The sequence below is a fragment of the Enterobacter sp. genome (assembly GCF_977039595.1).
On the sequence record NZ_CDRQYH010000018.1, the window covers coordinates 1 to 56,118 of the forward strand.

The 56,118-nt window shown below is 57.4% G+C and carries 52 protein-coding genes and 2 pseudogenes (1 of these 54 only partly in view); 15 read left to right on the plus strand and 39 right to left on the minus strand.

What is annotated here, in order from left to right; genetic code table 11:
* Both ACWYRJ_RS07830 and ACWYRJ_RS07835 read right to left on the minus strand, forming a co-directional pair.
* Positions 1–53: IS1 family transposase (locus ACWYRJ_RS07830; RefSeq protein WP_129692851.1), on the minus strand; the 53-nt coding region annotated here is incomplete at its 3' end.
* Between the two features lie 54 nt (positions 54–107).
* A pseudogene (locus ACWYRJ_RS07835) lies at positions 108–488 on the minus strand (response regulator transcription factor); the annotation flags it as partial.
* A gap of 284 nt (positions 489–772) precedes the next feature.
* On the opposite strand from ACWYRJ_RS07835, the gene ACWYRJ_RS07840 reads away from it, so the two are divergent.
* Both ACWYRJ_RS07840 and ACWYRJ_RS07845 read left to right on the plus strand, forming a co-directional pair.
* Positions 773–1,375, plus strand: coding sequence for an ATP-dependent Clp protease proteolytic subunit (locus tag ACWYRJ_RS07840; RefSeq protein WP_024909504.1), 603 nt, complete (start codon positions 773–775; stop codon positions 1,373–1,375).
* A gap of 142 nt (positions 1,376–1,517) precedes the next feature.
* Positions 1,518–2,639, plus strand: a complete 1,122-nt coding sequence (locus ACWYRJ_RS07845) for a ribosomal protein uL16 3-hydroxylase (protein WP_455507679.1) — start codon at positions 1,518–1,520, stop codon at positions 2,637–2,639.
* A 61-nt stretch (positions 2,640–2,700) separates the two neighbouring features.
* Here the strand turns inward: ACWYRJ_RS07845 and ACWYRJ_RS07850 are convergent, their stop codons facing one another.
* Positions 2,701–4,119, minus strand: coding sequence for an aminotransferase-like domain-containing protein (locus ACWYRJ_RS07850; RefSeq protein WP_133293710.1), 1,419 nt, complete (start codon positions 4,117–4,119; stop codon positions 2,701–2,703).
* A gap of 176 nt (positions 4,120–4,295) precedes the next feature.
* On the opposite strand from ACWYRJ_RS07850, the gene ACWYRJ_RS07855 reads away from it, so the two are divergent.
* Positions 4,296–4,457: a DUF1127 domain-containing protein gene (locus ACWYRJ_RS07855; protein WP_149367780.1), complete on the plus strand. Its 162-nt coding sequence runs from the start codon at positions 4,296–4,298 to the stop codon at positions 4,455–4,457.
* Positions 4,458–4,496: 39 nt separating this feature from the next.
* Here the strand turns inward: ACWYRJ_RS07855 and pdxR are convergent, their stop codons facing one another.
* Positions 4,497–5,885 (minus strand): MocR-like pyridoxine biosynthesis transcription factor PdxR, encoded by a 1,389-nt coding sequence (gene pdxR / locus ACWYRJ_RS07860; RefSeq protein ID WP_149367779.1) that lies wholly within the window; start codon positions 5,883–5,885, stop codon positions 4,497–4,499.
* Positions 5,886–5,986: 101 nt separating this feature from the next.
* On the opposite strand from pdxR, the gene ACWYRJ_RS07865 reads away from it, so the two are divergent.
* Positions 5,987–6,466, plus strand: coding sequence for a carboxymuconolactone decarboxylase family protein (locus tag ACWYRJ_RS07865; RefSeq protein ID WP_455507680.1), 480 nt, complete (start codon positions 5,987–5,989; stop codon positions 6,464–6,466).
* Here the strand turns inward: ACWYRJ_RS07865 and ACWYRJ_RS07870 are convergent.
* Positions 6,453–7,355 (minus strand): LysR family transcriptional regulator, encoded by a 903-nt coding sequence (locus tag ACWYRJ_RS07870; RefSeq protein WP_455507681.1) that lies wholly within the window; start codon positions 7,353–7,355, stop codon positions 6,453–6,455. The two genes, ACWYRJ_RS07865 and ACWYRJ_RS07870, sit on opposite strands and share 14 nt — an antisense overlap.
* A gap of 100 nt (positions 7,356–7,455) precedes the next feature.
* Here ACWYRJ_RS07870 and ACWYRJ_RS07875 point away from each other — a divergent pair, with 100 nt between their 5' ends.
* The 7 genes from ACWYRJ_RS07875 (at position 7,456) to ACWYRJ_RS07905 (ending at position 13,075) form a co-directional block, all read left to right on the plus strand.
* Positions 7,456–8,871 (plus strand): aldehyde dehydrogenase family protein, encoded by a 1,416-nt coding sequence (locus ACWYRJ_RS07875; protein ID WP_149367777.1) that lies wholly within the window; start codon positions 7,456–7,458, stop codon positions 8,869–8,871.
* Positions 8,872–8,946: 75 nt separating this feature from the next.
* Positions 8,947–9,270 (plus strand): antibiotic biosynthesis monooxygenase family protein, encoded by a 324-nt coding sequence (locus tag ACWYRJ_RS07880; protein ID WP_033144543.1) that lies wholly within the window; start codon positions 8,947–8,949, stop codon positions 9,268–9,270.
* Positions 9,263–9,640 carry an amino acid-binding protein gene (locus ACWYRJ_RS07885; RefSeq protein ID WP_149367776.1) on the plus strand — a complete coding sequence of 126 codons (378 nt, stop codon included), beginning with the start codon at positions 9,263–9,265 and terminating at the stop codon, positions 9,638–9,640. Before ACWYRJ_RS07880 ends, ACWYRJ_RS07885 begins: the two co-directional genes overlap by 8 nt.
* The gene (locus ACWYRJ_RS07890; protein WP_149367775.1) at positions 9,633–10,328 is read left to right on the plus strand and encodes an ArsR/SmtB family transcription factor; all 696 of its coding nucleotides are present in this window, start codon (positions 9,633–9,635) and stop codon (positions 10,326–10,328) included. The genes ACWYRJ_RS07885 and ACWYRJ_RS07890 overlap by 8 nt, the downstream gene beginning before the upstream one ends.
* A 146-nt stretch (positions 10,329–10,474) precedes the next feature.
* Positions 10,475–10,945, plus strand: coding sequence for a MarR family winged helix-turn-helix transcriptional regulator (locus ACWYRJ_RS07895; protein ID WP_149367774.1), 471 nt, complete (start codon positions 10,475–10,477; stop codon positions 10,943–10,945).
* The gene (locus ACWYRJ_RS07900) at positions 10,942–12,009 is read left to right on the plus strand and encodes an HlyD family secretion protein (RefSeq protein WP_111964134.1); all 1,068 of its coding nucleotides are present in this window, start codon (positions 10,942–10,944) and stop codon (positions 12,007–12,009) included. The genes ACWYRJ_RS07895 and ACWYRJ_RS07900 overlap by 4 nt, the downstream gene beginning before the upstream one ends.
* Complete coding sequence (locus tag ACWYRJ_RS07905) at positions 11,999–13,075, plus strand: DUF2955 domain-containing protein (protein WP_196365453.1); 1,077 nt, start codon at positions 11,999–12,001, stop codon at positions 13,073–13,075. Before ACWYRJ_RS07900 ends, ACWYRJ_RS07905 begins: the two co-directional genes overlap by 11 nt.
* On the opposite strand, the gene ACWYRJ_RS07910 is transcribed toward ACWYRJ_RS07905, so the two are convergent.
* The 7 genes from ACWYRJ_RS07910 to ACWYRJ_RS07940 form a co-directional block, all read right to left on the minus strand.
* Positions 13,072–14,343 carry a DUF445 domain-containing protein gene (locus tag ACWYRJ_RS07910; RefSeq protein ID WP_455507682.1) on the minus strand — a complete coding sequence of 424 codons (1,272 nt, stop codon included), beginning with the start codon at positions 14,341–14,343 and terminating at the stop codon, positions 13,072–13,074. The two genes, ACWYRJ_RS07905 and ACWYRJ_RS07910, sit on opposite strands and share 4 nt — an antisense overlap.
* A 105-nt stretch (positions 14,344–14,448) precedes the next feature.
* Positions 14,449–15,372, minus strand: coding sequence for a DUF5655 domain-containing protein (locus ACWYRJ_RS07915; RefSeq protein WP_455507683.1), 924 nt, complete (start codon positions 15,370–15,372; stop codon positions 14,449–14,451).
* On the minus strand, positions 15,365–18,625 hold the full coding sequence (locus ACWYRJ_RS07920) for a type I restriction endonuclease subunit R (protein ID WP_455507684.1): 3,261 nt from the start codon (positions 18,623–18,625) through the stop codon (positions 15,365–15,367). Before ACWYRJ_RS07920 ends, ACWYRJ_RS07915 begins: the two co-directional genes overlap by 8 nt.
* Complete coding sequence (locus tag ACWYRJ_RS07925; RefSeq protein ID WP_455507685.1) at positions 18,622–20,010, minus strand: restriction endonuclease subunit S; 1,389 nt, start codon at positions 20,008–20,010, stop codon at positions 18,622–18,624. Before ACWYRJ_RS07925 ends, ACWYRJ_RS07920 begins: the two co-directional genes overlap by 4 nt.
* Positions 20,010–22,277, minus strand: a complete 2,268-nt coding sequence (locus tag ACWYRJ_RS07930) for a type I restriction-modification system subunit M (RefSeq protein WP_455507686.1) — start codon at positions 22,275–22,277, stop codon at positions 20,010–20,012. The genes ACWYRJ_RS07925 and ACWYRJ_RS07930 overlap by 1 nt, the downstream gene beginning before the upstream one ends.
* Positions 22,278–22,455: 178 nt before the next feature.
* A complete protein-coding gene (locus ACWYRJ_RS07935; RefSeq protein WP_455507687.1) occupies positions 22,456–23,094 on the minus strand; it encodes a LysE family translocator in 639 nt (212 codons plus the stop codon).
* Between the two features lie 48 nt (positions 23,095–23,142).
* Complete coding sequence (locus tag ACWYRJ_RS07940; RefSeq protein ID WP_223581134.1) at positions 23,143–23,886, minus strand: AraC family transcriptional regulator; 744 nt, start codon at positions 23,884–23,886, stop codon at positions 23,143–23,145.
* A gap of 151 nt (positions 23,887–24,037) precedes the next feature.
* On the opposite strand from ACWYRJ_RS07940, the gene ACWYRJ_RS07945 reads away from it, so the two are divergent.
* Positions 24,038–25,408 carry an NAD-dependent succinate-semialdehyde dehydrogenase gene (locus ACWYRJ_RS07945; RefSeq protein ID WP_111964129.1) on the plus strand — a complete coding sequence of 457 codons (1,371 nt, stop codon included), beginning with the start codon at positions 24,038–24,040 and terminating at the stop codon, positions 25,406–25,408.
* 44 nt (positions 25,409–25,452) lie between these two features.
* Here ACWYRJ_RS07945 and ACWYRJ_RS07950 read toward each other — a convergent pair whose 3' ends face one another.
* Together ACWYRJ_RS07950 and ACWYRJ_RS07955 are read right to left on the minus strand one after the other, a co-directional pair.
* Complete coding sequence (locus ACWYRJ_RS07950; protein WP_111964128.1) at positions 25,453–25,773, minus strand: hypothetical protein; 321 nt, start codon at positions 25,771–25,773, stop codon at positions 25,453–25,455.
* Positions 25,773–26,318, minus strand: coding sequence for a YfaZ family outer membrane protein (locus ACWYRJ_RS07955; protein ID WP_047742922.1), 546 nt, complete (start codon positions 26,316–26,318; stop codon positions 25,773–25,775). Before ACWYRJ_RS07955 ends, ACWYRJ_RS07950 begins: the two co-directional genes overlap by 1 nt.
* A gap of 411 nt (positions 26,319–26,729) precedes the next feature.
* Between ACWYRJ_RS07955 and ACWYRJ_RS07960 the strand changes: the two genes are divergently transcribed.
* Positions 26,730–28,088: an esterase-like activity of phytase family protein gene (locus tag ACWYRJ_RS07960; protein WP_455507688.1), complete on the plus strand. Its 1,359-nt coding sequence runs from the start codon at positions 26,730–26,732 to the stop codon at positions 28,086–28,088.
* Positions 28,089–28,175: 87 nt separating this feature from the next.
* Here ACWYRJ_RS07960 and yjiA read toward each other — a convergent pair whose 3' ends face one another.
* From yjiA to hpaG, 14 genes and pseudogenes are all read right to left on the minus strand, one after another.
* Positions 28,176–29,129: a GTPase gene (gene yjiA, locus ACWYRJ_RS07965; RefSeq protein ID WP_115876542.1), complete on the minus strand. Its 954-nt coding sequence runs from the start codon at positions 29,127–29,129 to the stop codon at positions 28,176–28,178.
* A gap of 10 nt (positions 29,130–29,139) precedes the next feature.
* A complete protein-coding gene (locus tag ACWYRJ_RS07970) occupies positions 29,140–29,343 on the minus strand; it encodes a YbdD/YjiX family protein (protein WP_003856610.1) in 204 nt (67 codons plus the stop codon).
* 99 nt (positions 29,344–29,442) lie between these two features.
* Entirely contained in the window at positions 29,443–31,596 is a 2,154-nt protein-coding gene (locus ACWYRJ_RS07975) for a carbon starvation CstA family protein (RefSeq protein ID WP_223581140.1), read from the minus strand.
* 191 nt (positions 31,597–31,787) lie between these two features.
* Positions 31,788–32,705, minus strand: a pseudogene (locus ACWYRJ_RS07980) (helix-turn-helix transcriptional regulator).
* A 179-nt stretch (positions 32,706–32,884) separates the two neighbouring features.
* Entirely contained in the window at positions 32,885–33,397 is a 513-nt protein-coding gene (locus tag ACWYRJ_RS07985) for a 4-hydroxyphenylacetate 3-monooxygenase reductase subunit (RefSeq protein ID WP_455507689.1), read from the minus strand.
* Between the two features lie 17 nt (positions 33,398–33,414).
* Positions 33,415–34,977 (minus strand): 4-hydroxyphenylacetate 3-monooxygenase, oxygenase component, encoded by a 1,563-nt coding sequence (gene hpaB, locus ACWYRJ_RS07990; protein WP_455507690.1) that lies wholly within the window; start codon positions 34,975–34,977, stop codon positions 33,415–33,417.
* A 195-nt stretch (positions 34,978–35,172) separates the two neighbouring features.
* Entirely contained in the window at positions 35,173–36,063 is an 891-nt protein-coding gene (gene hpaA / locus ACWYRJ_RS07995) for a 4-hydroxyphenylacetate catabolism regulatory protein HpaA (protein WP_455507691.1), read from the minus strand.
* Positions 36,064–36,072: 9 nt separating this feature from the next.
* A complete protein-coding gene (hpaX, locus tag ACWYRJ_RS08000; RefSeq protein WP_455507692.1) occupies positions 36,073–37,425 on the minus strand; it encodes a 4-hydroxyphenylacetate permease in 1,353 nt (450 codons plus the stop codon).
* A gap of 21 nt (positions 37,426–37,446) precedes the next feature.
* Entirely contained in the window at positions 37,447–38,244 is a 798-nt protein-coding gene (hpaI, locus tag ACWYRJ_RS08005) for a 4-hydroxy-2-oxoheptanedioate aldolase (RefSeq protein WP_149367764.1), read from the minus strand.
* A 9-nt stretch (positions 38,245–38,253) separates the two neighbouring features.
* The gene (gene hpaH, locus ACWYRJ_RS08010; RefSeq protein WP_455507693.1) at positions 38,254–39,057 is read right to left on the minus strand and encodes a 2-oxo-hept-4-ene-1,7-dioate hydratase; all 804 of its coding nucleotides are present in this window, start codon (positions 39,055–39,057) and stop codon (positions 38,254–38,256) included.
* 69 nt (positions 39,058–39,126) lie between these two features.
* Entirely contained in the window at positions 39,127–39,507 is a 381-nt protein-coding gene (locus ACWYRJ_RS08015) for a 5-carboxymethyl-2-hydroxymuconate Delta-isomerase (protein ID WP_115876536.1), read from the minus strand.
* 9 nt (positions 39,508–39,516) lie between these two features.
* Positions 39,517–40,368: a 3,4-dihydroxyphenylacetate 2,3-dioxygenase gene (hpaD, locus tag ACWYRJ_RS08020; RefSeq protein WP_455507694.1), complete on the minus strand. Its 852-nt coding sequence runs from the start codon at positions 40,366–40,368 to the stop codon at positions 39,517–39,519.
* Between the two features lie 2 nt (positions 40,369–40,370).
* Positions 40,371–41,837 carry a 5-carboxymethyl-2-hydroxymuconate semialdehyde dehydrogenase gene (gene hpaE / locus ACWYRJ_RS08025; RefSeq protein ID WP_455507695.1) on the minus strand — a complete coding sequence of 489 codons (1,467 nt, stop codon included), beginning with the start codon at positions 41,835–41,837 and terminating at the stop codon, positions 40,371–40,373.
* The gene (hpaG, locus tag ACWYRJ_RS08030) at positions 41,834–43,111 is read right to left on the minus strand and encodes a 4-hydroxyphenylacetate degradation bifunctional isomerase/decarboxylase (protein WP_455507696.1); all 1,278 of its coding nucleotides are present in this window, start codon (positions 43,109–43,111) and stop codon (positions 41,834–41,836) included. The genes hpaE and hpaG overlap by 4 nt, the downstream gene beginning before the upstream one ends.
* A 270-nt stretch (positions 43,112–43,381) precedes the next feature.
* On the opposite strand from hpaG, the gene hpaR reads away from it, so the two are divergent.
* Both hpaR and tsr read left to right on the plus strand, forming a co-directional pair.
* Entirely contained in the window at positions 43,382–43,822 is a 441-nt protein-coding gene (gene hpaR, locus ACWYRJ_RS08035; protein WP_023334396.1) for a homoprotocatechuate degradation operon regulator HpaR, read from the plus strand.
* Positions 43,823–43,905: 83 nt separating this feature from the next.
* Positions 43,906–45,570, plus strand: coding sequence for a methyl-accepting chemotaxis protein (gene tsr, locus ACWYRJ_RS08040; RefSeq protein ID WP_455507697.1), 1,665 nt, complete (start codon positions 43,906–43,908; stop codon positions 45,568–45,570).
* 92 nt (positions 45,571–45,662) lie between these two features.
* On the opposite strand, the gene ACWYRJ_RS08045 is transcribed toward tsr, so the two are convergent.
* From ACWYRJ_RS08045 to ACWYRJ_RS08095, 11 genes are all read right to left on the minus strand, one after another.
* Positions 45,663–46,169 (minus strand): GNAT family N-acetyltransferase, encoded by a 507-nt coding sequence (locus ACWYRJ_RS08045; RefSeq protein WP_455507698.1) that lies wholly within the window; start codon positions 46,167–46,169, stop codon positions 45,663–45,665.
* 29 nt (positions 46,170–46,198) lie between these two features.
* On the minus strand, positions 46,199–46,672 hold the full coding sequence (locus ACWYRJ_RS08050; RefSeq protein ID WP_455507699.1) for a hypothetical protein: 474 nt from the start codon (positions 46,670–46,672) through the stop codon (positions 46,199–46,201).
* Position 46,673: 1 nt separating this feature from the next.
* Positions 46,674–47,414 (minus strand): winged helix-turn-helix domain-containing protein, encoded by a 741-nt coding sequence (locus ACWYRJ_RS08055; RefSeq protein ID WP_249576813.1) that lies wholly within the window; start codon positions 47,412–47,414, stop codon positions 46,674–46,676.
* A 126-nt stretch (positions 47,415–47,540) separates the two neighbouring features.
* On the minus strand, positions 47,541–48,497 hold the full coding sequence (locus ACWYRJ_RS08060; protein ID WP_455507700.1) for a Csu type fimbrial protein: 957 nt from the start codon (positions 48,495–48,497) through the stop codon (positions 47,541–47,543).
* Positions 48,488–50,776, minus strand: a complete 2,289-nt coding sequence (locus ACWYRJ_RS08065) for a fimbria/pilus outer membrane usher protein (protein ID WP_455507701.1) — start codon at positions 50,774–50,776, stop codon at positions 48,488–48,490. The genes ACWYRJ_RS08060 and ACWYRJ_RS08065 overlap by 10 nt, the downstream gene beginning before the upstream one ends.
* Complete coding sequence (locus tag ACWYRJ_RS08070) at positions 50,697–51,473, minus strand: fimbrial biogenesis chaperone (protein WP_455507702.1); 777 nt, start codon at positions 51,471–51,473, stop codon at positions 50,697–50,699. Before ACWYRJ_RS08070 ends, ACWYRJ_RS08065 begins: the two co-directional genes overlap by 80 nt.
* 2 nt (positions 51,474–51,475) lie before the next feature.
* Positions 51,476–51,970 (minus strand): Csu type fimbrial protein, encoded by a 495-nt coding sequence (locus ACWYRJ_RS08075; protein ID WP_149367755.1) that lies wholly within the window; start codon positions 51,968–51,970, stop codon positions 51,476–51,478.
* Positions 51,971–52,002: 32 nt separating this feature from the next.
* Positions 52,003–52,545, minus strand: a complete 543-nt coding sequence (locus ACWYRJ_RS08080; protein WP_455507703.1) for a helix-turn-helix transcriptional regulator — start codon at positions 52,543–52,545, stop codon at positions 52,003–52,005.
* Positions 52,542–53,180, minus strand: coding sequence for an EAL domain-containing protein (locus ACWYRJ_RS08085; RefSeq protein WP_149367753.1), 639 nt, complete (start codon positions 53,178–53,180; stop codon positions 52,542–52,544). Before ACWYRJ_RS08085 ends, ACWYRJ_RS08080 begins: the two co-directional genes overlap by 4 nt.
* Positions 53,181–53,360: 180 nt before the next feature.
* Entirely contained in the window at positions 53,361–55,652 is a 2,292-nt protein-coding gene (opgB, locus tag ACWYRJ_RS08090) for a phosphatidylglycerol--membrane-oligosaccharide glycerophosphotransferase (RefSeq protein WP_455507704.1), read from the minus strand.
* A 270-nt stretch (positions 55,653–55,922) separates the two neighbouring features.
* Positions 55,923–56,118 carry the final stretch of a DUF2501 domain-containing protein gene (locus ACWYRJ_RS08095; protein WP_455507705.1) on the minus strand. The gene runs 287 nt beyond the window's last position, so 196 of the gene's 483 nt are visible here — the last part of the coding sequence; its start codon lies off the right edge, out of view; it ends in the stop codon at positions 55,923–55,925.

A 56,118-nucleotide genomic window follows, 5' to 3' on the forward strand; every position in this document is an offset into this window, starting at 1 on the left:
ACCACCCCGTCAGTAGCTGAACAGGAGGGACAGCTGATAGAAACAGAAGCCACTGGAGCACCTCAAAAACACCATCATACACTAAATCAGTAAGTTGGCAGCATCACCCGCACGGCGTTGTATTCCGCCAGCTGAAGCGCGGATTCAATGGCGTCGATAAGCGCGTTAGATTCGACGGGCTTGGTGAGGAATTCGTACGCGCCGCCTTTAATGGCGCGCACCGACATCGGGATGGTGCCGTGGCCGGTGAGAAAAATAATCGGGATCTCGCGCCCGCTATCCTTAAGGGCGTCAGCCACCTCAAAACCCGAGATGGTAGGCATTTGCATATCAAGCACCACGCACGACGGGAGCTCTTCAAAGCGGTACTGAAGAAACGCTTCTGCCGATGAAAAGCCGACGGCGTTTAGGCCTGCCGATTCCAGCAGCCCAATCACGGACTGCCTGACTGCGTCATCGTCATCTACAACATACACAATGTGTTCCATTCACCGCCCCGGTGCTGATTGACATGTCGAGGATGCAAACAGTCACAACGGCGACGTAAGAGACTGTTTATGCTGACTTTCATCTTAACACATTAACTATCATTATCATTTAACAATATGATAACCGTATGAAGTATAGCGAGCCGGGGCGGGAGTGGTGAAGGAACGAAACGCGTGCAACATGGGCAGTATGCCCCAGCGCCCTCGTTATTTGTCGGTGAGGACTTTGATCGGTAAAACAGGCTACACTCTGGTTTTGAGCGCTAAATGCTGAGGACATAACAATGCACTACACACTGAAAGAGAGCGACAAGGAAAAAGCTGAAGGGTCAAACGGCGCGGGCGCTCTGCAGCAAAAACTGCTGGAGTCTCGTTCGATTGTGATCTCCGGTGAGATCAATCAGGAGCTGGCGCAGAAGGTCATCACCCAGATGATCCTGCTGCAAAGCGTCAGCAACGATCCGATCAAGCTCTATATCAACAGCCAGGGCGGCCACGTGGAAGCGGGTGACACCATTCACGACTTCATCAAATTCATTCGCCCGGAAGTGCACGTCATCGGCACCGGCTGGGTGGCGAGCGCCGGGATAACCATCTTCCTGGCAGCGAAAAAAGAGCACCGCTACTCGCTGCCAAATACCCGCTTTATGATCCACCAGCCGCTGGGCGGCGTGCGCGGTCAGGCGACGGATATTGAGATCGAAGCGCGCGAGATCATCCGCATGCTGGATCGCGTGAACAAGCTGATCGCCGACGCGACCGGCCAGCCGCTGGAGAAAGTGAAAAAAGACACCGACCGCAACTTCTGGATGTCTCCGGCAGAAGCGCTGGACTACGGCATCGTGGGTAAACTGATCACCCATTATGACGAGCTGAAGCTGGATTAAGTTTTCGCGGCGTGTTTGTGTCGGGTGGCGGCTTCGCCTTACCCGACCTACACGCTTTTTACCCTCGCTTGACCCACGACAAAGCACTTCCGCTTGCTCTCTTCCATAATCGCGCCTGTTTCCCTTCTCACTGGTGCTACCCATGGCGTATCAACTGAACCTGAACTGGCCGGAATTTCTTGAGAAATACTGGCAAAAACAACCCGTCGTGCTGAAAAATGCCTTCTCGAATTTTGTCGATCCGATTACCCCGGACGAGCTGGCAGGGCTGGCGATGGAGCCGGAGGTCGATAGCCGTCTGGTGAGCCATTTCAACGGTAAATGGCAGGCCAGCAATGGTCCGTTTGAGCACTTCGACGATCTGGGCGAAACCGGCTGGTCGCTGCTGGCGCAGGCGGTGAACCACTGGCATATGCCCGCCGCGGAGCTGGTGCGTCCGTTCCGCGTTTTGCCGGACTGGCGTCTGGACGATCTGATGATCTCCTTCTCCGTGCCGGGCGGCGGCGTGGGTCCGCATATCGATCAGTACGATGTTTTCATCATTCAGGGGATGGGCAGCCGCCGCTGGCGCGTGGGCGACAAGCTGCCGATGCGTCAGTTCTGCCCGCATCCGGCGCTGCTGCATGTCGATCCGTTTGAGCCGATCATCGACGAAGATCTGGCCCCGGGCGATATCCTCTACATCCCGCCAGGATTCCCGCACGACGGCTTTACCCATGAAACGGCGCTTAACTACTCCGTCGGCTTCCGCGGGCCGAACGGCCGCGATCTGATCAGCAGCTTCGCCGACTACGCGCTGGAAAACGATCTGGGCGGCGAGCACTACAGCGATCCGGATCTGACCTGCCGCGAACACCCGGGCCGCGTGGAGCAGTACGAGCTCGATCGCATTCGTCAGATGATGATCGACATGATTAGCCAGCCGGAAGATTTCACAAAATGGTTCGGCAGCTTTGTCTCCACCCCGCGCCACGAGCTGGATATCGCCGCCGCCGAGCCGCCTTACGCGCCGGAAGAGGTGCTGGACGCGCTGCAGGACGGCGAAACGCTGTCTCGCCTGAGCGGCCTGCGCGTGCTGAACGTCAACGGCAGCTTCTTTATCAACAGCGAACAGCTGGAGACGGTAGACGCGAAGGCGGCGGATGCGCTGTGCCGCTACACCGAACTCGGCCAGGCCGAGCTGGGCGATGCGCTGAATAACCCGGCGTTTGTCGAAGAGCTCACCGGGCTGATTAATCAGGGGTACTGGTACTTCGACGAGTAATGCGGCACGATTTTCTCCCTCTCCCTGTGGGAGAGGGGCGGGGTGAGGGCATCAGGCCGCACTAGCCCTCCTCCATCGCAATCACAATCGCTTCACCCAGCTTCTTCAGCGCCTCGCGGTTTTTCTCCGTCGGCGGCAGCGCCACGTTGATCCGCAGGCAGTTGCGGTACTTCCCTGAGGCGGAAAACAACGACCCGGCCGCGGCCTGGATCTTCAGCCGGCACAGCTGCTTGCTGACGCACACCATGTCGACCTTCTCCGGCAGCTCAATCCACAGCAGGAAGCTGCCCTGTGGGCGCGTGACGCAAATCTCTGCTGGAAAGTACTGCCGTACCCAGCAGGTGTAAGTTTCCATATTCTGCTGATAAATCTGGCGCATGCGGCGCACGTGGCGATGGTAATGACCGTCGCGAATAAACGCCGCCACCGCCATCTGCGTGCCCGGCACGTTAAACCCGCCGGCGGCGTATTTCATGTGCATCACCCGGTCGTAGTAGCGTCCCGGTACAATCCAGCCGACGCGCAGGCCCGGCGCCACGGTTTTGGTAAACGAGCTGCAGAGGATCACGCGTCCGTCGATATCCATCGAATGAATGGTGCGCGGGCGCGGGTACTCCGCCGCCAGCTCGCCGTAAATGTCATCCTCAACAATCACGATATCGTGCCGCTGGGCGAGGGCCAGCACCTGCTTTTTCCGCGCTTCGGGCATGATAAACCCGAGCGGGTTATTGCAGTTGGGCACCAGAATCACTGCTTTGATCGGCCACTGCTCCAGCGCCAGCTCCAAAGCTTCGATGCTGATCCCGGTTTCAGAGTCGGTAGGAATTTCAATCGCCTTGATATCAAACCCGCGCAGCATCTGCATGGTGCCGTGAAACGACGGCGATTCCACCGCCACGATATCTCCAGGTTTGCATACCGAGAGCAGGGCGATTGATAGCGCACCGTGGCAGCCGTTGGTAATCACAATGTCGCTTGCCGAGACGGTGGAGCCGCCGTCCAGCATCAGGCGCGCGATCTGCTCGCGCAGCTCCAGGCGCCCGTCGAGCACGTCATAGCTCAGCATCTCGCCGGGGTTATGCTGTGCGATGCGGCTCATCTCGCGCCACAGGGGCTTCAGGCTCGGCTGGTTAATGTCCGGCGAACCGCCGCCAAAGGAGATCATCTCTTTGTCGGCGCGGGCGTCCAGCAGCATCATCACCTCATCCCACTGGGTAACGTCCACGGGGCGCTGCACCGGGCGCGTCATCGCCGGGACGGGCGGCTGGGCTTTTCGCGGTGAGACAAAATAGCCGGAGCGCGGCTGAGGGGTTATCAACTGGAGGTTTTCGAGGATCTGGTAGGCCTGCTGTATGGTGCTGATGCTCACGCCGTGCTCCTGGCTCAGCGCACGCACCGACGGCAAACGTTCACCGCTGCGATACAGACCTTGTTGAATGCGTTCTGCCAGAAGGTTGGCGAGATGTTGATAGCGCGTCATGCTGTATCCTTTGTTTTCACCATACAGATTATAAAACCAGTACAGATTGCTGCGAAAATTGGCATGCAGATACTGTTTTAGCGGATCTGTATGTTAAACAAAAGCTGTTTTTGCATCTGTATTGCACGGGTGGATTTCAGGGATGATAACCCCACTGGCACAGTGAGGAGAGCATCATGGAATTCTACGAGAATCGTTCAAAACGTTCGTTCGTCGTGTTTGTGTGGATCGGAAAAACGATCTGCAACTGGTATCGCATCAACCGTACCCGCCGCATCCTGAGCCAGATGAGCGACGAGCAGCTGAAGGACGTTGGTTTATCCCGCAATGATATTTAAACCCCAGGCCGGGTAAGGCGCAGCCGCACCCGGCGATGTTCAGCGCAACAGCTCGAACGTCTGCCGCTTCGGCCTTTCCAGCAAGTCCAGCGCCTCATGATACGACCGCACGTTGTTATAGCCCATCACCAGTCCGTAGCGTTTGCCCGACCCGCGATACCACTCCGAGAGCGCATTGACCTGCAGCTGCTGTTCCTGCCAGCAGCGCGCCACTTCCCGGTCACGGCTTCCTTTGGTCAGGAACGCCACGATATGCATCCCGCCGTCGTTTTGCTCGGTGAAAAACAGATCGCCATACACCTTCTGTAGGGCGGCAATCATCCAGTCGCGGCGGGTCTGATACAGCGCGCGCATCTTTTTCAGATGACGGAAAAAATGCCCTTCGTTGAGAAACGCGGTGAGGATCTTTTGCGTCAGCACCGGCTGGCCGCTGGTGGTGATGTCCGCGCAGTCGGTAAAGGCTCCGACGGTGCTGGCGGGCATGACCACGTAGCCCATGCGCAGCGACGGCATGATTGTTTTACTGAAGGTGCCCATAAAAATCACCCGGTCGTGCTGGTCGAGGCTTTTCAGCGACGGCAGCACTTTGCGGGTGTAGTGGAATTCCCCGTCGTAATCGTCTTCGATAATCCACGCCTCGTTCTGGCTGGCCCAGTCGAGCAGCTGCTGCTTGCGCGGCAGGGAGAGCGTTACCGCCAGCGGGCTCTGATGCGACGGGGTGACGATAGCAAAACGTGCGTCGCGATGGTAGCGGAGCAGGTAGTCCGTATCGATGCCGCAGCGATCGACCGGCACGGTGTGCAGGCGCGGCACGATCCGCTTGAGCAGCTGCTGGCCCATAAAATAGCCCGGATCTTCAAACAATACCTTGTCGCTGCGGCTGGCTAGGGTGTCGAGGATCAGCCGCAGGCTACCGCTGTAGCCGCTGGTGATCAGCACCTGTTCGGCGCTGCAGGACAGCCCGCGCGAAATGTTGAGATAGCTGGCGATGGCCTGGCGGAGCGGATACCAGCCCAGAACGGGCGGGTTGAGCATCTCCTCCTGACGCATGGCCCGCGTCGCCTGGCCCGCCAGCAGCAGCCATTTTTTATATGGAAAGCTGTCGAGGGCCGGGATGCCGGGGCGCAGAAACCCCGCCCGCTCGCGCTGGCTGATGAGCGATGCCGGAAGCGTGCCGGTGGGCTGTTCCGCGGGGGCTGTCTTGTCCGGCAACAGTAAGTCCGGGTTAACCCGCGTGCCGCGCGCCCCCTGGCTCACCAGATACCCTTCGCCCGTCAGAATGGCATACGCCGTTTCGACGGTTTTACGCGCCACCTTTAGCTCTTCGGCTAGCACGCGGATGGCAGGCACCTTATCGCCCGGCTTCAGCACGCCGCGCATGATGTTGTCGCGATAGCGGGAATAAATCTCGTGATAGCCCGGCTTCATGTCCTACCTCATTTCACGCTTTTTGTATCTTTTTACTATGTCATGAACGGCGTAGATTTGCCTCATCGCATGACACATGCCGCACAAAAAGAGGAAAGACAATGAGCACTCGCGTTAACCACCATAAAGTTACACCTGCCCTCGCCAACGCGCTGTCTGCCCTGAGCATGGAGGTGGCAAAAACCTCCATCGACCCGGCGATGAAGCACCTGATTGACATTCGCGTGTCGCAGCTGAACGGCTGTACGTTCTGTCTGGATATGCACTCAAAAGAGGCCAAAATCGCCGGCGAGCGCGAGCTGCGCCTGTACCATCTGGCGGCCTGGCGCGAGTCCCCGCTGTTCAGCGCCCGCGAGAAAGCGGCGCTGGCGTTCACCGAAGCGCTGACCCAGATTGGCGTTCACGGCGTAAGCGATGCACTGTACCGCAGCGTGGCGGAGCACTTCTCGGACGTCGAGATTTCAGAGCTGAACTTCGCCATCGTGGCGATCAACGCCTGGAACCGTCTGGGGATCACCTCCCGCATGGCGCCCGGCGCGCTGGACGCGGCGTACGGGCTGAACAAGGCTAACCTGGAATAATTCCGCGCTCGCGGATCATCGCCACCAGAGTCCGCAGTCCCGGCGGGACGTGGCGATGGCCGGGGTAGTACAGGCGCAGCCCGGCAAACGGCTGCGCCCAGTCGTTCAGGACGCTCACCAGTTCCCCGCTTTTCAGCTCGTCCTGAATATAGAGTTCCGGCAAAAATCCCACCCCTAATCCTGCTTTCACGGCGCGGATCGAGGCAAAAAGATCGGACGTCGCAAAGCGCGGCGGCACGGCAAGGGCGTACGTTTCACCCCGACGCGCCAGCTCCCAGCGGTAGATCCCGCCGTGGGCCATGCGCATGCCGATCCCCTGATGTGAAAGCAGATCGTCCGGCGTTTCGGGTATGCCGTGACGGGCGAAATAGGCCGGCGTGGCGGTGACGAGCTGGCGGATCTCACCGGTCAGCGGCACGACGATCATGTCCTGCGGGACGGACTCTTCGAGGCGGATCCCCGCATCATAGCCTTCCGCGACGATGTCGATCATTCGCGCTTCGCTGACGGTCTCTACGCGCATCTTCGGGTAGCGGATCATGAAGTCGATCAGCAGCTGGTCCAGAAAAAGCGTGCCGATATGGTTCGGCACGTTCAGCCGTAGCGTTCCGGCGGGTTCCCCTGTTTCGCTGTGGATCTCCTCGCTGGCGAGACGGATCTCCTGCAGGGCGGGGCCGATACGCGCCACGTAGCGCTGTCCGGCGTCGGTAAGCGCCACGCTGCGGGTGGTGCGGTTGAAAAGTCGCGTCTCAAGGCGGCTCTCCAGCCCGGCGACGGCATTACTTACCGCCGTGGCGGACATCCCCAGCTCCTGCGCCGCACCGCGAAAACTGCCGCGCCGCACCACCGCCATCACTACTTCCAGCTCTGTCAGACCTGAACGATGCATAGATTATCCTGAAAATCGAAACAACCCTTGCAGCATAGCGTGGATTATCGCAACGGAGAAGTCGTGACAGACTGGGCTCACAAAGCCTGAGGAGGTTTATATGCACACCATCGAACAGATCTTTATTAACGGCGAGTTTGTTACCCCGCACGGTACCGAACGTTTTAACTTGTACAACCCGGCGACGGCGCAGGTTATGGGTCAGGTTCGCCTGGCGGATGAGATTGACGCTGAGCGCGCCATTGCGGCGGCAAAAGCGGCGTTTCCGGCGTGGTCGCAAACCACAAAGCAGGAACGCATCGCAGCCCTAAAACGTATGCACGCCGCCGTGGCCGCTCGCCACGACGATCTGCTGGAAGCGGTCATTGAAGAGTACGGCGCGCCCGCCTCGCGATCGGCGTGGATGGCCAGCTATCCGGCGGAGGTGATTGCTCAGGCCATCGAGGCGCTGGAGGCGTTTGAGTTTGTCACCCCCGCAGGTGCAGCGACGGTGCAGATGACGCCGCTTGGGGTGGCCGGGCTTATCACGCCGTGGAACAGCGACGCGGGCTTTATCTGCGGCAAACTGGCGGCCGCGCTGGCTGCGGGCTGCACGGCGGTGATCAAGCCGAGCGAAATGAGCGCCCTGCAAACGCAGATTGTCACTGAAGCGCTGCGCGATGCTGAATTACCGCCAGGGGTATTTAATATCGTCACCGGACGCGGCGAGACGGTGGGCGAAACCCTTAGCCGCCATCCGGACGTGGCGAAAATCTCGTTCACTGGCTCCACGAATACCGGCAAGGCGATCCTGCGTAACGCGGCGGAAAGCTTTAAGCGCGTGACGCTGGAGTTAGGCGGTAAATCGCCGACGATCCTGCTGGATGATGTGGATCTCGCGCAGGCGATCCCGCTGGTGATCCAGGCCGGGTTTATGAACAGCGGGCAGGCGTGCGTGGCCGGAACGCGCATTCTGGTGCCGCAGGCGCGCAAGGAGGAGATCGAAACCGCGCTGGCGCAGGCCGTGGCGGCGGTGAAATCCGGCGACCCGCGCGATAGCGCGACGGACGTCGGCCCCATGGTAAGCGAAAAGCAGTGGCAGAGGGTGCAGGGCTATATCCGTAAAGGTATCGAAGAGGGGGCACGCCTGCTGGCGGGCGGTGAAGGACGGCCGGAAGGCACGCGGGACGGCTGGTTCGTGCGTCCGACGCTGTTTGCCGACGTGAACAACCGGATGACGATTGCCCGCGACGAGATTTTCGGTCCGGTGCTGTGCGTGATCCCCTATCGTGACGAGGCGGAGGCGATCGCCATTGCCAACGACACCGACTACGGCCTGAGCGCGATGGTGCTGGGTGGTGATGTAAACCGCGCGCGACGCGTGGCGCAGCAGATTGTTTCCGGTCGCGTGCTGGTGAACACCCTGGCTCATGAACCGAAAGCGCCGTTCGGCGGGTTTAAGCACTCCGGTTTGGGGCGCGAGATGGGCGAGTGGGGAATTCGGGCGTTTATGGAGCCGAGGTCGATTGTGGGCTAAAACTTCGCTATTTACCGAAGCATTGTGCTTTTCCATCCCGCATGCTCTCCTCAACATCACCACGGAGAGACCCCCATGATCGCAGTCATTTTTGAAGCTAAAGCCGCGCCTGCCCATCAGGCGCGCTATCTTCAGCTTGCCGCAGAGCTTAAGCCGCTGCTGGCGGACATCGACGGCTTTATTGATATCGAACGTTTTCAGAGCCTGACCACCGACGGCAAAATCCTGTCCCTTTCCTGGTGGCGGGATGAAGAGGCCGTCCGCCGCTGGAAGCAGAACGTCTTTCATCAGGCGGCGCAGGCCGAAGGGCGGGAGTCGATTTTTGCGTACTACCGCATCCGGGTGGCGCAGCTGGTGCGGGAATACAGTTCCGAAACCGGAGGGCATGCCGATGTATGACGTTCATGTCATTTTTCGCGATACCCCCGGTGAACTGGCGCGGTTTGGACAGCTGCTGGGCCGCAACGACGTGGGGCTGGAGGGCGGTGGCGTATTTGGTACACATGCCCATTTCCTGGTGGAAGACGGGGAAAAAGCGCGACGCGTGTTGCTCGACGCCGGGTTTACCGTACAGGCGGTGCGACAGCCGGTGATCAGAAAGCTTAAGCAGGAGCGTCCAGGCGAGTTGGGCGAGATCGCGGCGGCGCTGGCGGCACGCGGCGTGTCTATCCTGACTCAGTACAGCGACCATGCGAATCACCTTATTCTGCTGACGGATGATGATAAGCTGGCCGCTGAGATCACCGAACCCTGGGCGGCCCATGCTTAAGACGAGTTTACCTCCTGACAACAGCGCGATGCTGGAAAAGGCGATTGCCGCGGTGGCGGCTGCCATGGCCGATCCGTCGCGCGTGAAGATGCTCTGTGCGCTAATGGACGGACGGGCGTGGACCGCTACCGAACTGAGCGCCGCGGCAGACGTCGCCCCGTCGACCGCCAGCGGGCATCTTGCCCGGCTGGTTGAAGGGCAGCTAATAATCTGTCTGTCGCAAGGGCGGCATCGCTATTATCGTCTTGCCGGGCACGACGTGGCGGCGCTGGTGGAACAGATGATGGGGCTTTCGTGGGGCCGCATTACCCCGCCGGAAACCAGCGCGCCGAAAGCCATGCGTGAAGCCCGGACCTGCTACGACCATCTCGCAGGCGCCGTGGCGGTGCAGATCTATGATTTCATGCAGGCGGAAGGCTGGCTGGAGGCTGACGGTTCCGCATTGACCCTCTATGGCCGGGAGCAGTTCCTGGCGCTCGGTATTCCGTTAAGCGCGCATCCCCGCCGGAAGGCCTGCTGCGCCTGCCTGGACTGGAGCGAGCGACGGTTTCATCTTGGCGGTGAGGCGGGCGCTGCGCTGCTCATCCACATGGAAAGCAAAGGCTGGATCCAGCGGGTGGCGGGGTATCGGGAGGTGGTGGTGACGGCGTCGGGGAAGGCCGCTTTAAAGAGGCTTTTTAGCCGCTAAAAACGCCCGGTGGCGCTGCGCTTACCGGGCCTACGCGTACATCGCCTCCAGTAACACCTTTCGCAATTCCTGCGCTTTTGCCTCTCGTTTCTTGATACTTACCCTGATAACTATTATCTTGACCGCGTATGACGAGAGGTTTCCCCATGAGAGAAGAAGAACTGTTCTGTCGAAGGCCGATGGGCATGCGGATGGCGATGATCGTGCGCCAGTGGCGTGCCGTCATCGACGACGCCATTCTCGATACCGGTTTAACCCAGTCGAGCTGGACGGTGATGATGCAGCTTCATCAGCTCGGGGATAACGTCTCAATGAGTGAGCTTGCGGAGGTGCAGGGCATTGAACTGCCGCCGCTGATGCGCACCCTGACACAGCTGGAAAAACAGGGTTACCTGCTGCGCACCACATCGCCTTATGACAAGCGCATCCGGCTTCTGACGCTGACGCCTGAGGGAAAAGCCATATTAAAAAGGCTCACTCAGGTGATTGAGACGTATCAGGCGCGCGTATCGCAAAACATCGCGCCGGAACATCTCGACATTTTCAGCGCCACGTTGAATCAAATCGCCTGCAATTTGCGGACAATCCGCGAAGAAGATAACAAGACCGAAAAATAATGACCCCTGAACAAAAGTTTGCCCGCTGGGTAAGGGTGAGTATTGCCTCTTTCCTGCTGATGTTTGTCTACTTTATCGTCGCGGATATCTGGATCCCGCTGACACCGGACTCCACCGTAATGCGCGTGGTGACGCCGGTGTCTCCGCGCGTCTCCGGCTACGTGGCGGCGGTACATGTCCACAACAACAGCCAGGTGAAGAAAGGCGATCTGCTGTTTGAGCTCGACGACACGCCGTTTCGCAATAAGGTGGAAGCGGCGCAAATCGCGCTCGAGCAGGCACGCCTGTCCAATGAACAGCTGGACGCGCAGATCGCCGCCGCGCAGGCCAGCCTGAAAACCGCCGTGCTGACCGCGCGTAACGACAAAGTGACCTTCGACCGCTACCAGAAGCTGAGCACGCTGCAGAACGTCTCGCAGGCGGATCTGGATAAGGTTCGCACGACCTGGCAGAGCAGCGAGCAGTCCGTCAGCACGATTCAGGCCAACATCCGGAACCTGCGCATCCAGCGTGGTGAGCGCGAAGAACACCGCAACGTGACGCTGCAAAAATACCGCAACGCGCTGGATGAAGCTGAGCTGAACCTCGGCTGGACGAAGGTCTATGCCCTGGCGGACGGCACGGTCAGTAATTTGCAGCTGAGCCCTGGCTTCTACGCCTCATCCGGTTCCGCCGCGCTGGCGCTGGTGAACAACCAGACCGATATCGTGGCCGATTTCCGTGAAAAAAGCCTGCGCCATACCCATCAGGGCACCGATGCGGCCGTGGTGTTTGACGCCTTCCCGGGACACGTTTTCCGCGCCCACGTCACCAGCAGCGACGCGGGGATCCTGGCGGGGCAGGAGGCCGTTAACGGCCAGCTTTCCGAGCCGGAAACCTCCAACCGCTGGGTGCGCGACGCCCAGCGCATGCGCATTCACGTGACGCTGGACGAGCCGCTGCCGAAGCATCTGCCGACCGGCGCCCGCGCGACCGTGCAGCTCTACAATAGCGAAGGGCCGTTTGCGCGCTTTTTCTCCGGGATGCAGATCCACCTGGTGAGCCTGCTTCACTATGTCTATTAGTACCCTGGCGCGGGTATTTACCCCGCACGGCAACATCGTCTATACGGCAAACGATTTCCGGCAGACACTGCGCATCGTTTTTGCCGGGATGATTGCGCTCAGCATCTCCAGCTTTTACAACACCAGCTACGGCGTGTTTTTCGTGGTCTATCCGATCATGCTGCTGTCGCTGGTACCGGTGTTTAATCGCCACGTGGCAAAGCAGTTTATCTTCAGCGCATCGCTCAACTGCGTCGAAATGGTGATTATCATCGGCTACCTGTCGCAATGGCCGGTCATCATGACGCTGGTGGTCTTTGCCCTGTACGTGATGCGTTTTCGCTTTATGAGCAAGGGGCCGCTGTTCCTGTTTGGCTCAATGGGCGTGGTGTGCCAGAGCGTGATGCTCAACTTTATGAGCTACCCCACCACCAACTGGCACACGCTTTTGTTCTCCAACATCGAAGCCAGCGTGATGGCGGTGTGCCTGAGCGCGCTGATGAACTATCTGCTGCCGGACGTGGAGCCCCGCAAGCCGCCGCCGCTGATTGAGAAAGACGACGCCCGCGTGCGCCACGAGTCGCTGCTCTCCGGTACCGTCGCGACGCTGATTTTTGTGGTTTTTCAGATTAGCGACTTAAGCGATTCGCTTTCGGCGCTGATGGCGGGGATTTTGATCCTGTTCCCGATGCACTATCGCGGCGCGGTGATGAGCTCCATCTGGCGCGTGGTCGGCGTGGTGCTGGGCTGTCTCTATATTCTGGTGGTACAGCTGATCCTCTACGATCACAGCAGCCATATGCTGCTGATGATGCCGCTGATCGGCCTCGGCCTGGCGTTTGGCGCGCGACTCCACGTGATGGAAAAGGTGGGGGCGGGCGTGGGCTTTTCCAGCATCACCACCATCGGCATTATGTTCGGGCAGAACATGCACCCTGACACTGACCTGGTGTTCAGCGATCTGTACCGCATCACCTCAGTTACCTTTTCGCTGGTGGCGACGCTGACGATGGTCTTTCTGGTGCACCTGATCCTGAACCGCTTCGAGGCGACCCGCTACGTCATCGCGCCGCCAAAAGCAGATTAATGCCCCAGCACGGCAGGCAGCTGCGAGAGTAAAAACAGGATCAGGCCAATCGTCCCGCCCACCAGGGTTCCGTTGACGCGGATAAACTGCAGATCCTTGCCAATGTTCAGCTCAATCTGGCGGGACATGTCTTTGGCGTCCCAGCTTTTCACCGTGTCGCTGATGTGGCGGGTCAGAAACGCCGCGAAGTCCGGCGCGAGGCGGTGTGCGGCCTGCTCCAGATGCTCGTTCAGCGATGCCCGCAGGCTGGCGTCGTTAGACAGCGTTTCGCCAAACCACAGGCCGGCGTTGGCGATGCGCTGCTTCACGCGCGAGTCCTCACTCTGCATATCCGCCTTCAGCCACTGGCGCAGATCGGCCCACATCTCGCCCAGATAGCGGTTAAACGCCTCATCGTTTTTCAGGTAGTGCTTGATGTTGTCGGCTTTTGCCGCCATCTCCGGATCGTTTTTCAGATTGTCGATAAGCTTCAGCGTGGCGCGGTCGAATGCCTGACGGATCTGGTGCGTGCGGTCATGGCTGATATCGTCCAGCAGCGTATTCACCGCGTTCGAAACCATCTCCGCGCTCTGATCGCCCAGCCACTCGGTGGGCAGCACCATCGCCTTGCGCGGGTGTTCGGTCTTCAGCCAGTGGACAATCTGGTCGGCGATAAAGTCCCGCGTGCTTTCCCGCTGAATGAGGGTAATGAGGCGGTTGATGATGGCGTCGAGCAGCACCTGATGGCGGTTGTTTTTGGTCATGCTCTCCAGCATCACGGCGCTGGTTTCGGTGAAATCGACCTTGTCGATGGCCTTATGCACCGCGCGTTTGAGCAGGCGCTGAATGCGCCCGTCGTCGGTCAGCTCGAGAAAACCGCTCATCACCTGCATCAGATGCAGCCCGACGCGCTGGGCGTTGTCAGCCTTGCTGAACCAGGCGCCGATCATCTGCGCGGGCTCATAGCGGCGGATCAAATCGACCAGCGACTGGGTATCCAGAAACTTCTCCTGAACAAACTGGCCGAGATTGTCGCCGATTCGGTCCTTATTGCGCGGGATGATCGCCGTATGGCGCGAGATAAACGGAATCGGCACCCGGCGGAACAGCGCGACGACCGCAAACCAGTCAGCCAGCGCGCCGACCATTGCCGCCTCGGCAATGGCCTTGACGCCGCGCACCCAGAAGGACTGCGGTAGGAACAGGGTGGTGATAAAGGCCGCGGCGGCAACCAGCAGCAGCGACAGCGCCAGCAGCTTGGCGCGTTTGAGTTCAGCTATTTTTTCCATGGGTTAAGGATAGAGGGTTGTGGGAGAGAAGTGCAAAGTACCCTGACAGACAGTTTTTGTAGGCCGGGTAAGGCAACGCCGCCACCCGGCATGTGCACTACCGTATCAATTCTCCTGATAAGCCTTTTCGATTAGCAGTTTCGCTTTCATCAGGTCATGTTCATCGCGAACGACCAGCTCAACGTTGCCCGTTCCCCAGTGCCCAATATGAGTTACATCCCGGCTAAAGCCTTCTTCAAACTGAATATGCTCAGGATCCAGTTTCAACCACAAACGGATATGCGGATCGGTTACGGGGTAAATCCCGGCACAAACAAAATTCCGCAGACGACGGAATGCGCCGTACAGCTTCAGCTCTTTGTACTGCACCTCATCGCCGAGAGACAGGACATAGCTTTTTAGCTGTTCGAAAAGAAGTGCTAATTCTGTGGATGCGCTGGCGAGCTGTTCGCTATGCGTTCGCGTATTACGCTTGCCAATTGCGGAGGGTAATGTTTCGGTTGCCGCTTCAGAAAAGGCGTTTTCAACAACGGCATTGACCAGTTCGAACATCAGCAGATCGTCAGAAAAAAGCTTGTAACGAATCAGGCTGATGTTGCGGTTAATCTGCTGTACGGCATGTTCGTCATACTTATTGAAATCAGCGGCAATACAGAGCAGGCGCGTGCCTGACCAGTCGATAGCCTCTGCCGTCTCTTTGCCGAGCTTCTCCATAACTAGCCACTTAAATTCAGCCTTATGATCGAGAAGCCAGTCCAGATAAAACAGCCCCTGGTTGATCACATTTTCGTTGCTGTGACGTTTATATTCGATAATGACCGGACAGTTATTTTCGTCCAGCCCCAGTGAATCAATACGCCCACGGTGGGTCTTACCAGTGCTGTATTCACTGTCGAGAAAACGAACCCCGAGAAAGGTCTCCATTCGGGATTCGATCAAGGATTGCAGCTCTTTTTCGATGGTTGCTGCTTTACCGGAAAGTTCTTTTACGCCGCTAGCACTGTAACGGAAGAGCTGGATATCACTCATGAATTGATTCCCTGCGCATTTTTGCGATGTCATACATCAGGTGAGCAAACCCTTTGGCAACTTCCGGAGACGATAAGTACTGCATCATCATCTCCTTGTGCGCTTCGTTGCTGTCCATCACGGCATCATCAATGGCTTTCGTAAAGTCGCCCAGCATCGCCTGCTCACGGGTGTTGTTGTCGAGTTGGGTCATGACAAGTTTGTTTTCTGCGAGCTTATCGTAAACCACAAAGGCGTAGTTGAGCATATCTTTGTCGGTCAGGTTTTCAGTGATAAACAGCTCGTTGAGCTGCGCCAGCACCTGCGACATAAACTCCTCTTTCTTATCTTTTGCTTTTGCGGTGCCGACGTCATTAACCGGCTTGAGCTTATACTCTGCTGCATCCTCCTGAAGCTTAATATGCTGCTCCTGGATCTTTGAAAGCCGATAGTGGCTCATTTCAACACTGGAAAGATCGACGTCATCTTCATCTGTTGATTCTTCACGCAGTAAAGGGCGAAGGTGTCGACAATAAAGGCTTAATTTCTCCAGCGACTTGTCATCGTAGGAGACGATCTGGGACATAAATTCATAAAAGCGTACAAAGCTACCGAGATCTTTTTTAAAAATCTCCAGGCGATCTTTTTCCTTCTTGCAGGCTTTAAAACTGTTTTCCGCGTTTGCGAGCAAGATGGGGTTAGGAGAATCCTTTTTTGTTAATTCGTAGATCTGTTTAGCGCTGATATACGCCTCTTTCGCGGAGGTATACCGCATTGCCCAACGGTTTACTGCGGGCAGACAAATATTGCTGAGCGTCGCATTCGATTTCTTCTTACTGTAAAAAGCCTCGCATAGCTGTTCGACTTCGTGCCATAAAAATATGCCTATTGCGCGAAGTTTCTCGTACAGATCGAACACCTGATCTGGATTGCTGACATCGGTCAATTCAGCTGTCTGGTAGTAGGGCTGGAAGGCCGCGAGGATATCGTCAGGTTCGTTATAAAAATCGAGTACAAAGGTGCCGGATTCCCTTTTGCCGGGATAGGTTCGGTTGAGACGCGATAGCGTCTGTACGCACTCCACGCCGCCCAGCGCTTTATCCACGTACATGGCGCAAAGCTTCGGCTGGTCGAAGCCGGTCTGAAACTTGTTGGCCACCAGCATCACCTGATAGTCATCAGTATCAAACGCCTTTCGCATGTCGCGGCCTTTGAGCGCCGGGTTCATACTTATTTCAGTAAATTTCTGGTGCAACAGCGCAAGGCTGTTCATGTCATTTTCCTGGAACTCAACTTCGCCTGAAAACGCCACCATCGCAGTGATCTTCCCGTAGCCCATGTCGGCAATGTATTTATCAAACGCTAGCTTATAGCGCACCGCAGCCTTGCGAGAGCTGGTGACCACCATCGCCTTTGCCTGACCGCCGAGCAGGTGCATCACATGCTGGCGATAATGCTCAACAATGACTTTTACCTTTTGCGAGATATTGTGATCATGCAACGTTACCCACTGGTTGAGCCTGATCTTCGCCCGATTACTGTCTACTTCCCGGTCTTTATCACCCATTTTTTGCAGCAGCTTATAGGCGACTTTGTAATTGGTGTAATTCTTCAGCACGTCGAGGATAAAGCCCTCCTCGATGGCCTGGCGCATGGAGTAAACATGGAACGCCGCAGGTTTGTTGGTTCTGGATGCGGGTTCGTGCGGGTTGGGTCTGCGGCCAAAAAGCTCCAGGGTCTTCGCCTTCGGCGTTGCGGTGAAGGCGTAGAAATTAAGGTTGCTGCTCCCGCTGCGTGCGGCAAGGGTGGCGTCGAGGATATCTTCAGAGGTCAGGATCACATCGTCGTCGGCCCCTTCGCTCATTAATACCTCTTTTAGCTGGCGCGCCGTGGAGCCGCTCTGGGAGGAGTGCGCTTCATCTGCGATGATCGCGTAGGTTCGTTCTTTGAGGCAGGTGCTTTTTTCGATTGCTTTGAGTACGAACGGGAAAGTCTGAATAGTGACGATGATGATGGGCTGCGAGTGTTCCAGCGCGCTGGCGAGCTTCTCTGACTTAGAGCCTTCCCCCTCGCGGTTGTTGATTCGTCCGACCACGCCGTCCGCATGTTCAAACTGATAGATGGTGTCCTGTAGCTGGTCGTCCAGCACGGTGCGGTCAGTCACAACAATCACCGAGTGGAAGCATTTCTCACCCTTTTCGTTATGCAGGCGGGAGAGCTGATGCGCCGTCCAGGCGATGGAGTTCGATTTACCGGATCCGGCGCTGTGCTGGATAAGATACTTGTTACCGGTGCCTTCTTCATCTGCGGCGGCAATGAGCTTGTTCACCACGTCCCACTGATGATAGCGCGGGAAGATCAGGCTCTCTTTTTTGACCTTTTTACCGTCCCAGTCCTCTTTCTCCTCGATTTGCAGATGGATAAAACAGGCGAGGATTTTCAGCAGATTGTCGGGGAGCAATACCTCGTTCCACAGATAGCGGGTGGCGTATTCATGGTTATCCTCCGGGACGTCGTTGCCCGCGCCACCCTCTTTTGTGCCTCTGTTGAACGGCAGAAAGAACGTGTCATCACCGGCAAGCCGGGTGGTCATGTAGACCTCATACTGGCTGACGGCAAAATGCACCAGCGCGCCGCGCTTGAAGGTCAGCAGCGGCTCAGGCTTGTTAGTCGCCGGGTCTTTCGGCAGGCGCGTTTTTTTGTACTGGTTAATGGCGCTGTTGACCGTCTGCTTGAACTCGGATTTCAGCTCCAGAGTGGCAACCGGGAGGCCGTTGATAAACAGCACCAGGTCGATGCGCCAGCGTTTGGCTTTCGCCTCCGCGTCGGTGCCGCTCGCGTGGGGGCTGTAAACCAGTTCAGGAACGATGCGGCAGATGTTCTGCCGATAGCGCGCAAGGGTGTCCGGATTGAGGTTGTGATCCGGCTTAAACTGGCATAACGAGAAGCGCGCATTATGGCTTTTGATGCCGTGGCGCAGCACCCCCAGAGTACCGTAGGTCCGGGACTGGATATCGGTGGCGTTGGCATCGGCTTTTTTAAGCTGCGCCACCAGCGCATCGAGAAAATGACGCTCGGTGTCGTTGGGGTGGATGCGGGTGAATTTTTCCCACTCCTGCGGCTGGGTGGTCTGGACAAACGTCAGTGCATCCTGCGGATAAAGTGCGCGTTCGCGATCGTACTTGCCGCCCGTGCCGGGAACCCAGCCGTTCTGACACATCTGGTTTATGATATCGGCCTGCAGATTAACTTCTTTGGTGACGTCGGCGATCATACCGTGGCCTCCTCTGCGGTGAGGGATGCTTCGGTGCGGCTGGCGGGAGGCGTCCAGTCGCGGAGATCGATTTTGCCGGTGACGGCAGCAGAGATCAGGGCGGTGCGGCGTTCTTTAATTAATTTAATAGAATCTTCTAGTTTAGAAACCAACATAGCAATTTCTTTGTTTTTTTGTATTATGAAAGAAATTATAAAACCAATCTCTTCATTGCCTGGTAAGGCTATCTTTATATTCCCAACAGTCTCTGTGTTTAGATTTAATTGAGTTCCCATTTTACCTAATCCAAGATAACACTGACCAGCCTCAAAAATAAAATATAAGAAAATATTGTTTGTTTTTAATTGAGGGAAGTAAACAAAACCATCATGAATGCATGTTTTAGCAGTAGTTAAACATGGTTTTCCAACACTACCAGCGATACTTAAAAATAGTTGATTAGGATCTAGTCTTACACTTAATTCCGCCCCTTTTTTTGAAAGTTTTTGCGTGGTTTTTTTTAAATACATTTCTGAATTAGATACATCAGAAATTCTAGCCCACAAATACTCGCCATCCTCATCAAAAAAAATAGGGTTTTCAATAGGTCTTGGGCTGGCACCTCTCTTAACAGGTGACAGATGCTTTATAGCTACTATATTCCAATGCTGAGGTAATTTACCCAACCACTCAACCCCAGAATCTTTCATCGGCGCATTAGGATTTAGCCCTTTGGTTACGGCATGGCTAATCACTGCCTGACGTTTTTCTTTTAGAAGTTCGATGAGTTGTAGTTGTTTTTCTACAAGTTTATCTATTTTTGCTGTGTGGTAATCAAGAAATGTGGAAATGTTTTTTTGTTCATTTACCCGAGGAAGCCATAACGACAATCCACGTAATATAGCTTGTGAAATACTAAAAACCTTTACACCCTTAACTGAAGTTTGTATTTGTGATCTTAATTGTTGAGAATCTAGGGTGTAAGCAAGATAACGATAGCTTTCGCGGTTTATCGGGCGGGAGATAATAGTATGGTAACCAGCGAAAGTTATAACTTCACTAACTAATTGAGAGAAGTTTCCTGAACCAATAATATCTTCGGACGTGTCAGCAAAAATAATATCTCCTTTGCAAATTAGAGATTTGGTATTAGCATTTAAATATTTTTTGTCTACACATTTTAAAGGATGAATAGAAGGGTTAAATTCAAACCCGTACTTAGAATGTATTTCCCCATAGTTTAAACATGGAATACCTTCGTCTTGGAGGTTTTCTTTTGTGATAGTTAGACCTTTATCGAATGAAAAACAATATCTTACTTTACTCATTTTCCAATGCTCGGGAATCTCCCCCAACCACTCAACCCCAGAATCCTTATATTCCGGATACGCCTTATACTTAGCCATCAGGAGTGTACCTCCTGCAGCAGCTTCATAATCTCCGCGCTCAGCGCATCCAGCTCCGCGTCAATCTCTTCCAGCGGGCGCGGTGGCTTATAGACATAAAAATGCCGGTTAAACGGAATTTCGTACCCAACAACCCCAACCTCGCCGTCGCGGGCGTCGCGCTTATCGGCATTAATCCAGGCGTCCGGCACGTGCGGCAGCACCTCCGCCTTCACGTAGCCTTCAATCAAATCGCTGGTCGAAGCAGACGGATTGAGCGCAACGTTCTCGTTGTCGCGCAGGTCGGCATCCTGCTCAAACTCCACCACCTGTCCGCGGTACGCAAACGCGCCGTACAGCGGCTGCGCATCTTCCTTGAGCACCTTTTTGACGACCGGCTCCGCGTCCGGGTTTTTGCGGGTAATGGCCTCGATGAACTGCTTATGCTCTTTGGCATCCAGCTTAACGGCGGCGGTTTTAAACGCCTCTTTGAGCGTCAGTTGGAACTGATTGAAATCATCGCTCGGCTGAGCGAGACCACCTGCTTTCCCGTCGAGCGCCGTCTGGGTTTTTTGCGCTTTGACCATCAGCGCGCGCTGTTGTCGCCACAGCGTTGCGTCGAGCAGATCTTTAATCTGCTTCTCTTTAAGCTCGGGGAATTCAGCCTTGATAACGGCGCGTGCTTCCACCTCGAACTCGGCAAAGCTGCCGTAGTTCTCGTCCTGCCAGAAGGCACCGAACGCGTCGTACAGGCACGCCATCGGTGCGTTAAGCGGTTTTGGCGCAAAGCGCAGCGCGGCGATGGATTCATCCGTGACCTGCGCCGTCAGGCGCAGTGGGCGCTCAATCGTCAGCCGGCGGAAGCCAAAGTCTGTGCTGTTGAAAATCTTGCTGGCGACGGCGCGCTTGTCGTCCGCGTCCTTAAGATCCACGACCTCGGCGTCGCCAAAGGTGCGGGTGATGAGTCGAATGTCCTCCTCGCTCATCATGTTGCGCTTCGCGCCCAGTGACTTACGCATTTTGCTGCACAGCTTGCTGGCGTCGATCAGCTGGATCTTGCCCTTACGCTCCGCCGCCTTTTTGTTCGACAGGATCCACACGTAGGTGGCGATCCCGGTGTTGTAGAACATGTCGGTGGGCAGGGCGACGATCCCTTCCAGCAGATCGGCTTCAAGGATGTAGCGGCGGATCTCGCTTTCGCCGCTGCCCGCGCCTCCCGTGAACAGTGGTGAACCGTTGAGGATGATCCCGATGCGCCCGCCGGTATCTGCATCACGCATTTTGCTGATCAGGTGCAGCAGGAAGAGCAGCGAGCCGTCGGAAACGCGCGGCAGGCCAGGCCCGAAACGGCCATCAAATCCTTTGCGATGTTCGTTGTTAACGTCGGCTTCTATCTTCTTCCAGTCCACGCCAAACGGCGGGTTCGATAGCATGTAATCAAAGCGGTCAGCGGGAAGCTGATCGTTAGAAAGGGTGTTGCCCAACTTGATGCGGCTGACGTCCTGACCTTTTATCAGCATGTCGGCCTTGCAGATGGCGTAGGATTCCGGGTTTAGCTCCTGCCCAAACGCGCGCATCACCGCTTTCGGATTCAGCTCGTGGACGTACTCCATCCCGGCAGAGAGAAATCCGCCCGTGCCTGCCGTCGGGTCGTAAAGGGTTCGAATAACGCCCTCTTTGGTGAGCGCCTCGTCGTCTTCCATAAACACCAGCGAAGTGGTGAGGCGCACGATATCGCGCGGCGTGAAGTGTTCACCGGCGGTTTCGTTGGAGCTTTCGGCAAAACGACGGATCAGCTCCTCGAAGACAAGCCCCATGTCATGGTTGGAGATGGCCTGCGGGCTAAGATCGGTGGTGGCAAATTTCTGCACCACTTTGTAGAGGAGATTAGCATCGTCCAGCAACCCAATGAATTCGCTGAATTTAAAGTGCTCGAAAATCTCCCGCGCGTCTCTGGAAAAATACTGGATGTAGTTTTCCAGGTTGGCCTTGATGTCGTTTTGCCCCATTTTGCTCAGGTCCAGCGGCGAGGCGTTAAAGAACGTCAGTCCGCTGGTGGCGCGCAGGATTAACTTTTCTTTCGCTTCTTCCGGTAGGGGAGAAGAGCGGACTTTTTGAGCCTCAATAACGACGGCCTCTTTAGTTTCTTCAAGCACGCATTCCAGGCGGCGCAGCAGGGTGAACGGGAGAATAATGCGCCCATATTGAGATTGCTTAAAATCACCGCGCAGGAGATCTGCGACAGACCAGATAAAGGCTGCTGTTTGGGAGAAATTCAGGGTACTCATAAAAGCGTCCTTGCCCATATTTCAGGCATTTTTAATGATGATTTAAAACCCTCTTTTTATCATGGCTAAAAGTATTGATCGACTAAAAAGTCGATCTAAATCAATGCTTTATATTTATTGGTTGCAATAATTTATAGTTATCATGAATGTGTGTTTCAATACAAATGATGGAGCTGGGTTATATAGCATTAACGCATAATCGCCACAGCACCCACCCGCCAAACCCCATCAGCACTGCCCCCGCCGTGCGCTCAATCCACCACAGCGAACGGCTAAGCTTCTGCTGAATCGCCGATAGCCCCATCAGCGACACCAGCGCCAGATCCCACGCCAGCACCACCATTACCATCCAGATGCCGCAGGTCGCCTGCTGAAGCAGCGTGACGTCCGGCCCCAGTAGCGCCGTCATCAGGGCCAGATAGAACAGCGCGTTCTTGGGATTAAGCAGCGCCGAGCCGAGCCCCAGCAGGATCTGCTTACGCAGCGAGGGGCGATGCTGTCGGGTTTCATTCAGCGCCAGTGCCTGCGGTTGGCTGCGCACCAGATGCGAGCCTATCCACAGCAGGTACAGCGCCCCGTAAAGCTCGATAAGCGTAAACAGCCACGTAAACTGGCGCAGCGCGCTCCAGCCGATAATCACCAGTAAGATATACAGCCCGTTGCCCGCGGCGATACCGACGCACACTCCGGCGCTGCCGCGCAGCCGATAGCGCGCGGCGTAGCCCACCAGCAGGAAGAAATCCGGGCCCGGGCTTAGCAGGGCGACAAAGTGCGCCAGCGCCAGGGCGAGAAAAGCGGAAGGGAAGAACAGTTCCATAGCAACCTCAGTTTAAAAATCTGCGGTCAGACTACGGCGCTGCAAACGCTATTTATTGTCGGATATTGATCGGCCCGTAGCGTACTGGCGCGGCGTGGCGGCGGTATAGCTGACGAAGATCTTATGAAAATGGCTCTGATCGGCAAAGCCGCTCTGGTAGCCAACGTCGGCGATGTCGTCCCCGGCACGTAGCCGCGCTTTGGCGAACTCCACGCGGGAGATGTTGAGGAAGCTGCCCGGCGTCAGGCCTGTATCCTGCCGGAAGGTGCGGATCAGCGTCTCCTTGCGCAGCGAGAATCGCTGGGCAAGTTCATCGAGGGAAGGCGGTGCGGCCAGGTCGGCAAGAAACGCCTGCCGCACGTGCTGGCTGGTTGAGCGAAGCGCATCTGCGTTTTCCTCGCATCGGGGAAGGGCTGAAAGCAGCGTATCCACGGATGCAGGCGACATCGTCTCAACAATATCAAGGTAGCGCTTAAAGAGCGTAGGGTCGCGAATCACCTGGAGCGCCAAAGGAAGATCGGTGTCGATATAGAGCATATGGTAGCTGCGCGGTTGCCCGGCGACGGGGTTGCAGCTGTGCGGCGCAGAGGCCGGGATCACAATGAGGTCCCCGGGGTTAAGGATGTATTCTCTGTCATGGCACACGCAGCAGGTCTGGCCTTCCATAATCGCGCCGATAGAGAGCTGAGGGTGACTATGGTGTTTATACGCCTGCGTGCTCCGCCACGTGCTGCGCAGCTCAAGGCCTGAGGCGCGGTGAAAAGTCTGCCGGATGTGTCGGGTATCGGTCATAAGCACTCCTTCTGGACGTTTTTTATACCACGTCAGCGAACCGTCTGGCAGCGCTTCATTAAGAACCTTCCGGATATACCCAACTTTACGCCCACGGCCAGTCATGTTGACTACCCTTAATACCCTAAGCGGTAAAACAAGGAGATTCGACATGGCTTATCAGACAGTAAACCCTGCCACTAACCAGCTCATCAAAGAATACCCCTCACATACCGACGCGGATATCGAAGCGGCGCTGAAGGCGGCCGATGCGCTTTATCATTCGGACTGGGCGAAAGGCGACATCAGCCAGCGCCTGCCGGTGCTGCATAAGCTTGCCGACCTGATCGACGAGCGTACCGAGGAGCTGGCGAAAATCGCCAGCCAGGAGATGGGTAAGCTCATCGAACAGAGCCGCGGCGAAGTGAAGCTGTGCGCGCAAATCGCCCGCTACTACGCCGACAACGCGAAGCAGTTTCTGGCCCCGGTGAAGTATCAATCCGAACTCGGGGAAGCATGGGTGGAGCATCATCCCATCGGCGTGCTGATGGCCGTTGAGCCGTGGAACTTCCCGTATTACCAGCTGATGCGCGTTCTGGCGCCAAACCTGGCGGCGGGTAACCCCGTCATCGCCAAACATGCCAGCATCGTGCCGCACTGCGCCGAAGCCTTTGCCCATCTGGTTCGCGAGGCGGGCGCGCCGGAAGGCGCATGGACTAACCTGTTTATTTCGTCCGAGCAGGTGGCGAACATCATTGCCGACGATCGCGTGCAGGGCGCCGCATTAACCGGCTCTGAAAAAGCCGGCAGCGTGGTGGCCGCGCAGGCGGCGAAGCACATCAAGAAATCCACGCTTGAGCTGGGCGGTAACGACGTATTCGTGGTGCTGGACGATGCGGACCTGGACAAAGCCGTCAAGACTGGCGTGAATGCGCGGCTCAACAACGCCGGGCAGGTCTGTACCGCGGCGAAGCGCTTTATCCTGCATGAAAAGATCGCCGACGCCTTCCTGAGCAAATTCACCGAGGCGTTTAAGCAGGTGAAGATTGGCGATCCGCTGGACGAAAGCACCACGCTGGGGCCGCTGTCGTCGAAAGATGCTCTGGAAACGTTGACCAAACAGGTTAACGAGGCGGTGAAAAACGGCGCGACGCTGCACTACGGCGGCAAGCCGGTGCAGCGCGACGGGAGCTTCTTCGAGCCGACTATCCTGACGAATATCTCGCGCGACAACCCGGCGTATTTCGAAGAGTTCTTCGGCCCGGTAGCGCAGATGTACGTGGTGAAAAACGACGACGAGGCGGTCGCGCTGGCGAACGACTCCCACTACGGCCTGGGCGGGGCGGTATTCAGCCAGGATATCGAGCGCGCGAAGAAGATGGCGTCGCGGATCGAGACCGGGATGGTGTACATCAACTGGCTTACCGATACCGCGCCAGAGCTGCCGTTCGGCGGCGTGAAGCGCTCCGGCTACGGACGCGAGCTGTCGGATCTGGGGATCAAAGAGTTTGTGAACCAGAAGCTGGTGGTGGTGCGTCAGTAAGAGGTAATAAAAAACCTGCCGGCCGGCAGGTTTTTTTAAGGGGATTATTGCACTTCGATCTTGTCCCAGCCGCTTTTAAACATGCAGCTGTCAACCAGCGTATCCCGGCGATATTCGTTCGCGTCTTCAACCGTGTAGCTCGTGGAAATATCCTTTTTCTTGTTCTTTTTGTCCGTTTTTTCCGAGCTGGAACCGGTCACGACGTTATCCGGGGGAAGATCGATCAGCGCCTGCGCTTCGCATTCCGTGAGCTTTTTATTCATTTCCGTATCGCTGACGCCCGGTTTCACCCATTTGTACTGGACGCAGCCGGTGAGCATCAGCGTTAGGCTCAGAACGCAAAGCGCGGTCATGCGGTGTTTCATCAGAAGGTGACTCCACCGCCTACATATGCGCCGTCAATCAGCGTGTGGCCAGGACGACCGTCTTTACCGTCCACGCTCACGTGGCGGTAGCCCACTTTCAGGGTCACTGGCGTAATTGGCGTCCAGCTTACGCCGCCGTTGGCTTCGACGTAGTTTTTCACACTGTTGTTCAGCCCTTCTGGCGCCACATAGCCTTCACCGTACACGTGGATGCTGTCGGTCAGGGCAACGTTTACGCCGCCGCCAATCGGGAACGCCACGCCGTTATCGCCTTTTTTCGGGCCGAGGTAGATGGCTTTTGCGCCCGCGTTCAGCATGACCGGGCCAAGATCCAGGTTGTAGCCTGCGCCCACACCGCCGGTCTGGGTACCGTCATCGGTGTTTTTCAGCCAGTTACTTTCCAGATAAACACCGGATGAGGATTTCCCCATTTCCAGATTGAGGTTGGTAAAGTTTTTACCCTGCTCAACGGTGCCGCCCATCGCCAGTGCGGAACCCGATACGGCAGCCAGAGCAGAAAGAAGAAGGATATTCAGTTTTTTCATGTTTTATGCCTCGTCATTAAATTCATCTGGGCGCACCTTAACAAGCGATGTTAATGACTGCAAATGTGATATAAATCGAGGTTTTATACTGATATTGTTAACTTTTTTATTGAAGTTGTTGCAATGATGTTTGATTGTCGGGGTGTCAACAGGGGATGTTTTTAGCGTTTAGGAACCGTTTAGTTTTTTGACTAAACATAAACTGAACGAGGCGGGGATAGTGATTTGAGATGAATTAATTGGGTTTCTAATAATTTCCAAAAATGTTTCGCCTGTCACACAAAACAACAAAGCCTTACATTTCGAGCGATGAATATACGTTCAATCGCGCAGGCCGGTTTCCCTTCCATGTCATTTTTCTGACACGTTTATTCTTTACGTTGTTGGCTTCACTTACTGGATGCTAACAATATGAAAAGAAAAATTATTCCTGTGCTAATCGGCTGTGCGCTCTCTTTCTCTGGCCTGGCGGCGCAGCCCACTGCTGAGCGCTATGTCGTCAGCTTCCCTGACGGCTCACATGTGAAATACAGCGGCGCGTTTGCCGATGCGTTTCCGAATGGGCTCCCGGTGGGTATTGGCTCCGGCCTGCTGTTTACGGGCAAGCAGGGCGATGCCCTGACGTTTGCGACCGTGACCGATCGCGGTCCCAACGCCGATGCGCCCAAAAGGGGTAAAAACGAAGCCAAAATATTTGTCACGCCGGATTTCGCGCCGCTGCTGATGACCATCCGCGTCCAGAATGGCAAAGCGGAGGCGGTTGATGCCCGCCCGCTGCATGACGATAAAGGCGAGATTAACGGTCTGCCGCTGCAAAACGGCGTGATTGGCTCCACCAATGAAGTGGCGTTCAGCGACACCCTCAAGATCCTGAAGGGTGACAACCGCGGGCTGGACACGGAAGGCATCACGCCGGACGGCAAAGGCGGCTACTGGCTGTGCGACGAGTACGGCCCGTTCCTGATTAACGTCGACAGCAAAGGCAAAATCCTTGCGATCCACGGGCCGCAGGCGGCGGAAGGGGAAAAATCCATCGCGGGCGGTCTGCCAAACATCATCAAATGGCGCCAGCCGAACCGGGGCTTCGAAGGCCTGACCCGGATGCCGGACGGGCGTATTATCGCCGCCGTGCAAAGCACGCTGGACATCGACGGTAAGAGTAAAAAGCAGGCGCTGTTTACGCGTCTGGTGAGCTTCGATCCGGCAACCGGCAAAACCGCAATGTACGGTTACCCCATCGACAGCGCGGCCTACGACAAAAACAGCGATGCCAAAATCGGCGACATCGTGGCGCTTGATGACCAGCACATCCTGCTGATTGAGCAGGGAAGCGATAAAAACGACGGGATGCGTAACCTGATTTACAAGGTAGACCTCAGCAAGGCGAGCGACCTGACTACCTTTGACAAGCCGGGCGAGTACCCTGAGTTTGATGATGAGAAAACCCTGGCGCAGCGCGGCATTATCCTTGCGGCAAAAACGCAGGTCGTCGATCTGCGCGCGTTGGGCTGGCAGCAGGAGAAGGCCGAAGGGCTGGCGCTGATCGACAGCAAAACGCTTGCGGTGGCGAACGATAACGACTTTGGCGTAAAGGTAGCGATGCAAAATCCGGTTGAGGGCAAGAAGCTCAAGGATTATCGGGTGAACGCGGAAGGCAAGCTGACGTTGGATGATAAACCGGTGGAAACCATGCTCAGCGTGAAGCCGCTGAAGAAGCCGGAGTCCGACAGCGAGCTGTGGATTGTGACGCTGCCGGAGGCGGTGAAATAATACCAGGGCTTACCCTTCACCCCTCACCCTAACCCTCTCCCCTTAGGGGAGAGGGGATTGTTCGCTGCGCATAGTTAAGCGGGGAGGCTATTTTTTCAGCCCCGCAAACGCCGCCCGAATTTCTTCCTCCGGCAGCTGGATGCCAATAAACACCATCACGCTGTGCGGCGCTTCATCGCCCCACGGTCGGTCCCAGTCGGCGCTGTACAGGCGCTGCACGCCCTGGAACAGCAGGCGGTTGGGTTCGCCGTCAATCCACAGCATTCCTTTGTAGCGCAGCAGCCTGTCGGCAAACGACAGCAGCAGGTTCTCCATCACGCGGGAGACCTCGCTGATATCCACCGGATAATCCAGCTCCACCACAATCGACGCCACGTCGTTTTGCTTATCTCCCATAAAGTGGAAGCGCGGTTTCGCGGTGACGTTCTCCTCCAGCATAAAGCCGTTGGTGTTGAACAGCTGGGACAGGTCGATATCGCCGTGCGTCACCGTGTAAATCGGCGCGCGGGAGTTAATGCGGGTCAGGCGCTCGCGAAGCTTTTCGCTTTCGCCCGCCACGTCGGTTTTGGTCAGCAGGATGCGGTCGGCGTAGCCCACCTGAGACTGGGCGATGGTGAACTGGTTCATCTGTTCGTCGGCGTGGACCGCATCAACCAGGGCAATCACGCCGTCCAGCAGATAGCGCTGGCAGAGGATCTCGTGGGAAAAAAAGGTCTGAATAATCGGGCCGGGATCGGCCATGCCGGTACACTCGATCACCAGGCGGTCAAAGTCGATTTCCCCGCGATCGCGGCTGTCGAGCAGGTCCAGCAGGGCATCTTCTAATTCGTTAGAGCGGGTGCAGCAGATGCAGCCGTTGGTCAGGGTTTTGATCTGCGTGGCGCGATCGCCAATCAGCTGGTCGTCAACGGAGACTTCGCCAAATTCGTTTTCGATGACGGCGATTTTGAAGCCGTGCTGCTCGTTCAGAATGTGGCGCAGCAGGGTGGTTTTACCGGCGCCGAGGAAACCGGTCAGCAGGGTAACGGCAATCGGGGTCATGGTCTCTCCTTTAGCAGCAGCGGACGCCGCCTTCTCCACTTCCGCCGTAGCGCGCTTCCTGACGCTCGCGGAAGAATTCAGTGTAGGTCATGTACGGCTTATCCGGATGGTTGGTCTTCATATGCTCAACGTAGTTGTCATAGTCCGGAATGCCAATCAGCATTTTCGCCGCCTGACCGAGGTATTTTTTTGCTTCGCCTAAGTTACCAAACATTGTGGGTTCCAGACAGAAAAAGCCCGGCGATGTGAGTCCGCTGGGCTTGTGTTTCCCTCACCCCAGCCCTCTCCCAAGGGAGAGGGTGAGGATTGCGGATTAATGGTGTGAAGAGGTCTTCACGCCGCCTTCAGGCACCGGCACGTACGGGGTTTCTTTGTCCGTACGGCCGTCGGCGTTACGCACTTTCAGCCAGGTTTTGATGCCGTAGAAGATGATGCTGTACACCACCACCAGGAACAGAATGCTCAGACCCGCGTTGGTGTAGTTGTTCACCACGATATGGTTCATGTTGGCAATCTGCTGCGCGGTCAGATCCGCGCCGCCTGCGGCAATCTTCTCTTTGTACTGGTTAGCCATGAAGAAGAAGCCTTCCAGCTGCGGGTTGACGCTGAACAGCTTCAGGCCAAGCGCCCATGTGGTGCAGAGCAGCAGCCACAGCGCAGGCACCACGGTGACCCAGATGTATTTGGTGCGTTTCATCTTCACGAGGACAACGGTACCGAGCACCAGAGCTACAGCCGCCAGCATCTGGTTAGAGATACCGAACAGCGGCCACAGGCTCTTCACGCCGCCGAGCGGGTCGACAACGCCCTGATACAGCAGGTAGCCCCACAGGCCGACGCAGCCCGCCGTGCCCAGAATGCCCGCTACCAGAGAGTCGGTTTTCTTCAGGAACGGCACGAAGTTACCGAGCAGGTCCTGCAGCATGAAGCGGCCCGCACGGGTACCGGCGTCCAGCGCGGTGAGGATGAACAGCGCTTCGAACAGAATACCGAAGTGGTACCAGAAGCCCATGTCCGCCCACGGCAGCACTTTGTGGAACACGTGTGCAATACCGACAGCCAGCGTAGGAGCGCCACCGGCGCGGTTCAGCACGGACGGTTCGCCGATGTCTTTCGCCGTCTGCATGATCTGCTCAGGCGATATCACGAACCCCCAGGAGCTGACGGTCGCCGCCGCGTGTGCGCTGGCGTCTTTCAGCTGCGCCATAATCAGCGCCGCGTTGTCGCCGCCCATCTCATGCAGGTTCGGCATGGTAATACCGAGACCCGCCGGAGGGGTGTTCATCGCAAAGTACAGACCCGGTTCGATGATAGACGCGGCAACCAGCGCCATGATCGCCACGAAGGACTCCATCAGCATGGCGCCGTAGCCGATGAGGCGTGCGTCTTTCTCGTTTGCCAGCAGCTTAGGCGTGGTACCGGAGGAGATCAGGGCGTGGAAGCCGGAGACCGCACCGCAGGCGATGGTGATGAACAGGAACGGGAACAGGGCGCCTTTCCACAGCGGACCGGTACCGTCGATGTACTGGGTCACCGCCGGCATTTTCAGTTCAGGGTTGATGATCACAATCCCGATTGCCAGCCCGACGATCACGCCGATTTTCAGGAAGGTCGCCAGGTAGTCGCGCGGGGCCAGAATCAGCCAGACCGGCAGCAGCGCGGAGATAAACGCATAGCCAATCAGCGCGAAGGTGATGGTGGTGTCCTTGAAGGTCAGCGCCGGGCCCCAGTACGGGTCGTGCGCGATGACGCCGCCGAAGTAGATGGAGGCGACCAGCAGCACGATACCAATCACCGACACCTCACCTACGCGTCCCGGACGCAGGAAGCGCATGTAGATCCCCATGAACAGCGCAATCGGCACGGTAGAGCAGACGGTGAAGACGCCCCACGGGCTTTCGGCCAGGGCTTTCACCACGATCAGGGCCAGCACCGCGAGGATGATGATCATAATCAGGAAGCAGCCAAAGAGGGCGATAGTCCCCGGCACGCGGCCCATCTCTTCTTTGACCATCTCACCCAGAGAGGCGCCGTTACGGCGAGAAGAGATAAACAGCACCATAAAGTCCTGCACCGCACCCGCCAGCACCACGCCAGCGAGCAGCCAGAGCGTACCCGGCAGGTAGCCCATCTGCGCGGCCAGTACCGGGCCGACCAGCGGGCCTGCCCCGGCGATAGCGGCAAAGTGGTGACCAAACAGCACGTAGCGGTTGGTTGGCACGTAGTTCAGGCCGTCATTGTTAATGACCGCCGGCGTGGCGCGCGTCGGGTCGAGCTTCATGACCTTCTGCGCGATGTATAAGCTGTAGTAGCGATAAGCCACAAGATAGACGGAAACGGACGCGACCACGATCCACAGGGCGCTTACGTGTTCGCCCCGGCGTAATGCGACAACCGCCAGACAAAAAGCGCCGAGGATCCCGAGTAAGGCCCAGGGCACGTGCTTCAGTAGTTTTTTAGTATCCATAGTAAGACCTGGTTTTTTATGTAAAGAAAAAAGGGTCAGGGTTCGTTGTTAGGAGGTATTGATTAATGCTGGAGCGATCGTGCCAGATCAACGCGCGCGTAAAGGACGGTAAGTGAATGAGTGGTTGAAAGTGCCGGGTGAGCGGTCAAAGGAGGCGACGAGCGGTTTCGGCTCGCCGCCAGTGGGCGAAATTATGTGATTGAGATCACTTGATTATTCGGGGTACGCTCCACGGCCAGATAGCTTTCCAGCGTCCTGATGAGCTTCTCCTTCAGCCAGCTCGGTTCCAGTATCTGAATATGGGGGAGCCAGTAGAACAGCAGCGGCAGGATCTGGTTCTCGTGGGCCGCCTGGCAGCGCAGCGTGACGCCGCCCTGTTGCTCCTCCAGCAGCTCCTGTTCCGGCAGAAGATCGCGGCGCAGGAAGTAATGTGAAATATTATCTTTAATAAATATTTTCACTGCGAAAGTATCTTCAGATACCCAAGGGTCGAGGCTTTTCTCCAGCAGCTCAAGGACATTTTCTTCAGGGGTGAAGGTCGTTTTCTGAATATCAAACCAGCTAATCTAGCTCAAGGAGAAGGATTTCAGGCGGCTATTTTCGGTGGCTTGTAAATACCATATATTTTTTTTGTTAATGAGTTTATAGGGATTAATCAGACGGGTTTTACCCTTATAAACGATCTGGCAAACATTATGGTTTTTAATCGATTTCTCGATTTTCGTTAAATGACGGCGAATATCACGTTCTACCGTGTGTTCTGCTTCATTGCCAAGAATAAGAATATGGTTTTCGTCAACGCGCGCTTCAAGCTTCTGCCAGAATTCCGTATTTCTTTCAGGGAAAAAGCTGTCAGCATTCAGGAAGTTAGCAAGGGTGTGATGTAAGCCTTGTCCGCCGGGCGATTGTGCAGAATGGATCAGCCGATATAGCCCGTTACCGAAATGTTCAACAATGGGAGAGAGGGCATTTAAATCCCGGTAGACGGTACGCTCGGTAATTTTAAATTTCTCCATTAGCGCACTGCGGTTTACCACACCGTTTAAATGTAGCTCAACCAGAATATCGACCAGACGTTCAGCCGAGCGGCTACGCGTCGTTTTAGCCATAAGGTCATCCTGTATATTTAGGTATGCGCTGAATGATGCGGATGCACTGACAGGTAGTGTCAGTATTCAGTCACAGAAAATTTCTCTTATGGCTATATAACGGCGTGTTTTAGGGGAAACCTTAGGAGTTTTTGTAGAAAGCGGCGCTGGCCGGAAAAAAAGGCCAGCGCGAAGGGGCATCACAAGGCGGCTTCTGCCTCCAGCATGACCGGGTGGAAACGGCGCCTGAAGTAGATCAGGCCGTGTCCCGCGTCACTCAGGATAATGTTTTTAACTTCAACAAGGTAGACAAGATGCGTGCCGATGGTTTGCACCTGGCTAATCTCACCTTCAAGGCTGGCGAACGCGCCCTTGAGCACAGGCTGCGCCAGCGGCCCTTTCTGCCAGCAGGAGAGTGCAAAGCGCTCTTCCATCGTCATACCGGTCATCCCGGCGAAATGGCGAGCCATGATCTCCTGCTCGTGGTTCAGCACGTTAACGCACAGCCTGCCGTTGCCCTGGAATACCGGGTTCATAGCGCTGTTGGCGTTGATGCACACCATCACCGACGGCGGGGTGTCTGTGACCGAACAGACGGCGGTGGCGGTAATGCCGCAGCGGCCCGCCTCACCCTCGGTGGTGACCACGTTTACCGCCGCCGACAGGCTACTCATTGCGTCGCGAAAACGCAGGCGTTGTTCATCTGAATGCATTGCAACCTCCCGCTGCGCTATTTCAGCAGCTTGTCGAGCATGTTGATATCGCTGTTGTTGTGCAGGTGCGGTACGGTCCAGCCGTGCTGGTCGTATTCGGACATGCAGCGGTCGACCATCGCCATCATCTTGTCCATGTTGCCGGAGCTCTGCGCCTGGCGCAGACACTGCAGGCGAATTTCATCCTGGCTGCCGGAGTAGTTAATTTCGTACAGCTCGTGACGACCGCCGAACTCGCTGCCGATGGCGTCCCACATCAGTTTCAAAATCTTGATGCGTTCGACGTGATCCATGCCGTTGGAGCCGCGCACGTATTTCGCCAGATACTGGTCGATCTGCGGATTGTTCAGATCCCGGGCGCTGGACGGCAGGTAAATCAGGCCGGACGTCACGTTACGCTCGATGATGTTCTTGATTTTGGCGTAGGCCATCGGCGCCATCACGCGGTAGGTTTGCAGCGCGGCATGATCCGGCATATACGCGCCGTTAACCCACGGGGTGGCCTCGGAACACATGGAGTCGCTCAGCGCCCAGAACATGTTGCGCCAGGCCACCACTTCGCCGAGATCTGCCTGCACGCCGCGGAACTCCAGGGTACCGGTGCACTCCAGGGATTTCTTCAGCAGGGCGGTGATGAAGTCGAGCTTCACCGCCAGACGCACGCAGGCCTGCAGCGGGTACATGCGGGCGAAACCGCCTTCCATCGTCCAGCGACGGCAGCGGTCGAAATCGCGGTAGATGAGCACGTTTTCCCACGGGATAAGCACGTGATCCATCACCAGGATCGCGTCGTTCTCGTCAAAGCGGCTGGAGAGCGGGTAGTCGTAAGGGGAGCCGGTCGCGCCTGCCACCATCTCGTAAGAGGCGCGGGAGATCAGCTTCACGCCCTCGGCATCCATCGGCGCGACGAACATCAGCGCGAAGTCCGGGTTTTCGCCCATCACCTGCGCGGAGCCGAAGCCGATCATGTTGTAGTGGGTCAGCGCCGAGTTGGTGGCTACCACTTTCGCGCCGCTGACAATAATCCCGGCGTCGGTCTCTTTCTCCAGCTTGATGTAAACGTCTTTTACCTCGTCCGCCGGCTTGTGGCGGTCGATCGGCGGGTTAACGATGGCGTGGTTGAAGTACAGGCCGGTTTCCTGAATGCGGGTGTACCAGTTCCGGGCGTTCTGTTCGAACTGGCCGTAGAAGGCCGGGTTAGCGCCGAGCGCGCAGCCGAAAGCGGCTTTGTAGTCCGGCGTGCGGCCCATCCAGCCGTAGCTCAGGCGCGACCACTCGGCGATGGCGTCACGCTGCTGGCGCAGGTCGTCGGCGCTTTTCGCCACGCGGAAGAACTTGTGGGTGTAGCCGCCGCTGCCGGTGTCGGTGCCCCAGCACAGCGTGTCCTGCATGTCCGGCTTGTGCAGCGCGTCGTACATCTGTGCGATGGAGGCCGCCGCATTGCGAAACGCCGGATGGGTAGTGACGTCTTTGACGCGCTCGCCGTATATATAAATCTCACGACCGTCCTGCAGGCTTTTTAAATACTCTTCGCCGGTTAACGGGCGTTTGGCGTCTGCGCGGAACTCTTCAGGCTTCATAGGGACCTCGTATCGGAATAGTGTTGTTAAATTTATGTTTTGTTTTTGTTGTTTAATTGAAGCCTGAGAGGGGCGTAACGTGAAGGGACGATTGGGACAACGACGGGTACTTTTCGGGTGGGATGTGGTTTTGTGATCTGTGCGGCTTTTCGGCGGGTGGCGCTACGCTTACCCGCCCTACGAACCGTGATGCGTTCAGGAAACCGGTACTTTCTGAGCCCGATACGCGCTGGGCGAGCATCCCACTAAGCGGTTAAAAAAGCGGGCGAAATAGGCCGGATCTTTGAACCCCAGCTGCCAGGCAATCTCACTGACGGTGCTGTCGGAGAAGAGCAGCAAGCGTCTGGCCTCCCGCAGCTGGCGGTCGAAGATCAGCCGTTTTGGCGGACGGTTGGCGAAGCGGCGGCAGATATCGGTCAGGCGGGATTCGGTCAGGTGCAGCTCGCTGGCGTATTCCGGCACCGTCCAGTGCTGGTGGTAGTGGGTGTCGATCAGTTGGGTAAAGCGCTGGAACAGCTTCAGCTCGCCGCGCATGCCGCCTGAGGCGTGGTCGTCGAGCTTCGCGTTGCGCAGCAGCAGGGTAAACACCGCCTGCGCCAGCAGGACCAGGGTGTGCTCGCGCCCGGGCTGTTGTTCCGTGGATTCCCGGGCAATCAGCTGCCAGTAGTGCTTCAGCGCCGCCAGCTCGTCCGGCCTGTCGGCCAGCGAGAGGCAGATCCCCGGCAGGCCAAACGCCTCCCGCGTGCCGGGGTAGAGCACCTCCAGCAGCGGCCAGATCAGATCCTCACGGACCGTCAGTACGTGACCGTCGCTGTCGGATTCGGTGATAAACGCGTGCGGTACCGACGGCGGCGTGAGGACGAACAGCGGGGCCTGCACCGAATAGCGGTGATCGTCGAGCTGGAGCTCAATCTGCCCGGTATCGAGAAAGTGCATCTGAAAGTACTGGTCGTGACGATGCGCCTGCATGTCGCGGCCAAAAAAGGCCGCCATGCGGGCAAACGACTGGTAGTGCACATCGTCGGTGCCCAGACTTTCGTCGTACTCCTTGCTGATATCGATGTTGGTAATGGGGCTCTGGCACATAACGGCTTCCTAGTGGATCTTCTGCGCCGCGATGCCCGGCTCGCGTTCAAGGCTTTCGCGCTGCGTCATCGGGATGCGCGTCAGCACCAGCGCGCCGACCACCAGCAGCCCGGCCACAAACCACAGCCCCGAGCTAAAGCTGCCGGTCGCGTCGCGCAGGATCCCGATCAGCAGCGGGCTGACGGCGGAACCGACGTTGCCGATGGCGTTGATCACCGCCAGCGCCACCGCGCGGGACTGCAGGCTAATAACCCGATCCGGCGTGGTCCAGAATATCGCCATGGCGGTAAACGATCCGGTTGAGGCCATGATGATGCCAAGCAGCTGGATCAGGCTGTGATCCGTCGCGGAGGCCAGCATCCATCCCGCCGCGGCGAACAGGTACGGCAGGATGGTGTGCTTTTTTCGCTCTTTCAGCCTGTCGGAGCGGCGGCTCCACCAGATCATCCCGAGGATGGTGCAAAACTGCGGGATCGCCGCCAGCAGGCCAATGACGATATTGCTGCTTCCCGTGTTGAAGCTCTGCAGGATCTGCGGCGTCCAGATGTTGATCGCACTCAGCGTATTGGTCAGGCAGAAGTAGGCCAGCGTGTAGAGCAGCACGGCGGGCGTGAGCACCTCGCGCAGCGTGGAACGCGGCGTGACGAATTGGGCAATCGCGACCTCCTGCTCGCGGGCGATCATCGTTTTCAGCGCCTGCTTTTCGTCCTCATCCAGCCAGGTGGCCTGGTCCGGCGTGTCGTTGAGGTAAAACCAGGTCACCACGCCGAGCACCACCGATGGCAGCCCCTCCAGCAGGAACAGCCACTGCCATCCCTTGAGGTTCCACAGCCCGTCCATCGCTAGAATGTACCCGGAGAGGATCGAGCCGAGCATCATGGTTACCGGCATGGCGATCATAAACAGCGCGTTGGCGCGGGCGCGGTGATAGGCCGGGAACCACCAGGTGAGATAGACCAGAATCCCCGGCAGGAAACCCGCTTCGGCAATGCCCACCAGCATGCGCAGGACGTAGAGGGTTTCGGGGCTGGTGGCGAACATGGTGCAGGTGGAGGCAATACCCCACACCACCATGATCCCGGCGATCCAGCGGCGTGCGCCGATCTTCGCCAGCATGATGTTGCTCGGAATGCCGCACAGCACGTAGGTGACGTAAAACAGCGTCGCGGCCAGGCCAAACATGGTTGACGTGAGGCCAAGATCTTTACCCATCGTCAGCCCGGCGAAGCCGATGTTGATGCGATCGAGAAACGAGAAGACAAACAGGATAAAAAGAAAAACGATCAGGCGACGGAACAGCTTGTGAATGACGCGATGTTCAACAGCTTTATTATCATGGACTTGCAGGGTAGAGGTCGTCATGGTGCGCTCCAGATCTTACGTTTAGTAGACGGATTTATTGTTATTAACTGACGTAACCGGTTTTTCGATAAAACGTGCCGCCAGCGCTTCCGCGCCGCGGGCGAGCAGAGTGGTGTCGACGCCGACGGCAACAAACAGCGCGCCGAGTTCAAGATAGCGTTTTGCCAGCTGCTCGTTCGCCATCAGGATGCCGGGGGCTTTACCGGCAGCACGTATCTGTGCGATCGCCTGCTCGATGGCGGCCTGCACCTCCGGGTGCTGCGGATTGCCGGCAAAGCCCATGTCTGCGCTAAGATCCGCCGGGCCGATAAACACGCCGTCGACGCCTTCCACGTCCAGGATTTGCGGCAGGTTTTTCAGCGCCTCGCGGGTTTCAATCTGCACCAGCACGCACATGGCGTCGTTGGCCTGCTGCAGATAATCCGGGATTCGGTTCCAGCGCGAGGCGCGCGCCAGTGCGCTGCCCACCCCGCGAATGCCTGCAGGCGGGTAGCGGGTGGAACGTACCGCCAGCCGCGCTTCGTCGGCGTTTTGCACCATCGGCACCAGCAGGGTTTGCGCACCCACGTCCAGCAGCTGTTTGATCTGCACCGGGTCGTTCCACGACGGGCGGACCACCGGCTGGCTGGGATAAGGGGCGATAGCCTGCAGCTGGGTTAAGACGGTCTGCACGCTGTTCGGCGCGTGCTCGCCGTCGATCAGCAGCCAGTCGAAGCCTGCCCCCGCCAGCAGCTCGGCGCTGTAGCTGCTGGTCAGCCCCAGCCATAACCCGATTTGCGGACGGCCCGCCTGCAGCGCCGCTTTGAATGCATTTTGCATGACTATCTCCTAGACAAAACGGCAGCTGATGGAGCCCATGCTGCCATAGTCGACGTGGAAGGTGTCGCCTCTGCTGGCGGGCACCGGGCGGGTAAACGAGCCGCCGAGGATGATTTGCCCCGGCTCAAGCTGCACGTCGTACGGCGCCAGCTTGTTCGCCAGCCACGCCACGCCGTTGGCCGGGTGGTTAAGGACGCCTGCGGCCACGCCGGTCTCTTCGATCACGCCGTTGCGGTAGAGCAGGGCGGAGATCCAGCGCAGGTCCAGCTCGTCGGGCTTAATCGGACGGCCGCCGAGGATGACGCCCGCGTTGGCGGCGTTATCCGAAATGGTGTCGAACACCTTGCGCGGGCGCTGGGTCTCCGGGTCGACGTTGTGGCAGCGGGCGTCGATCAGCTCCAGCGCGGGGATGACGTAATCCGTGGCCTTGTAGACGTCGAAGATAGTGCAGTTCGGGCCGCGCAGCGGTTTTGCCAGCACGAAGGCCAGCTCCACTTCAATTCGCGGGACGATGAAGCGGTCGACCGGGATGTCGCTGCCGTCGTGGAAGAACATGTCGTCCAGCAGCGCGCCGTAGTCCGGCTCGCTAATCTGCGAGCTGGCCTGCATCGCTTTTGAGGTCAGGCCGATCTTGTGGCCCTTCAGCACGCGGCCTTCGGCGATTTTCAGGCTGACCCATTCGCGCTGGACGGCGTAGGCGTCTTCAATGGTAATCTCCGGGTAGTCCAGCGAGATCGCGCGGATCTGCTCCCGGGACTGTTCCGCCTGATGCAGACGATGGGCGATCAGGGTATGGGTATGTTTGTCGAGCATGGCGATATCCTGTTTTATGTTTGTTTTCTCCCTCTCCCTAAAGGGGCGAGGAGACTGGCCGTGCCGGTATTACTTAAACAACGCGTGCACGTTGTTCTGTTTGTAATTAAGCGTCGGGTGCAGTTCGTCGAGCTCAAACGACAGCGCCAGGTAGCGGCTCGCCATCAGCTCCGCGAAGTGCGCTTTGATAAGCCCAAACAGCATCTCCCCCACGGCTTCCCGGCTCTCCAGGCTGCGCCCGGCGCCGATTTTCAGCGTCATATGCACAAAGGCGTAATCGTGCCTGCCGTCGGCCATCTGCCAGGTGTCCAGCCAGTGGGCGCGGCTGCGGATACCGCCGATGGGGAAGATGCCCGTGGCGGCGAGCGCCTCGTTCACTTTGGCGAACAGCCCCGGCAGGTCGGCCTGCTCGCGGATGTTGTCGGTACATTCAGCAATAAAGTGCGGCATGGTGGCTCCTTAGGCGGGCAGCGGGAAAACGGCGTTGACCTGGCCGGTTCCGGAGCTGGCGAACAGCTCGGTGAGAAACTCCACCTTGCCGTCGTATTTGTCCCAGCCGAGCATCCCCAGCAGCATCACCGTGTCGTGCATGTTGCCCTCGCCGTAGCAGTAGTTGGCGTACTCCGGCAGCATGCTGCAGAATTCTTTAAACTGACCCTCACGCCACAGCTTCACCACGCGCTCGTCCATCTGACGGTCGAACTCCCGGGTGTAGCTGTTCATCCCTTCTTCCGCGCGCTGGTCGTCGATAAAGCGGTGCGACAGCGAGCCGCTGGCGAGCACCGCCACGGTGCCGTCATATTTTTCAATGGCGCTGACGATGGCCTCGCCCAGCCTGCGGCTGTCGGCGAAGTCGTGAACCGTGCAAAACGCCGAGATGGAGACCACCTTGAAGTGCTTATCCGTGTTCATGTAGCGCATAGGCACCAGCGTGCCGTACTTCAGCTTCAGGCTTGGAATGTTGTGCGCTTTGGCGCGCACGCCAAGCTTCACCGCCTCGTCGGCGATGAGATGACCGAGTTCCGGATTGCCGTCGTAGTCGTAGGTCATGTCGCGGATAAAGTGCGGCAGCTCGTTGCTGGTGTAGACGCCCGAAAAATGGTCCGCACAGTTGATGTGGTAGGCGCTGTTCACCAGCCAGTGGGTGTCGAAGACGATAATGGTATCGACGCCCAGCTCCCGGCAGCGCTTGCTAATTTCTTTATGACCGTCGATGGCGCCCTGGCGGCAGCCGTGGTTTTTGCCCGGCAGCTCGGAGAGATACATCGACGGTACGTGGGTGATTTTCGCCGCTAACGCTAGTTTACCCATGCTCAGATCCCCCACTTTGGAATCGGATGGTCGCCCATGGAGATGCAGACGTTCTTCATCTCCGCGAATACCTCGAAGCTGTACTCGCCGCCCTCGCGGCCGGTGCCGGAGGCCTTCACGCCGCCAAACGGCTGGCGCAGGTCGCGCACGTTCTGGGTGTTGACGAACACCATGCCCGCTTCGATATTGCGCGCCAGGCGCAGTACCTTGCTGACGTCCTGGGTCCAGACGTATGACGCCAGGCCGTACTCCACGTCGTTGGCCAGGCGCAGCCCTTCCGCTTCGTCCTTGAACGGCAGCAGGCAGGCCACCGGCCCGAAGATCTCCTCCTGCGCCACGCGCATGCGGTTGTCGACGTCCGCCAGCACGGTCGGGCGCAGGAAATTGCCGCCCTTCAGGTGCGCAGGCAGGTCGGTCGGTTTGTCCGGGCCGCCCGCCAGCAGGGTTGCGCCCTCTTCAATTCCGAGGCGGATATAGCCGGAGACTTTTTCCCAGTGCTGCTTGCTGATGAGCGCGCCAATCTGGGTGTTCGGATCGGTCGGGTCGCCCACGCGCAGGCGGTTGGCGCGCTCGGCAAAGCGCTTGACGAATTCCGGGTAGATGCTCTGTTGGATAAAGATGCGCGAGCCCGCGGTGCAGCGCTCGCCGTTGATCGAGAAGATGGTGAACAGGGCGGCGTCCAGCGCGCGCGCGATGTCGGCATCTTCAAAAATCAGCACCGGGGATTTGCCGCCCAGCTCCATGGAGTACTTCTTCAGCCCTGCGTTTTTCATGATGTTGCGCCCGGTGGCGGTGCCGCCGGTGAAGGAGACCGCGCGCACGTCGTGATGACGCACCAGCGCGTCGCCTGCCGTCGCGCCATAGCCCTGCACCACGTTCAGAACGCCCGCCGGAATGCCCGCTTCGAGGGCCAGCTCGCCCAAGCGGTCAGCGGTCAGCGGGGAGAGCTCGGACATCTTCAGCACCGCGGTATTACCTAAGGCGAGGCACGGCGCGACCTTCCAGGTGGCGGTCATGAACGGCACGTTCCACGGCGACACCAGCGCGCAGACGCCCACCGGCTGCACCAGGGTGTAGTTGAGCATCTTGTCGTCGACCGGGTAGGTTTTACCGTTCATCTGCTGGCACACCTCGGCGAAGAACTCGAAGTTGTGCGAGGCGCGCGGAATGAGCACGTTTTTGGTCTGGTGGATCGGCAGCCCGGTATCGGCGGTTTCCATGGCGGCGATCTCCGGCACGTTCTGGTCGATCAGATCGCCCAGACGACGCATCAGGCGCGCGCGCTCCTTCATCGGCAGGTTGGCCCACTTCGGAAACGCCTCCTTGGCGGCGGCAACGGCCTGGTGAATTTCAGCTTCACCGCCGGAGGCGACTTCTGCCAGCACCTCGCCGGAGGCCGGGTTAGTGGTGTGGAAGTAGTCGCTGCCCGCGACGTTTTTACCGTTGATCCAGTGGTTAATCTTTTTCATTTTGCCGTCTCCTCACTCACAATTCTGTTCACCAGGCGTCCCACGCCTTCCACTTCAACCACCACCTCATCGCCCGGCACCACGTCGGACAGCCCCTTCGGCGTGCCGGTGGCAATCATGTCGCCCGGCTGCAGGGTCATAAAGTCGCTCAGGTAGGCGATCAGGTACGGGATGCTGAAGATCAGATCCGCCGTGGTGCCTTCCTGGCGCAGCTCGCCGTTAACGAAGGTGCGCAGGGCGAGGTTGTGCGGGTCGGGAATGGCTTCTTTTGGCACGACGTTTTGGGAAATGGGGGTCAGCCCGTCGCGGCTTTTTACCCGCAGGTTCGGGCGGTAGTAGTTTTCCAGGTAGTCGCGGATGGCGTAGTCGTTGCAGACCGTGTAGCCCGCAACATAGTCCATCGCCTCGGCTTCACTCACCTTACGCGCGGTTTTACCGATGACCACCACCAGCTCCGCTTCGTAATGCATGTATTCGATATTGTTCGGGCGCACCGACGTCTGGCCGTCGCCGTTGAAGGTGTTTGGCGCTTTGATAAATACCAGCGGCTCGGTGGGCGGCTTGAAGTCCAGCTCGCTGGCGTGATCGGCATAGTTCAGACCGAGGGCAAACAGCGTGGCGTGCGGCGGCGTGCGGTGCGTGTGAGCGACGTCGCGTTCATCTACCACCGGGTTTTCCAGCGGCGGAAAACCTGCCGCCAGAATACGCACCCGATCGCCCGGACGGATCTCAACGCGGCTTTGCGGGGTACCGAGCAATATCGCATCGCCGGGATTGAGGGTAGCGAACTCGCTCAGGGCGCTCAGCAGTTCGGCTGCGTTACGCTGAAGGTCGGCCGTGTTCCAGTGGTCCGCTTCGCGGCCGTTGATCTCGGTGATGATGGTCAGGTTATCCACGTTACCAACGGCGACCATTTCACCGAGCGGGCAAAATCCGTCACGGCATTTCGCCTTGATGGCAGGGCGGTAGAAGCTCTCTTCCGGCAGGCTCACCTCGTTGGCGAGCGCATATCCGGCGATGTACTCCGCGGCGTCCTCCACGCGCACCTTGCTGGCGGTTTTGCCCACGACCAGAGCCACCGTGGCGCCGCTCAGCACCGTTTCACCCTGCGGGAAGGGGATCGGCTCGCCCGCGCGGATCACCGTGTTATGCGGTTTGATAAACCACACCGCTGTTTTCGGCGGCGTGTTGTAGGGGGCTTTTTCAAAGGCCTCACGCCAGGCTTCACGCTGGCTTTGATGGTTGAGGGCGACGGCAAAAACGGTACCTTTCATTCACATACTCCTCAGGCCGGATGTCCGGTTTGGATTTCATTAATATGTTAATGATCTGGTTTTATGCTTTTGCTGTTTATTTCGCAATCAGAAGTGAAAAATTTGTGATATGAATAACAATAAATTTACATGTTGGACTTTATTAATATTTAAATCATAGAGTTAATAAAATTGACGGGTTTCTGTTAGACTTTTTGACGGAAAACGCGTTGTTTATAAAAACATCTTTTAGTGATTGTTTACTTGTTAATGATGTGAAGGGGAGACGCTATGCATGATTCATTAACCATCGCGCTGCTGCAGGCGCGGGAAGCGGCGATGTCCTATTTCCGCCCCATCGTGAAGCGCCATAACCTGACCGAGCAGCAGTGGCGCATTGTGCGCGTGCTGGCTGAACATCCGTCGATGGATTTTCACGATCTGGCGTTTCGCACCTGCATCCTGCGTCCCAGCCTGACCGGCATCCTGACGCGGATGGAGCGCGACGGCCTGGTGCTGCGCTTAAAGCCGGTGAACGACCAGCGCAAGCTGTACGTATCGCTGACCAAAGAGGGAAATGCGCTGTATGAACACGCCCAGGCGCAGGTCGAAGAGGCGTATCAGCAGATCGAGGCGGAATACACGCCGGAGAAGATGAAACAGCTGACGGCGCTGCTGGAAGAGTTTATTGAACTCGGAAACCGGCATAACGCAGCGCGGGAAGAAGAGTAAAAACCACAAATTCCAGGATGATTTTCGTAAAGTTTTCCCTTTCCAGGCCGAAAATTCTGTATCTGTCTGAGGAAAGAGAAAACATGTTAAACCGTATCAAGATTGTCACCAGCTTAATGCTGGTTTTAGCGATATTTGGCCTTTTACAACTCACATCCGGTGGTCTTTTCTTTAATGCCCTTAAGAATGACAAAGAGAATTTCACCGTCCTGCAAACCATTCGCCAGCAACAATCCACGCTGAACGCCAGCTGGGTAGCATTGCTGCAAACCCGTAATACCCTGAACCGTGCGGGTATCCGCTACATGATGGATCAGAGCAATATCGGCAGCGGCGCGACCGTTAACGATTTGATGCAAATCGCGTCTACGTCTCTGAAACAGGCGGAAAAAAACTGGGCTGCCTATGAAGCCCTGCCGCGCGATCCGCGTCAAGGCGATGCGGATGCTATGGAGATCAAGCGTAACTATGATATTTACCATGGCGCGCTGGCGGAGCTGATTCAGCTGCTGGGCGCGGGCAAAATCAACGCCTTCTTCGACCAGCCGACCCAGAGCTATCAGGACGGTTTTGAGAAGCAGTATGTGAGCTACCTGCAGCAGAACGACAAGCTGTATCAGACGGCGGTCGAAGACAGCAACAGCTCCTACAGCCAGGCTATCTGGGTGCTGATTAGCGTCCTGATTGCCGTGCTGGTGGTGATCGTGGCCGTCTGGCTGAACATCAAGCAGACGCTGATCTCCCCGCTGAATCGTCTGATCGACAACATTCGCCATATCGCCAGCGGCGACCTGGTGAAGCGCATTGAGGTTCAGGGCACCAACGAGATGGGTGAACTGGCCGACTCGCTGCGTCATATGCAGGGCGAGCTGGTGCGTACCGTTGGCGACGTGCGTAACGGCGCGAATGCGATTTACAGCGGCGCGAGTGAAATCGCGATGGGCAACAACGACCTCTCCTCCCGTACTGAACAGCAGGCCGCTTCCCTGGAAGAGACCGCTGCCAGCATGGAGCAGCTGACGGCGACCGTTAAGCAGAACGCCGAGAACGCTCGTCAGGCAAGCCATCTTGCGCTGAGCGCCTCCGAAACCGCGCAGAAAGGCGGCAAAGTGGTGGATAACGTGGTGCAGACCATGCGCGATATCGCGGGCAGTTCGCAGAAAATTGCCGACATTATCAGCGTGATCGACGGCATTGCCTTCCAGACCAACATTCTGGCACTGAACGCGGCGGTAGAAGCGGCGCGTGCGGGCGAGCAGGGCCGTGGTTTTGCGGTGGTGGCAGGTGAAGTACGTAACCTGGCCCAGCGCAGCGCCCAGGCGGCACGCGAGATCAAGAGCCTGATTGAAGACTCCGTGGGCCGCGTGGAAGTGGGCTCAACGCTTGTCGAAAGCGCCGGTGAAACCATGGGTGAGATCGTGAATGCGGTAACACGCGTCACGGACATCATGGGTGAAATCGCCTCTGCGTCTGACGAGCAGAGCCGCGGTATCGACCAGGTGGGCCTGGCGGTAGCAGAGATGGATCGCGTGACCCAGCAGAACGCCTCGCTGGTTGAGGAATCTGCCGCAGCGGCGGCCGCCCTTGAAGAGCAGGCAAGCCGTCTGACGCAGGCCGTGGCGGTGTTCCGCATTCAGCAGGAGCAGATGAAAGCGCGCGAATTCGCTTCTGCGAAAACCGTTGCAGCACCGGCGATGGCGCGTAAAGCGGTTACCGCTGATGCAGGTGATAACTGGGAAACCTTCTAACGCCGTTTGTTGTGCCGGGTGGCGGCTGCGCCTTACCCGGCCTACGGTTCAGGGTTTTGTAGGCCCGGTAAGCGCAGCGCTACCGGGCGATATTACAGAGGCAGGCGCATGACGCAGCGCGTTTCATACGCGAAGCCGTGCGCTGTCTCTTCTTCCCTTTTCCGACGCAGTTCAGGCGTCAGCGTCGTCATTTTTTCAAACCCCAGCCGAGCATAGAACGGCGCATTCCACGGTACGTTCCTGAACGTCGTCAACGTCAGCGCTGTCAGCCCCCTTTTACGTGCATAGTCTGCCACGCAGGCGATGAGCTGCCTGCCGATCCCTTTTCCCTGCCAGTGCAGATCGACCGAGAGTTCGACAATAAACAGTGATGACGGATGGGCTTCGGCGAGGATAAACCCGACGGGCTGGTCTTTTGCCAGCGCCAGCCAGCTTAGCCCGCGTTCGACATAGCCGAGGTGATGGTCAGTGGAAATGACCTCGCCATCGGCAAGCCAGGCGAGTTCCGGGTCTTCACGAAAGCGCTCCCCCGCCGCGCGTTCAATGGCGGGCAGGGCGACAACGTCGTTGAGGGTGGTGGAGCGAATGCGAATGGTCATGGCGACAAGTATAGCCTGACCCGTCGACATTATTCCGAGCAGATCAGCACCGGCGAATAGAAATTGCTGATCACCAGCGCGTCTTCTGGCGTGCGCTCTATTGTCAGGAGCCTTTTATTGCCCAGCGTCAGGCCGGCAACGTATTTTTCAAAGACCCCGGGCGGCATGGCGTCATGGCTAAAACGCTCCACTTTTTGAATAGCAATCTCATACAGTTCGCCCTCCACGTGACGCCATTTAAACATCTCCTGGCGGGAAACCTCCCAGCTGCGCGGGGCATTCACTACGCTGCCGTTAACCGTGATGTACCCCGTTTTGTCGGGATGAAAACGCATAATGATCTCACCGTCAAAGGTGAAATCGTGGCTGTCGCGCCGGTCGGAGAAGGTCAGGTTTCCATCGCAGGCCACCGACAGCGGGGGCGTGTGAAAGTACCACGCCGTCACGGCGGCCAGCAGCAGCAGGTTGAGGAACAGGATTAGCCAAACTTTTTTGTGTCTCATATCACCACTCGTAATAGTAAAGCGTACGACAGGCGCTGGCTTTACCCCGCGTGAGGGAACATTGGGAGAGCACCAGCCGCCCTTCGTGGCCGTAGAAAAGCGTTCTCTGAATGTGCATGTAGAAAATTGAATTTTTCAGGCACGGAAGATGGCCGTCCTTCTGAAGCGTTTGCGCCAGCGTTATTGCCTTCCCGTGAAATACATCCGCCAGCGGCGTAAAGGTGTAGACCGGGCAGGTGCCGATATGCGTCAGCAGATGGATCTCCCTTTGTGAATTTTCTGGCTTGATCAGCGCGATCCAGAGGCATAGCGCAACGACGACCAGCGTGAGCGCGCCGCAGAACAGCCATTCCGGGCGAACGGGCCATGCAGGTTTTGCCGTTTCGGCGGTCGGCGGGGCCTCCTCCAGCGGGGTGACCGTGACGTCTGCGCTGAGCATAAAGCCCGTTTTCGGTACGGTAACGATAAGCAGCGCGTCGGGAAGCAGGGTCGCCAGCATCTTGCGCAGAATGCTGATGTACTGGTTTAAGGAGTTGTTAGATCCCTGGAGCCCTCGCCGATCCCAGACTTCCTGGAGAAAGGTTTCCCGTTCAACCACGTTCCCATGATGCTGAACCAGCAGCTTCATGATGGTATTGGCCGTACAGGTGAGGAGCTGCGCATCCTCATCCGGCGCATTGATAAGAGAAACAGAACCGTCCTCGTCGTTATAGACGATGGCGTCAGCAAGCAGGTATTTCATAAGTTGTTGTAATAAAAACAGAGATAAAAAATAAAAAGAGAAGGTCTACGCCTTCCGGGCTGCATTGCTGGCTATTTTAACGCCATTGTTACCGATAACATTGATCCAGACAGGATTTTGGGTGGTTTAATAAGTCAGCGTGATAATCACGTCATCAATAAATTCTCCGGTACCGGTTAGCGGCTGTGCCGGGACCTCGCCATAAACGGTGTAGTTCTGGGTGCCGCCAGCGGGATTAGTGACCTGCAGCGCATCGCCGCTGCTTTGATCTCCCCAGCGTTGCGTGGCCGCCTCATCCTGCCAGAGCCCGTAGCGCAGGCACTGGCCCTCGCTGTTGCAGAGCTGCCGCTGGTTACCGCTGGCATGGTTGCCTTTGCCCATGGCAAGGGTGAACGCGGTTCCGGCCGGACAGCGCGTGGTGAGGGTGGCGGTGGAACGCGTCGGACGCAGGGTCGCGTTGCTGGTCAGGGTGCCGAAGTTAAGGGGCGTCACGCGCTCGATGTAGCATCCCTGGCTGATCTCGGCCTGCGCGCTGGTGCCGCCCTGCACCTGCTCCCCCTCTGCGGAACCGTCCGAGCAGTTTTGCAGGGCATCCTGACGCAGGGCGCTGTGCCAGGCGATACGCAGATTCATGTTGTAGTTGTAATAGTGGTAGGCCGGAAGCTGGCTTTGCCCTGCCGGAATGGTAGCGATAAGGGGAAAGGTACCGCTGACGTTGGCATTGCTTTGCGCGGCCAGAGTCTGCTGAATCAGGTTCCCGCTACTGGCAGGCCCCAGCTCCTGAGAGTGCGCTGCGCCGTTCAGCAGGCGGAAGAGGAGGGTGTACTGTTTCCCCTCCTGATCCCCCGGCGAGATCATCTCAAAGGGCGGGGCGTCTACGCTGCTCAGGCAGACGTTGAGATATTCTGTCCTGCCCTCATTGTCGGCCTGGCAGCTAAATTTGACCTCGGTGTTGACGGAGGTGGTATTGCCCGCCACGACGTTGCCAAAGTTAATGGTGGGCATGGAGGTTATCCAGCAGGCTGCCGCCATCGCCTTCACGGACAGGACGAGCAGCAATAATAACGGTGCTCTTAATGACACAGTTGTTCTCCGATATTCTGTATAGATGACCCGGTGCGCGGCGCCGGAAGCGTGACCCGGCACTCCCCCTCACCGGTCTTCACCACCAGTTCACCCGGCAGGGGCGGATCTTCAAGCCAGATAAAGCCGTCGCGGCCCACGATGGTGGCACCCTGCGGCGTTGACACGACGCTGCCTAGCGGGAGCGGCCTGCGGCGGCTGTCGACCAGCCGGGCCTGAACCGTGACGGCATGATGGACGTTAAAATCGACTTTGACCGCGCTGCTGTTGCCCGGCCTGGCATGCATGTCGGTGACGGGGGCGATCACATCGGCGGGCAGATCGAGCGGGTTAATGCTGACTTTGCTGTTGTGGTAGCGCGGCAGGTCGGTCAGCAGAAGATAACCGTCCTCATCCGTTTCACCGGCCGGGCGGTTTTCCAGCATCACCGGTACGTGCCCAATGCCGTGCGTGGACACCAGCGCCATGCCCTGCTGGATGTAGCGCAGCGCGTGCAGGCTGCCGTCCAGCAGCGTCAGGCTACCTTCGGCGGAGGCGTACTGGTTGCCCAGGCTGGCACCCTGCTGCAGCCCAACGTGCCATTCGCCCGCTCGGCCCAGATAGCCTACGTCCGCATATCTTTCACGTCGTTCGCCAAAACCCTGGCCCAGCTCCCATGACCAGCCGCCGGCCTCATCGTCCGGCTGGTGGCGGTAATCCATGCGCGGCGTATCCCGGCTGGCCTGAGCGGAGAGCGTGTCCTCGCGACCCAATGGGACGGAAAGCAGCAGCTGAACGTGGCTCGACGCGTCCGTAAACGAGCGGGTATAGCTCAGCGTGGTGGAGATGTGTGCCGGCAGCGACACCGACCAGGAGGCGTTGAGGTAGCGCTCTGTGCTGCCCTGAATGTTCTGCTGTACCCAGCCCGCGCCCACGGTGCCGAAGTGGGGAACGGACTGGCTTACCCACACGCTGTCGCTGCGCCTGACGGGCGCGGCACCGCTCATGCGGGCGTTGTCGGCGAAATCCGCCCCGGTACGGACGGTGCTGGCAGAAATGCCCGTTCCTCTGCCGTTCCACTGCCAGCCGAGGCCCCACTGAACGCCCTGCCCGTAAGGGCTGTCGCTCACGGCAACGTGCTGGCTGACCACCCCTACGGCGGGGGAGACCAGCCAGTCAGCGCCCGTACCCACGTTGCGCAGCCTGCGCTGCTGCTCCGTATGCAGCGCCAGCGTCAGGTGATTATTCACTCCATAGCGCCAGCCCGCGTCCAGCAGCGGCGAGGCGGCATAGTCGTCGGAGTGCAGGGCGTAGTTTTCCCGCATCCAGCCGATGTCCAGCGAACCGCTGCTGAGCCCTTCCGCCAGCATGCCCGGGGCGCCGTAGAGATCGAGCTGTACGGCGCGACGCTGACCGTTGATATCGGTAATCACCACCTCCGCCTGCCCGCTGCCGGTGAAGGACGGCAGGGTATCCAGCAGAAAGTCTCCCGGCGTGACGCGCTGGCTGCTCTGCTTAAGTCCGTCGATATATAGATCGACCGTGGAAGGCAGCACGGCCGTGTCGCTGTAGCGGCTGCGCGGTTCGGTATTGAGCTGGGGATTAAGCTCAAAGTTACGTGCCCAGTGCAGCCCGCCAAAGCGTACCTGCCGGCTCCAGCGGGTGCCGGTGGTGATGCTGTCGCCCAGCGCCAGCGTTGTCAGCGAGTCGGTGTTGTCCCACTGCCAGCGGGTTTCGAGACGGGTGTGGGTAGGCCGACCGGCGCTGTTTTCCTCCCCGGCATGGCTTGAAAAACTGCTGCTGAACGTTCCGGGCAGCCCTCCGGAGGCGGTCAGCATGGTCTGGGCGTTAAGCTGGCGCTTCCCCTGCGCGTCGCTGGCGTAGAGCGCGTATCCGAGCGTATAGGCGCTGACGGGCTGCGCATCAGGATAGCGGTACATCGGCGTGGGCCTTGAGACGGTCAGATGCTGCTGGCCCTCGAGCGCCTCTGCCTCTGCGGTAATCGACACCTGCTGGGACAGCGCGTCGAGATTGACCTTCAGGCCCGGCAGGGAGGTCAGCTCAACCCACTCTGCGCGATCGTCCGGGGCGTGAAGCCCCAGCTTTTTCATGTCGCTGCGGCTTATCCATAGCGCATTATCCACCACCCGGCAGGCCCACAGCTCGCCTCGCGGAGCGTGGTTCACGGTAATGGCCAGCCATTGTACGGTGTCGGCGGGTTCAGTCCGGGCTGACAGCATGAGCGGTAGCCAAAACAGGAGCGCGAGAAGCGAGCGGGCGCAGGGGTATCTGGCTGGCATGATGGTCATCATTGAGATAGACGCGCAGCGAGCTGAGCGCGTGTCGTGAGGGCTGCTTGAGCGATAAAAGGGCGATTTGTCCCGGGAGCACATAGCCCGCCAGGCCTTTAATCGACCCTACAACCTGCCCATCGGCCGTCAGGGCCTCAAGGTGGCTCAGGCGGATATGGCGGTTTCCGGCGTTAAAGCAGCGGAGAGTGGCCGGTATGTCTGCCTGCTCACAGCTCAGGGCATCGTGGCTGGCTGGCGCGCTCTGGTTCCCGGCAATAAACACCGGAATCGAGTAGCGCAGCAGGAAGTGCACCGCGGTGGGATTGGCGGCGCGGGACGTGGCGTCCGGCAGTTCGTCGATGACCAGCCGGTAACTTTGCTCCTTTGCACGGTTGCCTGGCTGCATGACGATAATGCGCACCAGCTGCTGCTGGCCCGGCGCCAGTGATGTCATCGCCGGGCTGGTGACCACCTCCCCGGTGTTCACCAGAACATCTTTACCGTTTTTTTGCGTCCATTCGTACACCCGAATCTGCGCATGGATGGCCGCTTTCCCACTGTTAGTGAGATAGACCGCCGCTGCCCGCTGGTCGCTCTGCAGATCGAGCGTTACCGGGGCCACCTGAAGCGTGGCGGCCAGCGCGTAGCGTGACAGCAGCGCCAGCATCGTGAGCCACAGAATGAAGCAGGGAAGGTAGCGACGCACGATCAGTACTCCAGTTTTAACGTGATATCGTCGCTGTAGGTACCTGCCTGGGCGGTTGTCAGCGCCCCGGCTTCAATGACGCCATACAGGGTTTCCTCCTGTTCCGCACCGTTGCCGGTATCGTCCAGGCCATTCGTGCCGGTGATTTGCGTCTGTTTGCCTTCGTCGGCAAAGAGTTTCCACGCAATCTTCTGTGCGCCCGTTTCGCCGTTTTCCGGCTTCAGCCAGAAGGTTCCATTTTCCCCGTCGTTGCTGGTGGCGGTGAGGGTGAAAGGCGTGCCGTTGGTACAGACGATATCGACCTGCGTTTTGGCCTGGATTTCGCTCGACTCATCGGAGCCGTGACGTGAGAAGTTGAGGTCGTTGGCTTTTAGGGTGCATGACTTTACGACCTCAAGTGATACGTGCATCGTCGCGCTTGCGCTACTGTCTGCGGCGATCGCAGCAGCAGGAAGCAGGAGAACGGAACAACATGCAACGGTGGGAAAAATTTTCATGATTTTATTTCCTGACGTGAGTAACAGTGGAATTACAAAGCGAATGACTGAGCGTCCAGCAGGCAGAGTTTTCGATGGAATTCCGCCAGGCTGTGGCAGCAAAATTTGTTCATCGCGTTACGCTTGTGGGTGTAGATCGTTTTAGGGGACTTATTCATGATTTTTGCGATGCGAACCGGACTGAATCCTTTATGGAGCAACATGCAAACCCGTCTCTCCTGATACGAGAGCATGGCGGCGTTTTCGAAGGCGAATGTCGTGTCGCTAAAACAGTGGCTTAGCTGCGCAAAAGAGAGGTTGTCCGCGACCACTCGGACCCGCTCGTTGCGCAGGAAGGCGTGAACGTCGCAGACCCGCGCTGCATCCGTAAATACCAGCCAGTTCTCTCCAACGTGTGTATTGAGTAGCCGTTCCTGCAGGCGCAAAAGCCCTTCCGGATTAACGTCATGGATCCAATACATCTCCGGGCGAGGGGTAACGGCTGTCGAGATCAGCGAAGTGAGGCCAAGCCATAAAAACGTATTCCCGCTCAGAACGATAACCTGATAACCAGCATTCAGAATGAAAGGGGTCATTTTCTACCCCACAGATAGCCCTGGCCGTAATCGGCCGCGCTGGCGCGGGCCAGCGCGAAATCACCCGCGGTTTCGATGCCTTCGATCAGTACCTTGCTGGCGACGCGCTTGCACTGGCGGGTGAGATGCAGAAACTTTGCCTGCTCGGTCCGTCCGTTCCAGAAGGTATGTTTGTCAATTTTGATGCCGCAGAAGCGGATCTGGCTGGTCAAAAGTTCGGGAAGAAGGTCTTCGCAAACATCGTCTGCCCACACTTCTATTCCCCACTGATGTAGCGTTGCGATGCATTTCCGCAGCGCCCGGCTTTGCGTATCGTCGAGTTGTACCATCGTATGGAGATCGGTGACCTCGATAGCAAGTCTCTCCGGGCAGGGTGTTTCTTCTTTGAGCCTGTCGAGGAAGTCCGTTTCCAGCAGTAAATCCGATGTCGCATTGAGGTAATACTTGTCGCCCTCTTCGCAAAACATGGCATGACGAAGCTGCGCAAAGAAGTGCGCCTTACGCTGCGTCGAGGACATCGAGCCAAAGTAATCTTCAAGATCGACGTGTGGCTTTGCCGTGGACAATACCTCCCAGGCAATCACATTTTCGCTGCGCAGGGCCCGGATGGATTCGAACTTATAGCCGGTTAGCATGATAAAAGTGCGTAACGCTCCGTGGTGATTTCAGGAGCTGCACATTTTATTGATTTGGTTTTTGGCGGGATATTTATAGATAAAAATGGTTTATATAAAGTGTTTTTATCTAATTTATAAGACTTATAAAGGATTATTTATTTTCATAAGCGCCCGACAGAATGCCGGGCGCAACGCGCATTAACCCGCTTTGCTGATGATTTTGATTTCGACCATGCCAATTCCGATCTCGCGCGGTGAATGCCCAAGGATATTTCCCTCATTCGTGGACTGCGGGTCCGGTGGCACGATCACCAGGGTATCGCTGCGCGAAGGATTCTCAAAATGTAGCGTGTGCGTGCTCACGTCGTATCCAAGCGTTAACGTCTGCTCCCGATCCCCCACGCGCACGGGTACGGGCTTGTTAGCATTGGGGCCATACGCTCTGGCGGTGATCACCAGGTCGAACTGTTCCGGCAGCGGATGGGCGTATTCAATTTTCACCTCATTGCCCAGCTGCGCGTTGGACCAGCGCCCCCAGGACTCCGGACGCGAGATGCCGCTAAACTGCTTCACTTCTTCCGGTGCGCCGGCCACGTTAAAGATAAAGCTATCCGCTTTGTAGCGAATATCGTTATCGCTAATTTTCAGCATGTCGATGTTGTGCTGATAGCGCGCGGTATCAATCACCGTATCGTTGAACGCGGTTTTGCCCTTCCACTGCGCCTTATCCACGTGCTGCACGGTTTGCTCCCCGCCGAGCTGACCCTGAGAGACGCACCAGTCGGTAGAAAGCGCCAGCGGCTGCGACCAGAGCTGGCCCATTTTGTAGCATCGGTCGACCCAGACAAAATTATCGCGTGGCGCGAAATCGGCCAGCTGATAGCGCAGCGGCGCGGAATATTCGCTTTCCGGCAGCGGCTCAACGCGCCCTTCCGACACGCGCACCAGCAGCGGCAGACGGAAGCTGCTGCCCGAGAAGGCAATCGTGTTTTTATCCCGATCGACGGTGAAGTCCTTCATCTCTTTCGGGAAGTTCCACAGGCGGATAATGTCTGGCTTCCAGGCGAGGATTTTATCCTTCATGTTGAGGAACACTTCCGACAGGGACTGCCCCGACAGCGTGCTGCGGCCAAGGCCAATAAAGTTGTCGCCGCCCAGAATGTCCAGCACGGTTGCGCCGTTATCCATGGAATTGCGTTTGGTGGCGATGACCTCCTGCTGCGGCTGGTCACCGCGCAGGACGAAGAACAGGTTGCTGCGATCCTGCTTATTGAGCTGATCCCATGCGCTGTTTTTCATCGCCAGATGGTCAGACGAGACGACGATGACGGTATTTTTAAACCAGGGCGAGGCTTTGATTTTCTCGACCAGCGCGGCAATGTGTTCCTGACTGCAGGTGACGGCGCTGAAAGATTTGTTGTTTTTGCCGTCCACGTCATAGCTTTTGCGTTTGCAGCTGCGCGAGACAAATCCGTCCGGATGATGTGTGTCCACCGTCAGCGCAAAGAGAGAGAAACGCTTGCCCGCGCGGGACAGCTCCTCGAATTTCTTCCAGGTTTCGTCGAGTACCGTATCGTCATAGAAGCCCCAGTCGTTGCGGTAGCTCGGATCGGCAACCGTCGTTTTTAACTCTTCTGAGCCATACAGGTGGTCAAAACCGTGGGATTTCAGGAACACATCTTTTCCGGCAAAGCGCAGGTTTGCCCCCTGCACAAAATAGTTTTCGTAGCCGGAATTTTTCAGGATATCGCCGAGGCAAATATTCTGCGGGAAGAAGGTCGACATGGAGGCTGAGGCGTTACCTTCAAAAGGCGCGAACAGCGGAATACCGCACTGGGAGGCAACCATCCCGGCAATCGTATAATCCGTACCGGGCAACTGCATGGTGTGGCTGAAATCGAGCCCTTCATTTTTCAGCGCACCCAGGTCCGGCGTCAGCTCCGGGAATGCATCGTTATCAAAGTACGTGCGTTCCAGGCTTTCACCGTAGATATAGACCAGGTTGAGCTTCGGGTTGGCGATCGTTTTCGACGGTTCTTTGTAGTAAGCCACGAAATCCGGATCGCCGTCGCGCGACTGCGATTTCACCAGCTCGGTGATCTGATGGAATGCCGGGCTGGCGTCGACGGAGGCCAGCGCCAGGAATAACGCCAGCAGGCTGTAGCCATGATGGTGCGGATGATGGCGACGTCGACGCAGCACCCAGGCCAGTGCGCCAAATATCGTCACCAGCGCGACGATAAGGCCCAGCCCCGGCAGAATGTACTTGCCCACACCCGCGCCCGTCAGGCTGTTCGTCAGCGTGTAGAGTACCGCATCGTTAATACCGTCACCGGTAAAGTAATCGCTGGCGTATAAGGTAATGTTTAAAATAATAAAAATGCCGAGCACCACCAGCGTGGCGATAAACCACCAGGTGTTACGGCCGGCTTTCCACGCGTAAACGCCGACAGAAGCCAGAAAAAGGATAAGAGATATGAATTCAGACAACAGCATATCCTCGTGATGCCAGATAATTCGCTGGCTAACTGTTTATTTTTTGGGTCATACAATGTAATTGCGATGTCGTTAAGCTGCAATTTTAGTGTCACGAAAGTGTGCTGTTGTTAGGATTTGGTTTAGAAAATCGTTTTTATGAAGATGTGCACATCCTGACAAACGGACGCTGAGGCGGTGGCAGGTGGGGAAAACGCTCATTTAGCGCCGCGCTGCAAGACTATCGCATTAAACGCGGCGTGTTGTGGCAGAAAATGGGATGGATCAGGAGATGAAATTAACGCCTTGTTTCAGCACCAGATCGCAGGCTTTGGTTTTCACCTGTTTTGCCAGAGAAGAGTTGCCGAGGGTGCTCAGATTCAGCTGCTGCCCATTTTGTGCGTTAAGCAGGCCCTGAATGCCGTCCATATAGTTGGTGTCCGCTTTTTGCTCCTGGGTATCCAGACCCAGTTTACCCAAC

Bases quoted from the DNA above. Each gene is read 5' to 3' on its own strand.
- ACWYRJ_RS08080 (WP_455507703.1), bottom strand. From the start codon at position 52,545: ATGACCCCTTTCATTCTGAATGCTGGTTATCAGGTTATCGTTCTGAGC.
- hpaE (WP_455507695.1), bottom strand. From the start codon at position 41,837: ATGAAAAAGATTAACCACTGGATCAACGGTAAAAACGTCGCGGGCAGC.
- ACWYRJ_RS07880 (WP_033144543.1), top strand. From the start codon at position 8,947: ATGATCGCAGTCATTTTTGAAGCTAAAGCCGCGCCTGCCCATCAGGCG.
- hpaI (WP_149367764.1), bottom strand. From the start codon at position 38,244: ATGCAAAATGCATTCAAAGCGGCGCTGCAGGCGGGCCGTCCGCAAATC.
- ACWYRJ_RS07920 (WP_455507684.1), bottom strand. From the start codon at position 18,625: ATGATCGCCGACGTCACCAAAGAAGTTAATCTGCAGGCCGATATCATA.
- ACWYRJ_RS07925 (WP_455507685.1), bottom strand. From the start codon at position 20,010: ATGGCTAAGTATAAGGCGTATCCGGAATATAAGGATTCTGGGGTTGAG.
- ACWYRJ_RS07985 (WP_455507689.1), bottom strand. From the start codon at position 33,397: ATGCATTCAGATGAACAACGCCTGCGTTTTCGCGACGCAATGAGTAGC.
- ACWYRJ_RS07940 (WP_223581134.1), bottom strand. From the start codon at position 23,886: ATGACCGATACCCGACACATCCGGCAGACTTTTCACCGCGCCTCAGGC.
- ACWYRJ_RS07960 (WP_455507688.1), top strand. From the start codon at position 26,730: ATGAAAAGAAAAATTATTCCTGTGCTAATCGGCTGTGCGCTCTCTTTC.
- ACWYRJ_RS07975 (WP_223581140.1), bottom strand. From the start codon at position 31,596: ATGGATACTAAAAAACTACTGAAGCACGTGCCCTGGGCCTTACTCGGG.
- ACWYRJ_RS07845 (WP_455507679.1), top strand. From the start codon at position 1,518: ATGGCGTATCAACTGAACCTGAACTGGCCGGAATTTCTTGAGAAATAC.
- ACWYRJ_RS07930 (WP_455507686.1), bottom strand. From the start codon at position 22,277: ATGAGTACCCTGAATTTCTCCCAAACAGCAGCCTTTATCTGGTCTGTC.
- hpaB (WP_455507690.1), bottom strand. From the start codon at position 34,977: ATGAAGCCTGAAGAGTTCCGCGCAGACGCCAAACGCCCGTTAACCGGC.
- hpaH (WP_455507693.1), bottom strand. From the start codon at position 39,057: ATGCTCGACAAACATACCCATACCCTGATCGCCCATCGTCTGCATCAG.
- ACWYRJ_RS08050 (WP_455507699.1), bottom strand. From the start codon at position 46,672: ATGAGACACAAAAAAGTTTGGCTAATCCTGTTCCTCAACCTGCTGCTG.
- ACWYRJ_RS07850 (WP_133293710.1), bottom strand. From the start codon at position 4,119: ATGACGCGCTATCAACATCTCGCCAACCTTCTGGCAGAACGCATTCAA.
- ACWYRJ_RS07935 (WP_455507687.1), bottom strand. From the start codon at position 23,094: ATGGAACTGTTCTTCCCTTCCGCTTTTCTCGCCCTGGCGCTGGCGCAC.
- ACWYRJ_RS08085 (WP_149367753.1), bottom strand. From the start codon at position 53,180: ATGCTAACCGGCTATAAGTTCGAATCCATCCGGGCCCTGCGCAGCGAA.
- ACWYRJ_RS07840 (WP_024909504.1), top strand. From the start codon at position 773: ATGCACTACACACTGAAAGAGAGCGACAAGGAAAAAGCTGAAGGGTCA.
- ACWYRJ_RS07855 (WP_149367780.1), top strand. From the start codon at position 4,296: ATGGAATTCTACGAGAATCGTTCAAAACGTTCGTTCGTCGTGTTTGTG.
- hpaX (WP_455507692.1), bottom strand. From the start codon at position 37,425: ATGACGACCTCTACCCTGCAAGTCCATGATAATAAAGCTGTTGAACAT.
- ACWYRJ_RS08065 (WP_455507701.1), bottom strand. From the start codon at position 50,776: ATGCCAGCCAGATACCCCTGCGCCCGCTCGCTTCTCGCGCTCCTGTTT.
- hpaR (WP_023334396.1), top strand. From the start codon at position 43,382: ATGCATGATTCATTAACCATCGCGCTGCTGCAGGCGCGGGAAGCGGCG.
- ACWYRJ_RS07865 (WP_455507680.1), top strand. From the start codon at position 5,987: ATGAGCACTCGCGTTAACCACCATAAAGTTACACCTGCCCTCGCCAAC.
- pdxR (WP_149367779.1), bottom strand. From the start codon at position 5,885: ATGAAGCCGGGCTATCACGAGATTTATTCCCGCTATCGCGACAACATC.
- hpaG (WP_455507696.1), bottom strand. From the start codon at position 43,111: ATGAAAGGTACCGTTTTTGCCGTCGCCCTCAACCATCAAAGCCAGCGT.
- tsr (WP_455507697.1), top strand. From the start codon at position 43,906: ATGTTAAACCGTATCAAGATTGTCACCAGCTTAATGCTGGTTTTAGCG.
- ACWYRJ_RS08075 (WP_149367755.1), bottom strand. From the start codon at position 51,970: ATGAAAATTTTTCCCACCGTTGCATGTTGTTCCGTTCTCCTGCTTCCT.
- ACWYRJ_RS08015 (WP_115876536.1), bottom strand. From the start codon at position 39,507: ATGCCGCACTTTATTGCTGAATGTACCGACAACATCCGCGAGCAGGCC.
- hpaA (WP_455507691.1), bottom strand. From the start codon at position 36,063: ATGTGCCAGAGCCCCATTACCAACATCGATATCAGCAAGGAGTACGAC.
- ACWYRJ_RS07950 (WP_111964128.1), bottom strand. From the start codon at position 25,773: ATGAAACACCGCATGACCGCGCTTTGCGTTCTGAGCCTAACGCTGATG.
- yjiA (WP_115876542.1), bottom strand. From the start codon at position 29,129: ATGACCCCGATTGCCGTTACCCTGCTGACCGGTTTCCTCGGCGCCGGT.
- hpaD (WP_455507694.1), bottom strand. From the start codon at position 40,368: ATGGGTAAACTAGCGTTAGCGGCGAAAATCACCCACGTACCGTCGATG.
- ACWYRJ_RS07870 (WP_455507681.1), bottom strand. From the start codon at position 7,355: ATGCATCGTTCAGGTCTGACAGAGCTGGAAGTAGTGATGGCGGTGGTG.
- ACWYRJ_RS08055 (WP_249576813.1), bottom strand. From the start codon at position 47,414: ATGAAATACCTGCTTGCTGACGCCATCGTCTATAACGACGAGGACGGT.
- ACWYRJ_RS07910 (WP_455507682.1), bottom strand. From the start codon at position 14,343: ATGGAAAAAATAGCTGAACTCAAACGCGCCAAGCTGCTGGCGCTGTCG.
- ACWYRJ_RS07890 (WP_149367775.1), top strand. From the start codon at position 9,633: ATGCTTAAGACGAGTTTACCTCCTGACAACAGCGCGATGCTGGAAAAG.
- ACWYRJ_RS07885 (WP_149367776.1), top strand. From the start codon at position 9,263: ATGTATGACGTTCATGTCATTTTTCGCGATACCCCCGGTGAACTGGCG.
- ACWYRJ_RS07915 (WP_455507683.1), bottom strand. From the start codon at position 15,372: ATGAGTGATATCCAGCTCTTCCGTTACAGTGCTAGCGGCGTAAAAGAA.
- ACWYRJ_RS07955 (WP_047742922.1), bottom strand. From the start codon at position 26,318: ATGAAAAAACTGAATATCCTTCTTCTTTCTGCTCTGGCTGCCGTATCG.
- ACWYRJ_RS07945 (WP_111964129.1), top strand. From the start codon at position 24,038: ATGGCTTATCAGACAGTAAACCCTGCCACTAACCAGCTCATCAAAGAA.
- ACWYRJ_RS08045 (WP_455507698.1), bottom strand. From the start codon at position 46,169: ATGACCATTCGCATTCGCTCCACCACCCTCAACGACGTTGTCGCCCTG.
- ACWYRJ_RS07875 (WP_149367777.1), top strand. From the start codon at position 7,456: ATGCACACCATCGAACAGATCTTTATTAACGGCGAGTTTGTTACCCCG.
- ACWYRJ_RS07970 (WP_003856610.1), bottom strand. From the start codon at position 29,343: ATGTTTGGTAACTTAGGCGAAGCAAAAAAATACCTCGGTCAGGCGGCG.
- ACWYRJ_RS07905 (WP_196365453.1), top strand. From the start codon at position 11,999: ATGTCTATTAGTACCCTGGCGCGGGTATTTACCCCGCACGGCAACATC.
- ACWYRJ_RS07895 (WP_149367774.1), top strand. From the start codon at position 10,475: ATGAGAGAAGAAGAACTGTTCTGTCGAAGGCCGATGGGCATGCGGATG.